At 61.8% G+C, this 57205-nt stretch carries 49 protein-coding genes and 1 pseudogene; 23 read left to right on the top strand and 27 right to left on the bottom strand.

What is annotated here, in order from left to right:
- Window positions 1–276 precede the first annotated feature (276 nt).
- The gene (locus AO064_RS12730; protein WP_064053525.1) at window positions 277–1605 is read left to right on the top strand and encodes an alginate export family protein; all 1329 of its coding nucleotides are present in this window, start codon (window positions 277–279) and stop codon (window positions 1603–1605) included.
- A 64-nt stretch (window positions 1606–1669) separates the two neighbouring features.
- On the opposite strand, the gene AO064_RS12725 is transcribed toward AO064_RS12730, so the two are convergent.
- Both AO064_RS12725 and AO064_RS12720 read right to left on the bottom strand, forming a co-directional pair.
- Complete coding sequence (locus tag AO064_RS12725; RefSeq protein ID WP_064053524.1) at window positions 1670–2599, bottom strand: p-hydroxyphenylacetate 3-hydroxylase reductase component; 930 nt, start codon at window positions 2597–2599, stop codon at window positions 1670–1672.
- Between the two features lie 56 nt (window positions 2600–2655).
- Window positions 2656–3825, bottom strand: a complete 1170-nt coding sequence (locus AO064_RS12720; protein WP_064053523.1) for a p-hydroxyphenylacetate 3-hydroxylase oxygenase component — start codon at window positions 3823–3825, stop codon at window positions 2656–2658.
- A 262-nt stretch (window positions 3826–4087) separates the two neighbouring features.
- Between AO064_RS12720 and AO064_RS12715 the strand changes: the two genes are divergently transcribed.
- A complete protein-coding gene (locus AO064_RS12715) occupies window positions 4088–5575 on the top strand; it encodes an aldehyde dehydrogenase family protein (RefSeq protein WP_064053522.1) in 1488 nt (495 codons plus the stop codon).
- Window positions 5576–5674: 99 nt separating this feature from the next.
- Window positions 5675–5935, top strand: a pseudogene (locus AO064_RS30235) (MerR family transcriptional regulator); the annotation flags it as partial.
- 61 nt (window positions 5936–5996) lie between these two features.
- On the opposite strand, the gene AO064_RS12705 reads toward AO064_RS30235, so the two are convergent.
- A complete protein-coding gene (locus AO064_RS12705) occupies window positions 5997–7040 on the bottom strand; it encodes an NAD-dependent epimerase/dehydratase family protein (protein WP_064053520.1) in 1044 nt (347 codons plus the stop codon).
- Window positions 7041–7276: 236 nt separating this feature from the next.
- Here AO064_RS12705 and AO064_RS12700 point away from each other — a divergent pair, with 236 nt between their 5' ends.
- The gene (locus tag AO064_RS12700; protein ID WP_064053519.1) at window positions 7277–8338 is read left to right on the top strand and encodes an aromatic ring-hydroxylating oxygenase subunit alpha; all 1062 of its coding nucleotides are present in this window, start codon (window positions 7277–7279) and stop codon (window positions 8336–8338) included.
- 29 nt (window positions 8339–8367) lie between these two features.
- Entirely contained in the window at window positions 8368–9318 is a 951-nt protein-coding gene (locus AO064_RS12695; protein WP_064053518.1) for a PDR/VanB family oxidoreductase, read from the top strand.
- A gap of 6 nt (window positions 9319–9324) precedes the next feature.
- Here the strand turns inward: AO064_RS12695 and AO064_RS12690 are convergent, their stop codons facing one another.
- The 6 genes from AO064_RS12690 to AO064_RS12665 all read right to left on the bottom strand — a co-directional run bounded on the left by AO064_RS12690 (window position 9325) and on the right by AO064_RS12665 (window position 17404).
- Window positions 9325–10038 (bottom strand): GntR family transcriptional regulator, encoded by a 714-nt coding sequence (locus tag AO064_RS12690; protein WP_064053517.1) that lies wholly within the window; start codon window positions 10036–10038, stop codon window positions 9325–9327.
- A 55-nt stretch (window positions 10039–10093) separates the two neighbouring features.
- Window positions 10094–11836 (bottom strand): acyl-CoA dehydrogenase, encoded by a 1743-nt coding sequence (locus AO064_RS12685; protein ID WP_064053516.1) that lies wholly within the window; start codon window positions 11834–11836, stop codon window positions 10094–10096.
- Window positions 11837–11872: 36 nt separating this feature from the next.
- Entirely contained in the window at window positions 11873–13114 is a 1242-nt protein-coding gene (locus AO064_RS12680; protein ID WP_064053515.1) for a thiolase family protein, read from the bottom strand.
- Window positions 13111–14985, bottom strand: a complete 1875-nt coding sequence (locus tag AO064_RS12675) for a feruloyl-CoA synthase (RefSeq protein WP_064053642.1) — start codon at window positions 14983–14985, stop codon at window positions 13111–13113. The genes AO064_RS12680 and AO064_RS12675 overlap by 4 nt, the downstream gene beginning before the upstream one ends.
- 63 nt (window positions 14986–15048) lie before the next feature.
- Window positions 15049–16497: an aldehyde dehydrogenase gene (locus AO064_RS12670; protein ID WP_012724461.1), complete on the bottom strand. Its 1449-nt coding sequence runs from the start codon at window positions 16495–16497 to the stop codon at window positions 15049–15051.
- 76 nt (window positions 16498–16573) lie between these two features.
- Complete coding sequence (locus AO064_RS12665) at window positions 16574–17404, bottom strand: p-hydroxycinnamoyl CoA hydratase/lyase (RefSeq protein WP_010567568.1); 831 nt, start codon at window positions 17402–17404, stop codon at window positions 16574–16576.
- Between the two features lie 212 nt (window positions 17405–17616).
- On the opposite strand from AO064_RS12665, the gene AO064_RS12660 reads away from it, so the two are divergent.
- Window positions 17617–18105 carry a MarR family winged helix-turn-helix transcriptional regulator gene (locus tag AO064_RS12660; protein ID WP_012724462.1) on the top strand — a complete coding sequence of 163 codons (489 nt, stop codon included), beginning with the start codon at window positions 17617–17619 and terminating at the stop codon, window positions 18103–18105.
- 5 nt (window positions 18106–18110) lie between these two features.
- Here the strand turns inward: AO064_RS12660 and AO064_RS12655 are convergent, their stop codons facing one another.
- Window positions 18111–19439, bottom strand: coding sequence for an OprD family porin (locus tag AO064_RS12655; protein WP_064053514.1), 1329 nt, complete (start codon window positions 19437–19439; stop codon window positions 18111–18113).
- A gap of 308 nt (window positions 19440–19747) precedes the next feature.
- Here AO064_RS12655 and mhpT point away from each other — a divergent pair, with 308 nt between their 5' ends.
- The gene (gene mhpT / locus AO064_RS12650) at window positions 19748–20956 is read left to right on the top strand and encodes a 3-(3-hydroxy-phenyl)propionate transporter MhpT (protein WP_046036121.1); all 1209 of its coding nucleotides are present in this window, start codon (window positions 19748–19750) and stop codon (window positions 20954–20956) included.
- On the opposite strand, the gene AO064_RS12645 is transcribed toward mhpT, so the two are convergent.
- The 3 genes from AO064_RS12645 to AO064_RS12635 all read right to left on the bottom strand — a co-directional run bounded on the left by AO064_RS12645 (window position 20934) and on the right by AO064_RS12635 (window position 24295).
- The gene (locus AO064_RS12645; protein WP_064053513.1) at window positions 20934–21881 is read right to left on the bottom strand and encodes a SphA family protein; all 948 of its coding nucleotides are present in this window, start codon (window positions 21879–21881) and stop codon (window positions 20934–20936) included. The genes mhpT and AO064_RS12645 overlap by 23 nt on opposite strands.
- Before the next feature lie 81 nt (window positions 21882–21962).
- The gene (locus AO064_RS12640; protein ID WP_064053512.1) at window positions 21963–22730 is read right to left on the bottom strand and encodes a coniferyl-alcohol dehydrogenase; all 768 of its coding nucleotides are present in this window, start codon (window positions 22728–22730) and stop codon (window positions 21963–21965) included.
- Between the two features lie 89 nt (window positions 22731–22819).
- A complete protein-coding gene (locus AO064_RS12635; protein ID WP_064053511.1) occupies window positions 22820–24295 on the bottom strand; it encodes a benzaldehyde dehydrogenase in 1476 nt (491 codons plus the stop codon).
- Window positions 24296–24564: 269 nt separating this feature from the next.
- Between AO064_RS12635 and AO064_RS12630 the strand changes: the two genes are divergently transcribed.
- Together AO064_RS12630 and AO064_RS12625 are read left to right on the top strand one after the other, a co-directional pair.
- Window positions 24565–26325, top strand: coding sequence for a sigma-54-dependent Fis family transcriptional regulator (locus AO064_RS12630; protein WP_064053510.1), 1761 nt, complete (start codon window positions 24565–24567; stop codon window positions 26323–26325).
- A 98-nt stretch (window positions 26326–26423) separates the two neighbouring features.
- The gene (locus tag AO064_RS12625; RefSeq protein WP_064053509.1) at window positions 26424–27035 is read left to right on the top strand and encodes a TetR/AcrR family transcriptional regulator; all 612 of its coding nucleotides are present in this window, start codon (window positions 26424–26426) and stop codon (window positions 27033–27035) included.
- 247 nt (window positions 27036–27282) lie between these two features.
- On the opposite strand, the gene AO064_RS12620 is transcribed toward AO064_RS12625, so the two are convergent.
- The 3 genes from AO064_RS12620 to AO064_RS12610 all read right to left on the bottom strand — a co-directional run bounded on the left by AO064_RS12620 (window position 27283) and on the right by AO064_RS12610 (window position 31142).
- A complete protein-coding gene (locus AO064_RS12620) occupies window positions 27283–28386 on the bottom strand; it encodes a polyamine ABC transporter substrate-binding protein (protein ID WP_064053508.1) in 1104 nt (367 codons plus the stop codon).
- Between the two features lie 40 nt (window positions 28387–28426).
- The gene (locus AO064_RS12615) at window positions 28427–29764 is read right to left on the bottom strand and encodes an alginate export family protein (RefSeq protein WP_064053507.1); all 1338 of its coding nucleotides are present in this window, start codon (window positions 29762–29764) and stop codon (window positions 28427–28429) included.
- A gap of 115 nt (window positions 29765–29879) precedes the next feature.
- Window positions 29880–31142 (bottom strand): serine hydrolase domain-containing protein, encoded by a 1263-nt coding sequence (locus AO064_RS12610; protein ID WP_064053506.1) that lies wholly within the window; start codon window positions 31140–31142, stop codon window positions 29880–29882.
- Window positions 31143–31383: 241 nt separating this feature from the next.
- On the opposite strand from AO064_RS12610, the gene AO064_RS12605 reads away from it, so the two are divergent.
- A complete protein-coding gene (locus AO064_RS12605; protein WP_064053505.1) occupies window positions 31384–31989 on the top strand; it encodes a cysteine hydrolase family protein in 606 nt (201 codons plus the stop codon).
- A gap of 61 nt (window positions 31990–32050) precedes the next feature.
- Here the strand turns inward: AO064_RS12605 and AO064_RS12600 are convergent, their stop codons facing one another.
- The 6 genes from AO064_RS12600 to pstS all read right to left on the bottom strand — a co-directional run bounded on the left by AO064_RS12600 (window position 32051) and on the right by pstS (window position 37169).
- Window positions 32051–32641 carry a hypothetical protein gene (locus AO064_RS12600; RefSeq protein ID WP_064053504.1) on the bottom strand — a complete coding sequence of 197 codons (591 nt, stop codon included), beginning with the start codon at window positions 32639–32641 and terminating at the stop codon, window positions 32051–32053.
- A complete protein-coding gene (locus AO064_RS12595) occupies window positions 32641–33339 on the bottom strand; it encodes a hypothetical protein (protein WP_064053503.1) in 699 nt (232 codons plus the stop codon). Before AO064_RS12595 ends, AO064_RS12600 begins: the two co-directional genes overlap by 1 nt.
- A gap of 31 nt (window positions 33340–33370) precedes the next feature.
- Window positions 33371–34132, bottom strand: a complete 762-nt coding sequence (gene pstB, locus AO064_RS12590) for a phosphate ABC transporter ATP-binding protein PstB (RefSeq protein ID WP_217649954.1) — start codon at window positions 34130–34132, stop codon at window positions 33371–33373.
- Window positions 34133–34208: 76 nt separating this feature from the next.
- Window positions 34209–35102 (bottom strand): phosphate ABC transporter permease PstA, encoded by an 894-nt coding sequence (gene pstA, locus AO064_RS12585; protein ID WP_012724477.1) that lies wholly within the window; start codon window positions 35100–35102, stop codon window positions 34209–34211.
- Window positions 35099–36067: a phosphate ABC transporter permease subunit PstC gene (gene pstC / locus AO064_RS12580; RefSeq protein ID WP_012724478.1), complete on the bottom strand. Its 969-nt coding sequence runs from the start codon at window positions 36065–36067 to the stop codon at window positions 35099–35101. Before pstC ends, pstA begins: the two co-directional genes overlap by 4 nt.
- Before the next feature lie 73 nt (window positions 36068–36140).
- The gene (gene pstS, locus AO064_RS12575) at window positions 36141–37169 is read right to left on the bottom strand and encodes a phosphate ABC transporter substrate-binding protein PstS (RefSeq protein WP_064053502.1); all 1029 of its coding nucleotides are present in this window, start codon (window positions 37167–37169) and stop codon (window positions 36141–36143) included.
- 184 nt (window positions 37170–37353) lie between these two features.
- Between pstS and ppk2 the strand changes: the two genes are divergently transcribed.
- Both ppk2 and AO064_RS12565 read left to right on the top strand, forming a co-directional pair.
- Window positions 37354–38271 (top strand): polyphosphate kinase 2, encoded by a 918-nt coding sequence (gene ppk2, locus AO064_RS12570; RefSeq protein WP_012724480.1) that lies wholly within the window; start codon window positions 37354–37356, stop codon window positions 38269–38271.
- A 171-nt stretch (window positions 38272–38442) separates the two neighbouring features.
- The gene (locus AO064_RS12565) at window positions 38443–38892 is read left to right on the top strand and encodes a hypothetical protein (protein WP_064053501.1); all 450 of its coding nucleotides are present in this window, start codon (window positions 38443–38445) and stop codon (window positions 38890–38892) included.
- A gap of 17 nt (window positions 38893–38909) precedes the next feature.
- On the opposite strand, the gene treS is transcribed toward AO064_RS12565, so the two are convergent.
- Window positions 38910–40973: a maltose alpha-D-glucosyltransferase gene (gene treS, locus AO064_RS12560; protein WP_064053500.1), complete on the bottom strand. Its 2064-nt coding sequence runs from the start codon at window positions 40971–40973 to the stop codon at window positions 38910–38912.
- A gap of 231 nt (window positions 40974–41204) precedes the next feature.
- Window positions 41205–41969, bottom strand: coding sequence for an AraC family transcriptional regulator (locus AO064_RS12555; protein ID WP_012724483.1), 765 nt, complete (start codon window positions 41967–41969; stop codon window positions 41205–41207).
- 187 nt (window positions 41970–42156) lie between these two features.
- Between AO064_RS12555 and AO064_RS12550 the strand changes: the two genes are divergently transcribed.
- Genes AO064_RS12550 through AO064_RS12530 form a run of 5 tightly spaced genes read left to right on the top strand, consistent with a single transcriptional unit; the run spans window position 42157 to window position 48586 of the window.
- Complete coding sequence (locus AO064_RS12550) at window positions 42157–43782, top strand: APC family permease (RefSeq protein ID WP_064053499.1); 1626 nt, start codon at window positions 42157–42159, stop codon at window positions 43780–43782.
- Between the two features lie 14 nt (window positions 43783–43796).
- Window positions 43797–44723 carry a 4-hydroxyproline epimerase gene (locus AO064_RS12545; RefSeq protein ID WP_064053498.1) on the top strand — a complete coding sequence of 309 codons (927 nt, stop codon included), beginning with the start codon at window positions 43797–43799 and terminating at the stop codon, window positions 44721–44723.
- A 42-nt stretch (window positions 44724–44765) separates the two neighbouring features.
- Window positions 44766–45713: a dihydrodipicolinate synthase family protein gene (locus AO064_RS12540; RefSeq protein WP_064053497.1), complete on the top strand. Its 948-nt coding sequence runs from the start codon at window positions 44766–44768 to the stop codon at window positions 45711–45713.
- A 59-nt stretch (window positions 45714–45772) separates the two neighbouring features.
- Entirely contained in the window at window positions 45773–47344 is a 1572-nt protein-coding gene (locus AO064_RS12535) for an aldehyde dehydrogenase (NADP(+)) (protein WP_064053496.1), read from the top strand.
- A gap of 3 nt (window positions 47345–47347) precedes the next feature.
- On the top strand, window positions 47348–48586 hold the full coding sequence (locus AO064_RS12530; RefSeq protein ID WP_064053495.1) for an NAD(P)/FAD-dependent oxidoreductase: 1239 nt from the start codon (window positions 47348–47350) through the stop codon (window positions 48584–48586).
- 172 nt (window positions 48587–48758) lie between these two features.
- On the opposite strand, the gene AO064_RS12525 is transcribed toward AO064_RS12530, so the two are convergent.
- The gene (locus tag AO064_RS12525; RefSeq protein WP_043205407.1) at window positions 48759–49739 is read right to left on the bottom strand and encodes a GlxA family transcriptional regulator; all 981 of its coding nucleotides are present in this window, start codon (window positions 49737–49739) and stop codon (window positions 48759–48761) included.
- A 341-nt stretch (window positions 49740–50080) separates the two neighbouring features.
- The gene (locus AO064_RS12520; RefSeq protein ID WP_043205408.1) at window positions 50081–50689 is read right to left on the bottom strand and encodes a LysE family translocator; all 609 of its coding nucleotides are present in this window, start codon (window positions 50687–50689) and stop codon (window positions 50081–50083) included.
- Window positions 50690–51417: 728 nt separating this feature from the next.
- Here AO064_RS12520 and gcvA point away from each other — a divergent pair.
- The 4 genes from gcvA to AO064_RS12495 all read left to right on the top strand — a co-directional run bounded on the left by gcvA (window position 51418) and on the right by AO064_RS12495 (window position 54305).
- Window positions 51418–52323 carry a transcriptional regulator GcvA gene (gene gcvA, locus AO064_RS12510; RefSeq protein WP_064053493.1) on the top strand — a complete coding sequence of 302 codons (906 nt, stop codon included), beginning with the start codon at window positions 51418–51420 and terminating at the stop codon, window positions 52321–52323.
- 76 nt (window positions 52324–52399) lie between these two features.
- Complete coding sequence (locus AO064_RS12505) at window positions 52400–53227, top strand: DMT family transporter (protein ID WP_064053492.1); 828 nt, start codon at window positions 52400–52402, stop codon at window positions 53225–53227.
- 29 nt (window positions 53228–53256) lie between these two features.
- On the top strand, window positions 53257–54018 hold the full coding sequence (locus AO064_RS12500) for an SDR family oxidoreductase (protein ID WP_064053491.1): 762 nt from the start codon (window positions 53257–53259) through the stop codon (window positions 54016–54018).
- Window positions 54019–54059: 41 nt separating this feature from the next.
- On the top strand, window positions 54060–54305 hold the full coding sequence (locus AO064_RS12495; RefSeq protein WP_064053490.1) for a hypothetical protein: 246 nt from the start codon (window positions 54060–54062) through the stop codon (window positions 54303–54305).
- A gap of 158 nt (window positions 54306–54463) precedes the next feature.
- Here AO064_RS12495 and AO064_RS12490 read toward each other — a convergent pair whose 3' ends face one another.
- Window positions 54464–55054, bottom strand: coding sequence for a TetR/AcrR family transcriptional regulator (locus tag AO064_RS12490; protein WP_064053489.1), 591 nt, complete (start codon window positions 55052–55054; stop codon window positions 54464–54466).
- Between the two features lie 166 nt (window positions 55055–55220).
- Between AO064_RS12490 and AO064_RS12485 the strand changes: the two genes are divergently transcribed.
- Together AO064_RS12485 and AO064_RS12480 are read left to right on the top strand one after the other, a co-directional pair.
- Window positions 55221–56321: an alkene reductase gene (locus AO064_RS12485; protein ID WP_064053488.1), complete on the top strand. Its 1101-nt coding sequence runs from the start codon at window positions 55221–55223 to the stop codon at window positions 56319–56321.
- A 52-nt stretch (window positions 56322–56373) separates the two neighbouring features.
- Window positions 56374–57162, top strand: a complete 789-nt coding sequence (locus AO064_RS12480; protein WP_064053487.1) for an SDR family NAD(P)-dependent oxidoreductase — start codon at window positions 56374–56376, stop codon at window positions 57160–57162.
- The last annotated feature ends 43 nt before the right edge of the window (window positions 57163–57205 follow it).

Genomic DNA, 57205 nt, shown 5'->3' with positions numbered 1-57205 from the left:
TGAGTGGATGCATCGAGCCGTACAAGGAGCCGGCGATAAAGCCCTCCCCAGCCAGTCCCTGATCGAAACGGCATCGTGCGCAAAATCACTGTGCGCCTCACACGCGCTGATCGTCTTGCCCATGTCTGCCGTCGCTTTTGCAGCTGCCTGCCAAGGCCTATGGCTTGGCGGGCAGGATCAATTACGTGGCACGCAGGTGAAAGACTTACCCCGCTGCGGATCATCTTAATGCGTCCTCGACCTATTGGCTGTCCAACCACGCTGGGGAACGTAACAATGGAGCACACACAAAAAACACGCAGGTTGTCCAAGGCCGTCGGCCTGGGTATCGCACTGTTGGTCGGCCACTCTTCGGCACAGGCCTATGCGCTGTATGCCGACGATGACACACACCTGAACGCGGACTTCCTGGCCGTATACGGGATGTTCAACAGCCGTCACAACTACGATGGCACGCCGGGCGGCTCGACCTGGCGCGAAGGGTTCATCAAGTATGGGTTGAGCGGCGATCAGGGCCTGGCCGGTAACGGCACCGCGTACGGCGCGCTCAGTTGGGTCAGCTCCGGCACCTGGGGCGACGGCGACGCGGCGGGCAACACCGATGGCAGCGAGCGCACGACCAAAATCGAAGACGCCTACCTGGGGTGGCGCTCGGCTGACCTGTTTCCGGCGCTGGGCAAGGACGGTGTGGACTTTTCCCTCGGCCGCCAAGTGGTCAAGATCGGACGAGGGTTCCTGATCAACGACGACGGCCCCAATCTGGGCAACGGCCCGGCGGACGGTGCGTTGAATCGCGGTGGCGCCTACTACCTCGCGGCACGTCACGCGTTCGACCGCACCGCCGTGTTGCGCCTGGGTGGGCAAGAGGGGCTGCACGGCTCGGTGCTGTGGCTCAAGTCGGATAACCGTGCCCAGGCTGAAACCGAGCTGGCGGCGGGCACCCTCGACTACACGGGTGCCGCCGGTACGCTGGGGTTGACCTGGGTTCATGGCATAAGCGTCACCGACCAGTGGGCCAGCGATTTCCAGAAACAGCGCGAGGGCCTGAACACTTACAGCCTGCGCGGCGAAGGCAGCGCGGGCATGGACAACGCCAGCTTCGCTTTCGAATACGCCTGGCAAGACAAGGATGCAGGGCCGCAAAAAGCCTGGTATGCCGAAGCCGGCTACACCTTCGCCGATGTCGGCTGGGCGCCGAAGTTGACCTACCGCTACACACGCTACTCACAAAAATGGGACCCGCTGTTCACCGGACTCAGCACCGGTTACGGCACGTGGTTCCAGGGCGAAGTGGCCTCCAATTATGCCGGCCCGTTCAACAGCAACACCGGTGTGCATCACGTTGGTTTCAGGGCGACACCGCTGGAGAACCTGACGGTCGGCGCGTTGTACTTCGACTTCACTACCTTGCGCAAAAACGATGCATTGAACCTGGATGCCCGTGAGCTGGACCTGTACGCCGAGTGGGCAGTCAACAGCCACCTGATCATCAGCCCGCTGGTGGGCATCTATCAACCCAAGAAAGATGCCGACACCGGGGGTAACCAGGTGGGAGGCAATCGCACCAACCTCTATAGCCAACTGACCGTGGCCGTGCCTTTCTGAAGGGCTTCAGGAGCTGCGCGGTGCAGCTCCCTCGCCACAGGTTCGGGGTTCATCTTCCTGGTGGTCAGCAGTGGCTGATCAGTTGCTTCAATACCGTCTTGAAGGTTTCGATCTGGTCCTGGCTGAACTCGGCGAATACTTTCTCCTGTTGCTCACGGGCGATGGCCCAGAGGTCTTCGGTCTGTTCGATACCGGCCGACGTCAAATAGACACCGTCGTCGTCGGCCACCAGCCCTTTGCGCTCGAGGTTGGCCACGGCGTCCTCGATTTCCCGCACCGGCATCGCCACTTCCCGCAACAATTCACTGGCACTCAGCCGTGCGTCGTTCCCCAGCACCATCAGCATCCGCGCCTCGTTGGTGCGCAGGCCGGTGGACAATTGCCGGGGCTGATAGCTGGACTGGTAGGCGCGTACCGCCTGGGTCATCAGGTAATACAGATTGTGACTCAAGCGCCCCTGAAAATGACTGCTGGGCGGTTGCCCTTCGTCGCGCTGGGTCATGCGGGTATGGGGCAGGACCATCGAATAAGCGCCCTGATGATAAAGCAGCGGCGCACGGCCGAAATCATCGAAGGCCACGACCTTGCCGATCATGATCCAATGGTCGCCGCCGTCCACCTGCTGGTATTTCTCGCAGTGAAACCGCGCCGAGCAATCGGCGAACACCGGCGCCCCGCCCTGCCCCGACTGGTACTCGATCTCGGCGAACCGGTCGTCCTTGGGCCGGGCAAAATTGTTCGAGAGGTCGATCTGGTCAGCGGCCAGCACGTTGACCGCAAAATGGCTGGCCTGCTCGAACACGCCGTGGCTGCTCGAACGTTTGTCGATACTCCACAACACCAGCGGTGGGTCCAGGGACACCGAGTTGAAACTGTTGGCGGTGACGCCCACCTTGCGGCCAGAGGCATCTGCGGCAGTCACCACGGTCACGCCCGTGGCAAAGTTGCCCAGGGCCCGGCGAAAGGCGCGTGGGTCAAAGGTCGATTCAGACATGCAAGACTCCCGGACTGCGTCAGGCGCAGCCCTGATTGTTGTTATCAAAAGCCGGTTCAGATCATGCTCGGGTCGGGTTCCAGGCCCATCAGCTCGCGGCCGAGGATCTGCGCGCACACGTCGTAGTCGGTGTAGGCATGGGCGCCGGTCATGTGCGAATCGCGGAACAGGCGTTGCATTTCGTTGTGTTCGAACCAGGCATTGCCGCCGGCGGCTTCGAACAGGCGGTCCACCGCCTGGATGCACATCTTGGTGGCGTAAGCCTGGTTGGTGCGCCAGAACGCCAGGGTTTCGCGGCTGGGATAACGCTGCTGCTCACTGTGTTCGGCGTGTTCGTTCCAGGTTTTTTCGAGAAAGGCACGCGCGGCGGCGACCTGGTGAGTCGACTCGGCCAGTCGCATCAACGCCGGGGTGGCGGCACCGACGGCGGCACCGGTGTAGGCACGCACGCGGGTCTTGGTTTTTTCGCGGAACACCTCGAGCATCCGCTCGGCAACACCCAGGCTGACCGTGGAAAAACCACTGGCAAAATAAGGCCGGTAGGGCGAGTAGAAAATCTTGCTGTCGGGGTACAAACCAAAGCCTGCGGACTTGCCTTCCATCATGTCCTTGGCCTTCTGGATGCGGTGTTCGGGCACCCGGGCCTTGTCGATGATCAACGTCTTGGTGCCGCTGCCTTTCATGCCTGCCGCAAACCAGTCATCGCGTATCTGATAATCGCTGCGCGGCAGCACCGCGAAGCAGTAATCCTGGGTGCCCTGGGCATTGTTGCGGCGAAACCCCACGATCGCCCACTCAGCGTGATCGCAGCCGCTGCTCCAGCCCATTTCGCCGCTGAACAACACCCCGCCGTCGACTTCCTCGGTGCGCCCGAACGGCGCAATGCTGCTACTGGCCGTGGCATTCGGGTCGGTGCCCCAGACCTCCTGCTGCAACTGGGCCGAGAACAGCGCCAATTGATGGCTGTGGGTACATAGCAGACTCATGGCCCAGGCGGTGCTGGCGCAGGACCCGGCGAGCAAGGCGATGCAGTCGGCAAACTGTGGCAATGACAACTCCATGCCGCCGAACGCTTTGGGTTGAAAGGCGCGGTGCAGCCCGATGCTTTTGAGCAGTGCGATATTTTCGGCAGGCACCTTGCGGTCCTGCTCGGCCATGAACGCGTTGGCCGCAATGGTCGGCAAGATGGACGTGAGGTCTTCGAGGAGCGGGTTTGGCTTTTTCATGGATGGCCCTGCTTATTATTGGATGTCCAGGCCACTGGTGAAATCGAGAAGTGGCGCCGGATGCAGGGCCAGTATGGTGCGAGCCTGGCTGGCGGAACATGCACCTTCCAGAGTCAAGATTGTACTTTTCATAGCCTTAACGTGATCAGCCGACCGCAGGCGCTGGCAGCCACAGACATGTCGCTCGGCAGCCACAGTCAAGCCCGGTGCAGTCACTGGGATTAACCTCGGGCTTTGCAATGTCTGCCACCAGGAAACCCCCATGAGCGATATTCCACTGCTGCCCCACGTTGAAGCCTTCCTCAGTCGACACCATGCGCTGTTCATCGACGGCGGCTACGTCCAGAGTCATTCCAGCCAGACAGTAGAGGTGACCAACCCGGCGACCGGCCAGGTCATCGCCCAAGTCGCCGACGCCGACCCGGTCGATATCGATGCGGCCGTGGCCTCGGCGCGGCGCGGCTTCAAGCTGTGGTCACAAGCAGCTCCGGCCACGCGTGGCACCGTGCTGTTCAAACTCGCCGACCTGCTGGAGCAGCATCGCGAAGAACTGGCGCAGATAGAAACCTGCCAATCGGGCAAGATCATCCAGATTGCCCGAGCCTTCGAAGTCGACCAGGCCGCGCATTTCCTGCGTTACTACGCCGGCTGGGCCACCAAGATCAGCGGCCAGACCATCACCCCGTCACTGCCCTCCTTCGCCGGTGAGCGCTATACCGCTTTCACCCTGCGCGAGCCCGTCGGGGTGGTGGTCGGCATCGTGCCGTGGAATTTCTCGACCATGATTGCCATCTGGAAACTCGCCTCGGCGCTGGTGACCGGTTGCAGCATCATCATCAAACCCAGCGAATTTACACCGCTGACCATCCTGCGCATTGCAGAGCTGGCGATTGAAGCCGGTCTTCCCGCCGGGGCGCTGAACGTCTTGACCGGGGGCGGCTCGGTAGGCAAAGGCCTGATCGAACACCCTGGCACCGACAAAGTGTCGTTTACCGGCTCCGTGCCGACCGGGGTTGCGGTGGGCCAGAGTGCCATGGGCGCCGGTCTGACGCGGGCCACCCTTGAGTTGGGCGGGAAAAACTCGGCCGGGTTCCTGCGCGATGTGGCGCTGGATAAGGCTGTCAGCGGCATCATCGAAGCGGGCTTTCTGCACTCCGGGCAAATCTGCGCGGCGGCCGAACGGTTCTTCGTGCATCGCTCGCAGATCGACGCGGTCATGGCCAAACTGGCGCAGCGCTTGAGCGCGCTGAATATTGGCTCGCCCCTGGATGAGCGCACCGAATTCGGCCCGGTCACTCACCGCCAGCATCAACTCAAACTCGGCGAGTTCTTCGCCAAGGCCCGCGCCGAAAACAACACCATCATTCACGGTGGCCACCTGATCGACCGTCCGGGTTGCTACGTCGAGCCGACGATCATCCTCGCCAACAGCGTCAACGACACCTTGCTCAACGAAGAAACATTCGGCCCCATTGCAACCTTCTTCCCCTACGACACTGAAGACGAACTGCTGGCGTTGATGAACAACACGCCCTACGGCTTGAGCGCCAGCCTCTGGACCAACGACCTGGGCAAGGCCCTGCGCATGGTGCCCGCCATCGAAGCCGGCACGGTGTGGGTGAACATGCACACGATGCTGGACCCGGCGGTGCCGTTTGGCGGCAACAAATCCTCGGGCATCGGCCGGGAGTTCGGCAGCGCATTCATTGACGATTACACCGAGCTGAAGTCGGTGATGATTCGCTACTGAGCCCACCTCGATATTTTTCGACTGGCAGGGGGCAGCGGGTGCAGCTCTGGCGATAAAACACCGCTAAAGTGAATGCTGTCTCACATAAGGAATTGACAGATGTTCATTGGACGACTCGCCAAGCTGACCGGCTGCACCCCGAAAGCCATTCGACTGTACGAGCAACTAGGCCTGATCAACGCGCCGGAACGTGAAGGGCGGTATCGCCTCTACAACGCTCACCACCTGGAAATCGTCCACCTCATACGCAAGGCGCAAGTGGCCGGTTTCAAGCTGGCCGAGATGAACCCGCTGATTGCCGCAAAAAACACGTTGAAATCCTTTCCGCTGGCATTGGCCAACCAGGCCGTCGACGACAAGCGCCGGCAGGTCCAGGACAAAATCACCGAACTGCAGGCGCTTGATCTTCACTTGATTGGACTCAAACGCGAGATGAACTCAATGTTTGCGCCTCGTCCTGACGCCGGTCTTGATAAGGTTGATGCGCCTGTCTGTGCAGATAAGCAAACGCTTGCTTCAACGCCACTTCAGGCGGCCGTGGGTTGAAACCCAATTCGTTTTTCGCCTTGGTGATGGTGTATTCCTGCGCCACGTTGTGAAACAGGCGCACCTGGCTCAAAAGCAGCTGAGCGGACTTGCCACCCCATTGCGCCCGGCGCTCCTGGAGCCAGGCCACGCCCAGCAGTAACCAGCGTGGGGCTGAGACAGGCTGGCGATACCCAGGCGCTTGGGTGTTGGCAGCCTCGATCAAATCACTGAGCGGCGACGAACGCTCATTGGCGAGGATATAGCGCTGCCCTGGCCGGCCCTTTTCGGCGGCGAGTATCATCCCGTCGGCCACATCGCGAACATCCACGAAGTTGAAACGAAATCCCGGGTCAAAAGGCATCTGCCGCTGCCGAACGGATTGAAGAAACCCCATGGTATCCGTGAGGTAGCCGGCATTGGGGCCGACCATGGCCGAAGGCAATACCGACACCATGCTCAACCCCAACGCCTCCGCACACTGCCAGGCCGCCTGCTCGGAGAGAATCTTCGATGTGTAGTAGGCGTTTTCGCTTTCCGTATTCCAGTGTGACTCATCCAGCGCCGTACCATCGTGACCGACGGCGGCCACCGAACTGACGTAGACCACACGCCGTACACCTGCACGTGAAGCAGCTTCCAGCACACGTCGCGCGCCCTGGATATTCGGCTCGACAATCTCGGCCTGCGGGTTGCGCGCCCAGTGCCTGAACACGGCAGCCGATTGGAACAGCACCTCTACGCCCTCCAATGCCTTGTCCAGGGCCGCACTGTCCTGCAACTCGGTATACACCAATTCGCAGTCCAGCCCGGCAAAGGGCGTGTGATTACTGAGGTCACGAACGCCGGCTCGAACCCGATAGCCTTGGCTGATCAGCGCGCGCACTAAATTATTACCCAGGTGGCCGTTGGCCCCCGTCACCAGACATAAACCTTTCACAGCAGCTCCTTTTGTCAGCGCGCCAGCGTGGGCGCTTGAAAAAAGGGTACGAGGTGTCCCATGGGACAGAGTCAAGTCATTCAGTGCTCGGAAGATCACCCCAACACTGTGGATCCATTATTTTTAGAATGGCCGATAATCGCCCTATTAATAACCGTAAAAAGATTGACCTATTAACCTTCACGCCATTTAATGGATCCATTAAATAAAAATAATCCATTGCCTGGAGAGTCGTCATGTACCCCAAGAACACGTGGTATGTCGCCTGCACCCCCGATGAAATCGCGCAAAAGCCCCTGGGTCGACAGATCTGCGGCGAAAAAATGGTGTTTTATCGTGGCCAGGAAGGCGCCGTCGTGGCCGTGGAGGACTTCTGCCCCCATCGTGGCGCGCCGCTCTCGCTGGGCTATGTCGACAACGGCAACCTGGTCTGCGGCTATCACGGCCTGGTCATGGGCGGCGACGGCAAGACGGTGGAAATGCCCGGTCAGCGGGTGCGTGGTTTTCCCTGCAACAAGACCTTTGCCGTGGTTGAGCGTTACGGCTTCATCTGGGTGTGGCCCGGCGATCAGAGCCAGGCCGACCCGGCACTGATCCACCACTTGGAATGGGCCGTGAGCGATGAGTGGGCCTATGGCGGCGGGCTGTTTGATATCCAGTGCGATTACCGCCTGATGATCGACAACCTGATGGACCTGACCCACGAAACCTACGTGCATGCCTCCAGCATCGGCCAGAAGGAAATCGACGAAGCGCCGCCCGTCACCACGGTGCAAGGCGATGAAGTCGTCACCGCACGGCACATGGAAAACATCATGGCTCCGCCGTTCTGGCGCATGGCTTTACGCGGCAACAACCTTGCCGATGACGTGCCGGTGGACCGCTGGCAGATCTGCCGCTTCACCCCGCCCAGCCATGTGCTGATCGAAGTCGGCGTGGCCCACGCCGGCAAGGGTGGCTACAACGCCGCTCCCGAACACAAGGCTGCGAGCATCGTGGTCGACTTCATCACCCCGCAAACCGATACCTCGATCTGGTACTTCTGGGGCATGGCGCGCAACTTCAACCCCCACGATGAGGCACTGACCGCAAGCATTCGCGAGGGCCAGGGCAAGATTTTCAGCGAAGACCTGGAGATGCTCGAGCGCCAGCAACAGAACCTGCTGGCTCACCCGGAACGCACCCTGCTCAAGCTGAATATCGATGCGGGCGGTGTGCAGTCGCGCAAGATCCTGGAGCGACTGATTGCCAAGGAACGCGCCCTCGAACCGCAACTGATCACGACCACCACCGCCTGAACAACGCGATAACTCTGCGAGGACTGAACATGATCGATGTGGTGGTGGTATCCCGTAACACCGAAGCCCAGGACATTTGCAGCTATGAACTGGCCAGTGTCGATGGCCAGCCGCTGCCGACCTTCAGTGCTGGTGCGCACATTGACGTGCACCTGCCCGATGGGGTGATCCGGCAATATTCCCTATGCAATCACCCCGAAGAACGTCATCGCTACCTGATCGGCGTGCTCAAGGACCCTGCCTCCCGGGGTGGTTCGCGCAGCTTGCACGAGCAGGTTCACGAGGGCACGCGCCTGGCGATCAGCGAACCACGCAACCTATTTCCCTTGGTCCACGAAGCCCGGCGCAGCCTGCTGTTTGCCGGCGGCATCGGCATCACCCCGATCCTGTGCATGGCCGAACGCCTGGCCCACGCGGGTGCCGACTTCGAACTGCATTACTGCGCCCGCTCCAGTGAGCGTGCGGCGTTTGTGCAGCGGCTCAAGGCGTCGCCGTTTGCCGAGCGGGTGTTCCTGCATTTCGATGAGCAGCCCCACACCGCCCTGAACGCCGCCGAGGTGCTGGCGACCCCGGCCGACGACGTGCACCTGTATGTCTGCGGCCCTGGCGGGTTCATGCAGCATGTGCTCGACAGCGCACGCGCACAGGGCTGGCAGGAAGACTGTCTGCACCGCGAATACTTTAGCGCGACACCGGTGGACAGCCGCCTCGACGGCGGCTTTTCGGTGAAGCTGGGCAGCAGTGGCCAGGTCTTTGAAATCCCCGCCGACAAGACCGTGGTCCAGGTCCTGGAAAGCCATGGCATCGAGATTGCCGTGTCCTGCGAACAGGGGATTTGCGGCACCTGCCTGACCCGTGTGCTGGAGGGCATACCGGAACACCGCGACCTGTTCATGACCGAGCAGGAGCAGGCCCTCAATGACCAGTTCACCCCCTGCTGCTCGCGCTCGAAAACCCCGCTGTTGGTGCTCGATATCTGAGCCCCGTCATGCGCCGGGCAAGATGACCTTCATGCGCGCATCGGCGGTGGCCGAGCTGAAGATCTCGGCATAGCGCAACGTCGCATTGGCGTGCTCGCGCATGATGGCTTCGGCCCGAGCGCCCTGGCGATTGACCAAGGCGTCGAACACCGAATGGTGTTGCATGTGGGCATAGTTGAAGCGCCGGTATTCACGGGCCATGTCGTCGCGATCCACCGCCAACGCGGTCACCGAGGCGAACGGCAAATGATCATTGCGTGCCAGCGCATCGGCGATCGCCGGGTTGTGGCTGCCTTCGACGATGACTTGATGAAAGCGCATGTTCAGGTCGTGATAAACCTCAAGGTCATCCTCGGTCACGTAACCTTTTTCGAACAGTTGATCGCCCTCCACCAGGCAGCGTTCAAGTACCCTGCGCGCCTCGTCAGACAACCCCCGCTCGGCAGTTTGACGCGCCGCCAAGCCCTCGAGCACACCACGCACTTCGACCGCGCCGGCAATGTCGCTGGGGCTGACCGAGCGCACCTGATAGCCGCGCCCGCCGAATGGCACCAGCAGCCCTTCCTGCTCGAGGGTACGGAACGCCATGCGCACGGGCATGCGGGACACGCCGAACAACTGCGCCGTGGGAATCTCCATCAGCCGCTCGCCCGCCGCCAACTCTCCGCTGGCAATCATCTTGCGCAGTGCAACCAGCACCAATTGACCGGGTTTACTCATCCAGGCAACTTCCAGAACACGTGGGCTGCCATAGTACCGCAAGCACTTGGCCGCGTCAGATGAACGCCAGCGCTGCCCGTGCCCCGTCTATGGCGCCCAGGTGCTGCGCCACCCGCGACGGCAGGTAATCGAAAAAGAACCCGGCGCTTTGCAGCTTGGCCGCACGCAACGGGTCATCCTCTGGCAGCGCCCTGGACACCCGTGCGGCACGCGCCCAGGCAAAGGCCAGCAACGCGACGCCACAAAGCTGGAGGAAATCCGGCGCCGCCCGATAGGGGTATTCACTGTCCTCGTGCGCGCGTTCACGTATGGCGCTCACCACACGGGCCAACGCGTCGCACAGGCTACCCAACGCACCGCAGAAGCCTGCGCATTCGACAGACTGTCCGCCCTGCCCGGCCTCGGCGCGAAACGCGTCCAGCAGCAGGCCGAAGGCGCGGCCCTCATCCCCCAGCACCTTGCGCAGCAACAGGTCATTGGCCTGGATCTCATTACTGCCCTCGTAGATCATCGCGATGCGACTGTCACGCAGGGTTTGCTCGATGGCGAACTCGGTGACGTAGCCGTAACCGCCGAACACCTGCAGCGCATGGCTGGCCTGCCGAAAACCCTGTTCGGTGAAAAACGCCTTGATGATGGGCGTCAGCAACGGCGCCAACTGCGCGGCCGACGAGTCCTGGTCATGCTGGGCCTGATCCAGCAGGTGTGCCGCCCAATAGCCGATGGCGCGCATGCCCTCGCTGGTGGTGCGCAGCTCCAGCAAGACGCGGCGCATGGCCGGGTGATAACGGATCGGGTCAGCCGCCTGGGCGACCACCTCTTCCGGCCTCGACGGCGCACGCATCTGCAAGCGTTCGGCGGCGTACTGGCGGGCGTTCTGCCAAGCCGCCTCGACATGCCCCAAGCCTTGCAGGCCGACATGCAGGCGCGCCGAATTCATCATCACGAACATCGCCGCCAGGCCGCGATTGGGCTCGCCGATCAGCCAGCCTTGGGCGGCCTCGAACACCAGGGAGCACGTAGCGCTGCCCTTGATGCCCATCTTGTGTTCAATGCCGTCACACCGCACGCCATTGGGCTGGCCATCGTCCAGCTGCTTGGGCACCAGGAACAGCGAAACGCCACGGCTGCCCGGCGGTGCATCGGGCACGCGCGCGAGCACCAGGTGCAGGATGTTGGCCGTGAGGTCGTGCTCGCCACCGGAGATAAATATTTTGCTGCCGCTCAGGCGATAGCTGCCATCCGCCTGGGGCACGGCGCGGCAGCGCAGCAAGCCGACGTCGCTGCCGGCCTGGGGTTCGGTCAGGCACATGGTGGGCAAGGCCTGGCCGCTGACAATCTCGGGCAAATAGCGCGCCTGCAGCCAGGGGGCGGCGTGGGCCTTGAGGCACAGGTACGCGCCGTGGGCGATGCCGGTGTACATGGCCCAGGCGTGATTGCTGGCGTAGAGCATCTCTTGCAGCGCCGCATCGAGCAGTTGCGGCAAGCCCTGCCCGCCCGCCGCCTCGTCGCACGCCAGCGCCGGCCAGCCAGCCTCGACATAGGCGCGATAGGCCTCGACGAAGCCGTCCGGGGTGCTGACCTGGCCCGCCTGCCACCGGCAGCCCTGGCGATCACCCTGGCTGTTCAACGGCGCCAGCACGCCTTGACTGAAGCGCGCCGCCTCTTCCAGCACCTGGAGCGCGAGCGGCAGGTCCATGGCCTCGAACGCCGGGCTGCGGCGCCACGTGTCGGGTGCCTGCAACCAGTGCTCAAGCACAAACTGCATATCGCGCAAAGGCGCCTCATAGCTCCACATCGGCTCACCTCATCGACTAAAAAGGAATCGTGCGTTTCAAGCGCGATAGGCAGGGTTTTCGATCAACAACGCCATGCCCTGCCCGCCGCCCACACACGCGGCGGCAATCCCGTAGCGCAGGTTGTGCTGGCGTAATTGCCGCGCCAGGGTCATGACCAGGCGCAGGCCGGTGGCGGCCAGCGGATGCCCCAGCGCGAGGGCGCCGCCCTGGACGTTGAGCCGGGCGCTGTCCAGTTCCAATTCCTGAGCCACCGCGAGCACCTGGGCGGCTTGGGCTTCGTTGATCTCGAAACGGCCGATGTCGCCCAGGCTCAACCCGCTGCGTTGCAGCAGCAGGCGAATTGCCGGTGCCGGACCGATGCCCATGAACTCCGGGGCCACCCCCACCACTGCGCTGGCCAGCAGCCGCGCCAGGGGCGCACGCGTGCAGGCCGAGGCGCGCCCCACCAGGGCGGCCGCCGCGCCATCGACCACCGCGCAACTGTTGCCGGCGGTTTGTACACCGTCGGCATGCACGGCCTGCAGACGCGCCAGGGCAGCCAGGTCGGTGGGCCGTGGGTGGCTGTCGGCGCTGACGGCACTGGCGCGGCGTGCCAGGCTGATCCCTCTGGGCTGATAGCCCTCAAGCGCGAACACCTGGTGATCGACCGTGACGATTTCTTCAGCCCAGGCGCCGTCACGTTGTGCCTGCAAGGCGCGCTGATGGCTGTCGCAGGCGTAGCGGTCCACCGCCTCGCGGCTCAGGCCATAACGGCGCGCGAGGTTGTCGGCCGTGGCGATCATGTCCAGGCCCGGCGCCGGGTCGTACAGCGCTTCCCAGAGAAAATCCTTGAACTGCACTTCGCCGCCGAGACGAAAGCCACCCCGGTGGGTGTAGGCGGCAATCGGGTTACGCGACATCGATTCACTGGCCACGCACAGGACCAGTTGCACCTCGTCACGCAGCTGCTCGGCGGCCTGGCGCAACAGCTCGAAACCGGTGGCGCAGATGCGCTGCACCCCCAGCGCGGGCACCGATTGCGCCACGCCGCTGTACAAGCCGATGTGCCGTGGCAGCAAGTAGGCATCGAAGCTGGCCTGGGCCATGGAGCCAGCCAGTACGCTGTCCACCGCCCCAGGCTCGATGCCGGCTCGCGCCAACACTTCGCGGCCCACCTTGATCCCCAAATCGATGGGCGACACCTGGGACAGCGCGCCGCCAAGGTCGATCCACGGGGTGCGCACCGCCTCGAAAATCGCCGCGTCGGCAAACGCCGAATACTGCCCGGCGCCGCTCAAGGCTTGGGTCCGGCGCGCAGGATGGTCGGGTCTTCACCGCGATACAACGCCTCGACCCTCGCCGCGCGCCATTGCAACACCGCACGCTGGTTGATCGAGCCTTTGTCGGTGATTTCCCCACGGTCGATGGACGCCGGCTCATCCAACACAGCAATCCACTCCAAGCGACTGGCATTGCCGGTGGCCTCGCGATTGAGCCGCTGCAGCCAGTCACTAAACCACGCGCGCACCGGCGCGCTGGCCAGCACCTCGGCGTCACTGGCGTCGGTGCTCAAGCCCGCCAGCCGGCGACACTCGTAGAGCCTGGGGAACACCAGGGCCCCCAGGCATTCGCGGTCCGGCGCGGCAATCACCAGGTCCTGTACATAGGGCGAGCCTTCGAGCACCGCACGATTGCGCAGCGGCCCAACGCTGACAAACACGCCTGAGGAGAGCTTGAAGTCCTCGGCAATGCGTCCGTCGAACATCAGCCCCAGTTGCGGTTGCTGCGGGTCGGCGAGCTTGATCGCGTCGCCCGAACAATAGAAACCCAGTTCGTCGAACACCTCGGCGGTCTGCTCGGGCGCCCGCCAGTAACCGGGCATGATGTGCGGCCCGCGAAAGCGTCCCTCGAATTTGCCGTCCAGCGGCACCAGGCGCACCTCGCAGCCCGGTGCGGGTAACCCGATATACCCGGCCATCGACAGCGGCCCGGTGGTAAAGGTGCAGGACGGCGCGGCTTCGGTCATGCCCAGCCCGGCCATCATGCGGATACGTTCACCGCAGTGCCGTTCGGCCACGTGGTCGAGGCGGTCCCAGATACTTTGCGACAGGCCGGCGGCGGCGAAGAAGAACAGTTTCATCCGCGCGAAAAAGCGCTCGCGCAACTCAGCGTCCTGCTCCAGGGCGTTGACCAGTTCTTCCCAGCCCTTGGGCACCGTCAGGTAGGCCGTGGGCGACACGTCCTTGAGGTTGCGCAGGGTCTCGGCAAAGCCCTGGACCGTCGGCTTGCCGTCGTCGAGGTAAAACGTACCGCCGTTGTAGAGCACGATGCCGACGTTGTGGCTGCCGCCGAAGGTGTGGTTCCACGGCAGCCAGTCGACCAGTACCGGCGGTTCCTCACCGAACACCGGGAACGTCTGCAGCAGCATCTGTTGATTGGCGCAGAGCATGCGTTGGGTGGTGACGACCGCTTTGGGCAACTTGGTGGAGCCCGAGGTAAAGAGAAACTTGGCGATGCTGTCGGGGCCGGTGGCCTTGAACGCCGCTTCGGCCTCAGCGCCACCCGGCGTTTGCAGCAGGCTGGCGAAGCTGGCCTGAGTGCGCCCCGGCGCGTGGCCGCGCACGCTGATCAACGGGGTCTCGGCCGGCAATACGGCGTCGATTGCACGTTGGTAAGCAGACGCATCGCTGACGAACACCAAGCCCGGTTGCAGCAGGTTGCACACATGCCGCAGCTTGGCGAAATCCTGGGACAACAATGAATACGCCGGCGACACCGGGCAGTAAGGGATTCCGGCGTACATCGCGCCGAGGGCCACCTGCAGATGCTCGATGTCGTTGCCAGACAGTAATGCCAGCGGTTTGTCCGCCGAGAGGCCGTAACGCAGCAGGCCCTGGGCAATCGCGCGCACGCTGTCGAGCATTTCCCTGTAGCTGACACGACGCCAATCACCACCGGCCTGGCGTGCGGCGATAAATGTTTGCTCGGGCCGCACCTGGGCCCAATGCACCAAACGATCGAGCAAGCGTGCCGGTAATTCACCCAGCGGCTCCAGGGAACGCATGTGCAGCACGCCCTGTTCTTCAGTGACCTGCACCGGCGCGTGGCCGATGGACACCTCGCGGTATCGCGGCGTGGGCTGGGGTTGCGGTCGGAATTCGGAACTCACAAGGATGTCCTCCATCAAGGCGGATCAACGCCGCCTTGTTATTGTTATGTCGCCGCGCCTTGTTCAGATCGGGTAATGCCGCGGCCCGTTCTGCAAGGTGACCCAACGCAATTGCGTAAAGTGTTCAATCGAAGCCTTGCCGCCAAAGCTGCCGTAGCCGCTGGACTTGACCCCGCCAAACGGCATCTGCGCCTCGTCGTGCACGGTCGGGCCGTTGATATGGCAAATGCCCGACTCCACCCGTTGCGCCAGGGCCAGCGCACGCCCGGTGTCGCGACTGAAGATCGCCGCCGACAGGCCGAACTCAGAGTCGTTGGCCAGGCGCAGCAGGGCTTCGTCTCCGTCACCGCGCAGCAGCACCGCCACCGGGCCGAAGGACTCTTCGCGGTACAAACGCATGTGTTCGGTGACGCCATCGATCAGGGTCGGCTGCAGGATGCTGCCTTCCAATTGGCCGCCCACCACCAGCCGTGCACCTTTGGCGAGGGCATCGTCGATCAACGCCTTGATGCGCGTGCCGGCACGGGCGTCCACCAGCGACCCCAGCACTGAATCCGCCGCCTCGGGGTTGCCCGCGCGCAGGGTCGCGACCTTGGCCGCCAGCTTGGCGGTGAACGCATCGGCGACCTTGGCATCGACAATCAAGCGTTCAGTGGACATGCAAATCTGCCCCTGGTTGAAGTAGGCACCAAATGCTGCCGCCGCCACTGCTGCGTCGAGGTCGGCGTCGTCGAGCACCAGCAGCGGCGCCTTGCCGCCCAACTCCAGCAGGGCCGGTTTGAGGTGACGCGCCGAGAGTTCGCCGACAATCCGCCCCACGTGGGTCGAACCCGTGAAGTTGACCCGGCGCACGGCCGGGTTGGCGATCAGCCGCTCGACAATCGCGGCGGCATCCTCTGGGGCATTGCTGATCACGTTGACCACGCCATCGCCCAACCCGGCGTCCTGCAGCACCTGGCCAATCAGGCGGTGCACCGCCGGGCTCAATTCCGAGGCCTTGAGCACCACGGTATTGCCGCAGGCCAGCGGCATGGCGATAGCCCGCGTGGCGAGGATGACCGGGGCATTCCACGGCGCGATGCCCAGCACCACGCCGCAGGGCTGACGCAGGGCCATGGCGAAACTGCCGGGGACATCGGAGGGAATGACGTCGCCGGTGATCTGGGTGGTCATCGACGCGGCTTCGCGGAGCATATTGGCCGCCAGGCGCACGTTGAAGCCGTACCAGTTGGCCATGGCGCCGGTCTCACCGGCCGCAGCGATAAATTCCGCGCTGCGCGCCTGCAATTGCTCGGCCGCCTTGAGCAAACGGGTGCGGCGCTCGTTGGGGGCCAGCGCTGCCCAGGTGGGGAACGCGGCTTGAGCGGCGGCGACGGCGGCGTCGGCATCTTCCAGGGTCGCTGCGGCGACCCGCGAGACGACTTCACCGGTCACCGGGTTGCGGCGCTCGAAGGTTCGACCGTCGCGGGCGGCGCACGACTGGCCGCCGATCAACAGGGGCACGTCCAGCATGGTGATTCCTCTTTATTGTCTTTATCGGGAATACGTTCAAGCGGGGTACAGCGGCGCGGCCAGGCGGCCGCGCCCTTCAGCGTTTATACGCCTGCAGGCCAGGCTTGATGCTCTTGTCGTCGAGGAACTGTTTCATGCCCTGCTCGCGACCGCCTTCGGTGTCGAGCAGGCGCGACTGATCGAGCTTGGCGTAGAGGTAATCCTCGTTCTGCTCCCAGGTCAGTTCGCGGCAGCGCTTGAAGCCATGCTTGGCCGCGCGCAGCACCACCGGGTTTTTCTCGAGCAGGTTGCGCGCCAGTTCGATGGTCACTTCGCGCAGTTGCGCCAGGGGCACGCTTTCGTTGACCAGGCCCATTTCGGCGGCTTTCTGCCCGCCGAAGGTCTTGCCGGTCATGATGTAGTACAGCGATTGGCGATGGCCCACGGTGTCGGCCATGGCTTTGCTCACCAGGTTGCCCGGCGGGATGCCCCAGTTGATTTCCGAGAGGCCGAAGGTGGCTTCGTCGGCGCAGATCGCCAGGTCGCACGCCACCAGTGGGCTGAAGCCGCCGCCGAAGCACCAGCCATTGACCATGGCGATGGTCGGCTTGGCATACATGCGCAGCAGTTTCCATTGCCATTGCGAGGCTTCGCGGCGGATTTTTTCCTGGAGGATCTCCGGCCCGGCATCCACTTCGCGGAAGTATTCCTTGAGGTCCATGCCGGCCGTCCAGGCTTCGCCGGCACCGGTCAGTACCAGTACGCCGGCGGCAGGATCCTGCTCCAGGGTTTCCAGCACGTCGATCATTTCCCGGTTCAGGGTCGGGCTCATGGCGTTGCGTTTTTCCGGACGGTTGAGGATGACCCAGGCGATGCCTTCCTCGATCTCAACCTTGACTGTGGTCCAACGGCCTTCGTAATTGCTCATGGCGGTACGCTCTTGTTCTGGTGTGAAGATGAGTCGAAATTAAACCGCAAATATAGTTATGTCAATTAACTATTAATCTGGATAACCAATATTTTCCCGGTGTAAAACCTGCGTTTTTCTGGTGTTGTGAAACGTCGGCATAGCCAGGGCTCGCCAACCTCGGCAAACTAGATAGCCTTCTTAACCTCCACCTCTTGAGGATTGCACTGTTAATGGCCAAGCCTTCCAACATCGCCGCCCCCAGCCCGGCCCTGCCCGACAACGAGGAGGTGCGGCCGCCGCTGGATTCAGCCCTGGACGATCTGATCGGTTACGCCATGCGCCGCGCCCAGCTCAAGCTGTTCCAGAACCTGATCGGCCGGCTGTCGGACCACGACCTGCGTCCCGCGCAGTTCTCGGCCCTGGCGATCATCGAGCAGAACCCTGGGCTGATGCAGGCCGACCTGGCCCGTGCGCTGGCGATTGAGCCACCCCAGGTGGTGCCCCTGCTGAACAAGCTGGAGAGCCGCGCCCTCGCCGTGCGGGTCCGCTGCAAGCCGGACAAACGCTCCTACGGGATCTTCCTCAGCAAGACCGGTGAAACCCTGCTCAAAGCGCTCAAGGAAATCGCCGCCCAGAGCGACCAGGACGCTACCGCCGCCCTGGACAGCCAGGAACGTGAAGAACTGCTGCGCTTGCTCAAGAAGGTCTATCAGGACTGATCGGCCTACCAGAGCGCCACGGTGTAGAGCACCAGGAAGCGGGTCTGGTTTTCGTCGCGAAAGGCTGCGCCGCTTGGGAAGTCATTGCGGTAGATCGACTTGCGCGCCATGAACCCGACGTTCTTCAGCGGGCCGCTCTGAATCACGTAGCCCAGCTCCATCTGGAACTCGCGCTCCTTGCGATCCTCGGCGTTGAAAGCCGCCAATTCGATGTTGTCGCCGCGCACATAGCGCAGCCGGCTCTTCAGCCCCGGCACACCCGCTGCGGCGAAATCGTAGTCATAGATGGCCTGCCAGGTGCGCTCCTTGGCGTTGAGAAAGTCCGAACTCATGGTCAGCTCGCTCATGCCCATCAACTCGGTGCCGGAAATATAGGGCGTGGCGGTCTCGCCGCTTGAATGCATGTAGCCAAGGCTCACGCGGTGGCCGCCCAGGCGGTAACCAAACAGCGCCGAGAGGTTGCGGTTATCCACGTTCCCGGCCTTGGCACTGCCGTCCTCGCGACTGAAGAAGCTGCGCAGGTCACTGGTGAGCACGCCATCCCCCACCGGCAGGTTATGCAGCAACGCCAGGGTGTCCTGCTGGTAGAGGTCCGCGACCTGCGAGTGATAAACGCGCAGGCTCAGGTCTTTGTTGACCTGGTAGTCACCGCCGACGTAAGCCAGGTGCGAGGTGGTGGCGGTGGCATTGAAACGCCGGTTGGGCGAGGCCACGGTCATGGCCTGGTAGTCCGTGGAGTCGCGCTTGTTGATACGGTCGATATAGCCGGTGTTGAGGGTCAGGCCCTCGATGTCCTTGGAACTCAGGGTGGTGCCGCGAAAGGTCTGCGGCAACAGGCGCGACGGGCTGGCGAAGGCGAACGGCAGGAAGATCGACACGTCACCCGCCTTCACCGTGGTTTGGGCAAACCGCAGCTTGGCGGTCGGGGCCAGGCGCGCGTATTCATCGGCGGCACGCTTGTCGCTGGCCGACACCGGCAACAACTCGGTGCCGCTGCGGTCCGGTGACGAGTCAAGCTTGACCCCCATCAACCCACGCACATCCAGGCCAAAGCCCACTGGGCCTGGGGTGTATCCCGATTCCAGGTTGAGGATGAACGCCTGGGCCCATTCCCGTGCAGCGGTCTTCGCACCGTCGTCCTTGTAGTCACGGTCGAGGTAGTAATTGCGCAGGGTCAAGGTACCGTGGCTGTCGTCGATAAAGCCTGCCGCCCACAGCGGGGTGGTGGGCAGCACGCTCAAGGCCAGCGACGCCAGCAGCAGGCGTGAAAGGTTGTTCGACACACAGGAGACTGACGCAGCCGCAACGGCGTCCTCCATCGGGAGTTCTGGCATGTTCGATGTCCATTTTTTGTTGTTGTTTTTGGGGTGTCACACGCTCGGCCCAGTCGGCTTTGCGAGCCAAGAATGGAAACAGCCGAGGGCGCTCGTCAACTGCAACTGAGCGATAATCGAACATTAATAAAACTATCTATTTTTCAGCTTTATATGGATCTCAATCATAACAACATGTTTTTGATCGATTTATTCTTATTTTTTAAGGGTTTTTATCCGCGATTCATTTTTTAGTTATCTTTGTTATCTTAATCGCCAGCAGCCACTGAAGCTCGCCATCCCCATAAAAACAACAATGAGGTTTGCCCATGGACAGTCCATCGCGTCGTTCGACGCTGACTATTGCGTTGTGCTTTATCGTTGCGCTGATCGAGGGGTTCGATCTGCAAGCCGCCGGCACCGCCGCCGCCGGGTTACGTCAAACGTTCGCCCTGGACCCGAAGATGCTCGGCTGGGTCTTCAGCGTCGGCATCATTGGCCTGCTGCCGGGGGCGTTCTTCGGCGGTTGGGTCGCCGACCGAATCGGGCGTAAGAAAATCCTGGTGATGGCAGTGCTGCTGTTCGGGGTGTTTTCCCTGAGCACCGCGTTTGTCGACAGCTACTCGGGCCTGTTGCTGGTGCGTTTCCTGACCGGCCTGGGGCTGGGCGCGGCACTGCCCAACCTGATCGCCCTGTGCGCCGAAGCGGTCAGTGAGCACAAGCGCGGCACCGCCATCAGCGTGATGTACTGCGGCGTACCGCTGGGTGGCGCCTTGGCTGCCGTGGTAGCGATGTTTTCCAGTGAACACTGGCAAACCACCTTTATCATCGGCGGCCTGGCGCCCTTGCTGGCCGTGCCGTTGATGATCCTGTTGCTGCCTGAATCCAGCGCCTTTCGCCAACAGCGCGACAACACCCCCGGCGCCCGCCCTTCCACGTCCCAGGCGCTGTTCGGCGAGGGTCGCGCGCGCACCACACTGGCGTTGTGGCTCAGCTACTTCTTCACCCTGACCGTGATGTACATGCTGCTCAACTGGCTGCCGTCGCTGTTGCTGGAACAAGGCTTCAGCAAACCCCAGGCGGGCATGGTGCAGATGCTCTTCAATATCGGCGGCGCTCTGGGTTCACTGCTTGGCGGCGTGCTGCTGGACCGCTGCAATGCCGTCAAAGTGGTGTTGTGCGTGTACGCCGGGTTGCTGGCGGCCCTCGCGGGCGTCGGACTCTCAGTGGGCATCGTGCCCATGGCGATTGCCGGCTTTGCCGCCGGCTTGTTCGTCATGGCCGCGCAGTTGGTGCTGTACGCGTCGGCACCGCCCTCCTACCCCACCTCGGTACGCGCTACCGGCGTCGGTGCCGCGGTAGCCGTCGGCCGCCTGGGTTCGGTGGCCGGGCCGCTGGCGGCCGGCCAACTGCTCGCAGCCGGCGCCGGCACCGCGGGGGTCCTACTGGCGACCTCCCCCGGGGTAGTGATTGCCGCGCTGACCATCATCAGCGTGATGGTGCGGGCCGCGCCACCTAGAACTTGTGCAGCCAATTGAGCACCAGTTTGTTGCCCTGAGTGCGGTTCTCAGCCTGCTGCTCGAAGTAGGCGTTCACCGACAGCACGTTTTCCTTGTTGAAGGCATAGACCAGGCCTGGGCCCATGGCCCAGACCTTTTCCCGCCGCCCACTCACGTCGTGCCCATCGACCTGGGTGTCGGTGATCTGCTTCAACCAGTAGCCATTCACCCCCACGCTCAGTTGTTGGTTCAAGGCATATTGCAGCGTCAGGTTGGCATGCAAGGCCTGGCCGGCCTGGGTATCGGAAACATCCCCAAAGCCTGCCTGTGGATCATCGTTCTTGCCGTTCCACAGGTACATGAAACGCCCGCTCGCCGACCATTTCGGGTTGAACCAGTACGTCGCCGCATAATACGGGTTGAATGACCAGAAGTTGCTGCCAGGGTTGATCGAACGATTGCGGTTATAAGCCCCCACCGGCACCGACACATCGGCCTCGACGCGCTGGGTCAACAGCGGGCTGCCATCGGCCCGGCTCAGGGTCGGCAGTTGCAGGAAGGCGCCAAGCGTCACGTCGCCGAAGCCTTCACGAGCACTCAACGCGGCGTTATGCAAACCATCATCGACATCCACATGGGCCAGCGAGGTGTTGATCAAGGTGAAGCCGGGCATGGCGCCATTGGCCAAAGGTTGACCGAGGTAGATGATCTGCGTGGTCGGCGCCACCACTTCCAGATCCTGTTTGGGCAACGCCAGCTTGTGGCCGTTGGCGTCGTTGAAACGGCTGGCGCGGGAGTACGTCAGGTACTCCTCCAGGTACCAGCCAGGGCCGGCCGGTGCCGGTGAGCCGTCGTAGAAACTGGTGCTGCCCAGGTTGAGTCCGGGCAAATCGTAAGCGTGTGCAGTCGATGACAGTGCGACAAAGGTCATGGCCGCAACTGTCCGCAAGATAGGCTTGAGCATCTTGTGTGTCCTGTATTTTTGTTGTTGTTCAAGACCCCCAGCACGGTGGATCCGCACCGGGGTTTACCGCGGTTGCAGGCCCTAAACGTAGGTGGCGGCCAACCCACCGTCCACCGGCAGATTGACCCCGTTGACCCAGCGTGCGGCGTCCGAGCAGAGGAAGGCGATCACCGCCGCCACCTCATCGGCCAGGGCTGGACGGGTCATGCGCTGGCTGTCCTCGGCCACCCGCTCCGGCCCGAGCAGGCTGACAAAGTCGCCCAGGATCGGGGTAAACACCGGCCCCGGCGCAACGCAGTTGATGCGCACCGAGTGATCGCGAAACCAGCCTTGGGCTTGCTGGAAGCTCCACACAATCAGCGCTTCCTTGAAGTACTGATAGCAGGTGGCCTGCGCCACCGGATTGGCCGCCAGCCACTGCTGCCCTGCCGCGAAGTCTTGCGTGGCGGCCAGGGCCTTGTGCAGTTCAAGCCGTTGCAGCCATTGCGCGCCGAGCACCGACGCGACATTGACGATGCTGCCGCCCGCCGGCATGCGGGGCAGCAGCGCTTGCGTAAGATGCCGCAGCCCCAGGTAATTGACCTCGGCCACCGTCTGCGCGGGTGCCGTACCGGGCACGCCGGCAATGTTGCACAGCCCGTCGACCCGTGCCGGCAGGCGCGCCACCAAGGCATCGATGCTGGCAGGGTCACCCAAGTCCGCCTGGAAGAATCCGTCCAGGGTCAATTGCGGTTCATGGCGATCAACGCCGATCACCGTGGCGCCCTGGAAACGCGCAAGCCGCGCCAATTCGGCGCCAATGCCGGAGGCGACACCGGTGACAACCAGGGTTTTGTTATGCAGGTTCATGTTCAAGCCCTCTTGTTTTTGTATAGGCATGGGTGGAGCAAACCGATGAGCCAGGGCTCAGTACGGCCACGACTCAGTACGGCCGAAACTCAGAACGGATAGACAGGCGGCGTGTTTTTCACCGTAACCCACTGCCACTGGCTGTACTCGTCCCAGTCGGCCGGCCCGCCGACGCTGCCGCCGTTGCCGGAAGCGCCGCGCCCGCCGAAGGGGTTGATGCATTCGTCGGCCACGGTCTGGTCGTTGATGTGCAACAGGCCGCAATTCAGCCGCTCGCCGATCGCCATGGCGCGCCCGACGGACGGCGAGATGATCGCGGCCGAGAGTCCATACTCCGTGCGGTTGGCCAGCTCGATGGCCTCCTCGTCGGTGGCAAAACTGACCACGCTGGCCACCGGGCCGAACACTTCGTCCTCAAAGGCGCGCATGCCCGGCCGTACGCCACTGAGCACGGTGGGCTGGTAGAACAACTGGTCATATTCGCCGCCAGCCTCCAACCGTGCGCCTGCTTGCAGGCTGTCGCTGACGATCTCGTGCACGCGCTGCAATTGCCGTGGGTTGATCAACGGGCCGAGCGCTGCTTCACCCCGGGCGGCATTGCCCACGGTGAGCGCCCGGGCCTTGTCCACCAGCTTGCGCGTGAGACGTTCGGCGATGGATTCATGGGCAAGAATCAAGCCGGTCGCCATGCAGATTTGCCCCTGGTGCAGCCAGGCGCCCCAGGCCGCATTGCTTGCCGCCAGGTCGAGGTCGGCGTCGTCGAGAATGATCAACGGGTTTTTGCCACCCAGTTCCAGCGCGACTTTTTTCAAGTGGCGCCCGGCCACCTCGGCGACTTTGCGCCCTGCCGACGTGGAGCCGGTAAAGGTGATCATCTGCACATTCGGGTCACGGCACAACGCTTCACCGACCGGCGCAGCACCGGGCAACACGTGCAGCAGGCCCTTGGGCAGGCCCGCTTCCTCGAACAGCCGGGCGATCAGAAAACCGCCGCTGACAGGGGTCTGCGGGTCGGGCTTGAGTACCACCGCATTGCCCGCCGCCAAGGCTGGCGCCACCGAACGCAGCGACAGCACCAGGGGGAAATTGAACGGTGAAATCACCCCGACCACACCATGGGGCTGGCGCCGCGCATAGGACAGGCGCCCGGCCGCACTGGGCAGCACCAGCCCGTGAGGCTGGGACAACAGGCCCGCCGCCTGGTGCAGCAGCACGATCGCCTCGCGCACTTCGTGCTCACCTTTGAACAGCGCGCCCCCGGTTTCGCGGGCGACATACAGCGCCAGTTCGGCGAAGCACTGCTGAGCCAGGTCCGCCGCCTTGCGAAACACGGCGGCGCGTTCGCGTGGGCCGAGTGCGGCCCATGCCGGTTGGGCCAGGGCCGCGCTGCGACTGGCGACGGCGATGTCGGCCGCGTTGGCCATGGCGCACCGCATCAAGGGCTCGCCGGTGGCAGGTTCGATCACAGGCATCACGGACCCCGAGGCGGGTATCCAATCGCCGTTGAACAGGCATTCGGACTCAAGGGCCCGCTGTAACAGGTGGGTGGTTTCAGACACTGACATGGCAACTCCCGGTTCTTGTAATTGTCATCGCCTGCACATAGGCAAACGCCGCATCAGGTCTTGAGCAAAGGCTGTGCCGCTTGCACGCGGCGACGCTGACATAAATCGGCGAGGGCTCTATGCCGGGGCCCGCCACGTACCACTCAACCATCAGGTGTCGGTCCGTGGCAAAAACCACGGCCTCGCCACTTGTTCAATTGATAAGGTTATGTTTAATAACTATCTGAGCAGTTACTCAAATCGTTCATTCGCTTTGCAGGGGCATAACAATGACTAATCCCCACAGCGCGCTGCCCGATGATCGGGTGGCCACCGCGCCCTATCATCCACGGGGCGACAGCCGCCAACTCAGCGACAGCAGCTCGCCGACGCCTGGAGAGCTGGCCGACTGCCTATTCTTTTCCCCAGAAGACGGGCGTATCTGGCTCAACGACCAACGCATGATGTTGCTGCACAGTTCCTCGTTCGGCGCCCTGCGCGGGGAAGTCATCGAGCGCCTGGGGCTGGAGCAGGCGCGCGGCCTGTTCACCCGCACCGGTTACGCCTCCGGCGCGCGGGATGCGCGGCTGATACGCGAGCGCTGGCCACAGGCCGATGCCGCCGCGGTGTTTCGCGCCGGGACCCACCTGCACACCCTGGAAGGCATGACCAAGGTCGAACCGCTGCATTTCAAGTTCGATGCCGACTCGGGGTTCTACGAAGGCGAGTTTCTCTGGCACCACTCCTGCGAAGCCGATGAGCACGTGAGCGCCTATGGCATCGGCCAGGACCCGGTGTGCTGGACTGAAACCGGTTATGCCATCGGGTTTGTCAGCGGCCTCTTCGGGCAAATGGTGATTTTCCGCGAAGTGGAATGCCGGGGCATGGGCCATCGATGCTGCCGGGTGGTCGGCAAGACGGCCGAACAATGGGGTGACGTCGAGCAAGACCTGCGCTACCTGAACGTGTCCCAGGCCGTCACCGGCCCCGCCCCCTCCACCACTCCCGACCACCCACTGAACCACGGCGCCTGGGTCAACCCGCCGCAAGCGCTGGTGGGCGCCAGCGCGGCGTTCAACGCCGCAACGCAAGCCCTGCAACGCGTTGCGCTGACCCCGGCGACGGTGCTGATCAGCGGTGAATCCGGGGTGGGCAAGGAGATGTTTGCGCGCCAATTGCACCAGCTCAGTCACCGGCACGAGCGCCCGTTTGTGGCGCTCAATTGCGCCGCCATCCCGGACAACCTGATCGAAGCCGAACTATTCGGCGTCGAGCGCGGCGCGTATACCGGCGCCACGCACTCGCGCCCCGGGCGTTTCGAGCGGGCCCAGGGCGGGACGCTGTTCCTCGACGAAATCACCAGCCTCAGCCTGGCAGGGCAAAGCAAATTGCTGCGTGCCTTGCAGGAACGCGAAATCGAACGGGTCGGCGGCGTGCGTGGGATCAAGGTGGATGTGCGGGTGGTGGCCGCCACCAATATTGATCTGCGCAAAGCCGTGGCTGACGGTACGTTTCGTGAAGACTTGTTCTACCGGTTGAATGTCTACCCCATCGCCCTGCCGCCCCTGCGTGAGCGCCGAGATGATATTCCGTTGCTGATCAACGCCTTCCTCACGCGCTTCTGCCAGGAATACGCCCGAACCCCGGCGGGCCTGACCATGCGCGCCCTGAAGGTACTGTTGCGCTACGACTTTGCGGGCAATGTGCGCGAGCTGCAAAACCTGATCGAACGCGGCCTGATTGCCAGCGACGAAGGCCAAGCCATTGACTTGGTGCATCTGTTTCGCAACGAACCCCTGCCGACGGATCCCTATGGCCTGGACGACCATGGCAGCCTGTCCAACACGGGACTGCAAGCCCCCCGCCCCGCACTGCTGGACACCCTTGGCCAGTTGGACCAGGGCTTTTCCATTGATGGCCTGGAGTCGCGCCTGATCAATGAGGCGCTGCAACACAACGCCGGCAACCTCGCGGCCGCCGCCCGGCTCGTGGGCCTCAGCCGTGCGCAATTTGCCTACCGGCTGAAGAAGCATCAGCGGCAAACCCCGTGATTGGAAATGAGTGCTTTAAAAGCTTTACCCAATTAAGTATTTTGCAGAGGTACCGGGCTACAAACGCCCCTTTTTCCTACTCGTGACAAGGATCTCCTGTGAGCGGACTGCGTGAACGTCAAAAAGCCGAACGCCGCCAAGCCATCAGCCAGGCGGCGATCGAACTGTTTGAGCGCCAGGGCTTCCAGAACACCACCATCGAACAGATCGCCAGCCAGGCCGGCGTGTCGCCGCCCACGGTGTTCAAGTATTTCGGCAACAAACAGGAAATCATCTTGGAGATCCTGCGCCACGCCGATCAGCGGGCCATCACTGATACCCGCAGCCTGATCCACGCAATAGACGACCCGGTCGACGCGCTCTGCCACCTGGAACGGCTGCTCACGGGCTATGCCCTCGAAGTCATGCACCCCAGCCTGTGGCGTGAACTGTTGCCGCTGATCCTGTTCGGTGGCAGCAATGAACTGCCCGCAGGTTATCGGGCCATGAACGACGCCCTGAGGGCGCAAATCAGTGAACTGCTGAGGGAGCTGCAACGGGCCGGCAAGCTGCGCCCGCAACTCGATGTGGAACTGGCCGCATTCCTATTGAACGACTACTCACACCTGCAACTGTTCAGGCTGGTCAACCAGGAACACCCGGATATCGATGCGCACTCTACGCAGGTCAGGCGTATCACCGAGTTGCTGTTCTACGGCATGCAGGTCTGAGGGCATAGGCATGTATATAAATCTTAAACGCTGACACATAACGCTGTGGCGAGGGAGCTTGCTCCCGCTGGGTCGAGAAGCGGCCCCAGTTCTTTGTTTCAAAAGACTGGGACTGCTGCGCAGTCCAGCGGGAGCAAGCTCACTCGCCACGGGTTACTTTTCGCTCTTGCTGCTTCTTAACTGACTGGCATTAGGGCTTGCCCCGCGCAGGGCAAGCCTGCTCACCACAAGCACCGGGCCACACTGATCAGCGGTTGCTCTTGATGGCGGTCCAGGTGCGGGTACGGATGCGCTCCGCGGCAGCCGGGATCGGCTCGAGGGCGAACAGGGTCTTGCGCGCTTCGTCAGGCACATACATGTTCGGGTCGTTGCGGATGCTGGCGTCCACCAGCGCAGTGGCGTCCTTGTTCGGGTTGGGGTAGCCGATCTTGTTGCTGATACGCGCAATCACGTCCGGGCGCAGGATGTAATTGATGAACGCATGGGCCTCCGCCACATCGGGGGCCTTGGCCGGGATCATCATCACGTCCGACCACATCGGCGCGCCCTCCTTGGGCAGTGCCATCTCGACCTTGACGCCCTTGCCGGCGGCATCTGCCAGTCGTGCGGCCAGTGCGACACCGCCGGACCAGCCCACGCCCACACAGATATCACCGTTGGCCAGGTCCATGCCGTAGCGCGACGAGTTGAAGTAACTGACGTAAGGGCGAATCTTCATCATCAGTGCCTGGGCTTGTACATAGTCCTCGCGCTTCTGGCTATTGGGGTCGAGGTCCTTGTAGTGCAAGGCAATCGGCAGGATCTCGTTGGCGGCGTCGAGGAAACCCACGCCACAACTGGCGAGCTTGGCGAGGTTTTCTTCCTTGAAGATGATGTCCCAGCTGTTCATCTGCACGTCAGGGCCGAGGGCTTTGCGCACCTTGTCGACGTTGTAGCCGATCAGCGTGGTGCCCCACAGGTAAGGCACGGCGTAGCGATTGCCGGAGTCACCTGCGGTTTCCAGGGTTTGCATGAATTGCGGGTCCAGGTGCTGCCAGTTTGGCAACTGCTTGCGATCCAGCGGCTGCACGGCACCGGCCGTGATCAAGCGTCCCAGGTTGGAGGAGCCGGGAAACACCACGTCATACCCGGAGTTGCCCGTCAGCAGCTTGGACTCCATGGTTTCGACGGTGTCGAACACATCGTAAATCGGGCGAATGCCGGTCTCTTCCTGGAAGCTCTTGAGCACCTCGGGTGGCAGGTATTCGATCCAGTTGTAGATCCGTACGGTGCGTTCTTCAGCCAGGCAAAAACCACTGATCAACAACGAAGCGACAGTGCCCAGCACGGTGTTACGCAAAAATCTGTTCATGATCAAAACACTCCAGCGCGGCCACGATGGCTCGCAGCACTTAATAGCGATAGGTGAAATACAGCTCCAGCGCACTGAACGTTTGGTCATCGCCGAACACCTGTTTGGCGGCAGCCAGTGGCTTGACCCAGTTGTACGACAGCGACGTATAGAACGACGGCGTGGGTGTCCAGTCGAGGAATACCACGCTCTCGTCGGCAAAGCGCCGATCGTTGACCGGTGCACCCATGTAGTTTTTCTCGTCCAACCAGAACTGGTAGTGAATCGCACCGAGGGTCACGGTTTCGTTGAGGTGGGTCTTGAGGGAGAACTGCTGGACGTTTTCGTTGCTGTTGAACAGCAGGTAGTTACCCACCACGTCGCCGATCAACCAGGTGCTCCAATCGACAAAGCCCTTACTGAGCGGGTCCCAGGCTTTTTGCCGGTTGTCAGAGAGGTTGTCGTCGCCGGAAAAACTCGCGTAGCGGTAGCCGATGATCGGGGTCAGCGGCAATGTGCTGAACGCATAGTCCGCCTGGCCATACCAGGCGTTGGCCGCGTAATCGACCCCCTCGCCACTGCCGCGCTCCAACGCGTATTCGGCGTTCAAGGTCAGTGCCGGCACGCCGGGAACCTTGGCATTGAGCGCCCTCACGTTGTACACCCGCATGCCGTCCCGGCGACGGGGAAGCGTGCTGCCTCTCGGGCCAAGGGCATTGACCTTCATGGCCATGGCGCCGAGCGTCACCTGATCATCGAGGTTGTAATCGAGGTTGACGCCGGTCATCCGGAAGTCGCCCAGATCATCATCGGTGCGCAGGGTGAACGCCTGAGACTTCAGTGCGCCGTGGTCCCATGCCAGGATCGCCGAATCCTTGAAAGCGGTCCGAGGGCCCAGCCAGTAGGCAGCGTCTTTGTGCTGGTCGAGGTTACCGTCCATGACGATGAACCCCGTGCCGATCATGTAGTTCTGGCGGCCGGCGGTCAGCTTCCATTCGCCGGCGCGGAAACCCCCGTAGAGTTCTTCGGCCGCGACCTTGCCGTCGGAGCTGCGGGTGAAGCCACCGGCATCACCGTCGCCGAACGTGCTTGCCGCCACCAGTGAACCGCCCGCCAGCAGGCTGAAATCGGGTTGCACCGCGTACTCGAATTTGGCGCCCGGTTTTACGTAGAACTCTTGCCAGTTGATCCGGGCGCCGCCGTTTTTGCCGTTGCGCGCATCCACACGGCCGCTGCCGAAGTTGACGCCACGACTAAACAGCGTCGCCCCGCCCACCGTGAGGTTGATTTCACCCTTGAGATTGCCGTCCTCAAAGGTGTAGCCCGCCCATGCGACGTGGGTGGTCAAGGGTAAGCCGACCGCTAAGAGCGCTCGAGAGAAACGCTTGGTGAAAACCATAAGAAGCTCCTGTGGAATTATTGTTGTTACAGGGCAGTCAATGGCGACGCAGGGCGTGGCCAACACCTGGGCAAGCCAGGTGAATAGAACGCAAGACTCTTATTTTTTGACGAGGTCAGTGACTCAGGTGGGCGGCAATCGCGCGCAGCATGCGCACGCTGTCGGTATCGAACGGGCTGACCGCCTCGTTCAGCGACGATTGCTTGACGATCACCACGCCGGACGGTTTGTCGATGAACAGGTATTGACCGTGAATGCCCCCGGCCATCAGGGCCTGGCTGTGGTCGTTGAACACGTACCACTGGCTTCGATAGGACGCACCGGGTGTCCAGTGGGAGAACTCGGCGTTTTGCGCGTAAATCGCCGGGTCGGCCCCTGCGGTGATGCGGGCGACGGTCTCGGATGACAGCAGCTCAACCCCGTCCTGGCGGCCGTTGTTGGCCAGCAGGCGACCAAAACGCGCCATGTCGCGCAAGGTGGCACTAAAGCCCGCCCCGGCGACATTACGCCCCCACGGATCGGCGATGAAATACCCGTCGCGGTCGCACCCCAATTGCTGCCAGATGCCCTCCAGCAGCTCACTGCAGGCGTTGCCCGAAGCCCGCTCCATCACCCACGCCAAGGCTTCGGTGGTGGCGGTCACGTAGTGGAAAAACCCGCCGTGCACGCCACGTTTTTTCAGCGACGGCAGGTATTGGTACAACGACTCGAACTGAGCGTATTGCGCCAATGCCGGCTGGAAGCCACAGGCATAGCCGTACTGCGAACTCTCTGAATTGGGGTCGTCATAGACCTCGCTGTAATCGATGCCCACCGCCATGTCGAAAAGCTGGCGCACCGTCGCATCACCAAACGCGCTGCCCACCAGTTCCGGCACGTAGTACGCGGCGGGCAGCTCGGGGTTGAGCACGCCGCGGGTCACCAGTTCTTCGCCCAGGGTGCCGACCAGTGATTTGGTCACCGAGAACATGATGTGCCGGTCACAGGCGCGCTGGCCGTTGAAGTAGCGTTCGAACAGCACGGTGTCACCCTGCATCACCAAAAAGGCATCGGTCTGGCTGGCCAGCAGATGCTCAATGACACTCACGCTCAACCCGCACTCACTGTCGAAGTACAGGGCATCCAACGCCTGTGGCGCGGTGTTCAAGGGCCCGACGGGGCCGGCGCCCGCGCGCACATCGATGGAGGGACGCAGTCGCGCCAGGTTGCGAAACCCCCACTGGTTAAAGGGCGGGTGCATCCAGTTGTGCCAAGTGACGCGGTATTTCGGCCCCGCCGGGAAGCCCTGCATCAGTAAAGGCGCCAAGCGGGGCTGGGTGGAAGACTCGTTCGTCTCAACGTAAAGGCTGGCCAATGACGGCATGATGTTCTGACCCATGGGATAACCCTGGAAATGACTCTGCATGCGAGCAGATGCCAGGTCATGATTAACCGACAAATATTCTTTAGTCAATAAAACTTTTAATCAAATAACCAAAAGCCCATTTGGTTTGATTCTGACGTGACCGATCTGCGCTGCTGTACATTGTCCTTAAATCCCCAGCCTTAACGAACGCGGTTAACTATGCTGAAGGACCCGTCCCGACTTCCCCCACAGTGATTCCTATCGGAGACCCAACATGAATCCAAACGCCACCGCCCTTGTCTTGATCGAATTCCAGAACGACTTCACCACGCCCGGCGGCGTGTTCCATGACGCCGTCAAAGACGTCATGCACACCGGCGACATGCTGGCCAACACCGCAACCACGGTGCAGCAGGCCCGCAAACTCGGGGTGAAGATCATCCACCTGCCGATCCAGTTCGCCGACGGCTATCCGGAGCTGACCACGCGCCACTATGGGATTCTCAAAGGTGTCGCCGACGGCAGCGCGTTCCGCACCGGCAGTTGGGGCGCCGAGATCTCGGAAGCGATCACCCGTGAAACCGGCGATATTCTCGTGGAAGGCAAGCGCGGGCTGGACGGTTTTGCGACCACGGGCCTGGACCTGGTGCTGCGCAACAACGGTATCCAGAACCTGGTGGTGGCAGGGTTCCTGACCAACTGCTGTGTCGAGGGTACGGTGCGGTCAGGGTATGAGAAGGGTTACAACGTGGTGACCTTGAGCGACTGCACGGCGACGTTCACCGATGAGCAACAAAAGGCTGCTGAAAACTTCACGCTGCCCATGTTTTCGCAGGTGTTGCGGCACACCGAGTTCCTTGGTGCGTTGAGCGAAAAATAAGCCAAAAAAGGGGGCGACTGATCCATCAGTCGCCCCCTTTTTGCTCAGCCCTGGGAATGGCTTATCCGTTCAACGTCAGCCCTGGATAGGCCCGCACAGGCACCTTGTGCCGTTGCGGTTGCTGCCGTGCGAGCTGTGCCTGGACCTGTGCGACCGCATCCAGCACGCGCCGCGCCCATTGCTCGTCTTCCGGGTCCACGACCACAACGCGAAAACCGTGATCGAAGCCTTCAAGCTGAACACCCTCGGAGTCATCGACATGCAGGTCGATGTCGAATGCCGGCGGGAATTTCGACGGTGTGCTCGACAGCCCGCGCTCCGTGAGCGCTTGATTGTGCCGCACGCTGTTGACCACGCCATCGACGTGAATGCCGTACAGCAGCAACCAACGGCGGATGTAGGACGGGGTCCGGCCGGACGAAGTGTAGACCCAGACGCTGCAACCCTGGCGACGCAGTTCGCGGGTCAGGGCGCGGGTGCCGCTGCGCAGCGGCTCGCCCAGCCAACGGTGTACACACGCCGGCAAACGGCTGTGCTCGGTCGCGCTGTGGTGAAGCTGGCAGGCCAGCGTGTCGTCGATATCAAAAGAGATACGGATACGCTGACGCTTGAACACCCGCTTGATTGTGTCGAGCACTGGGTACCTTCCCATCAATGGCCCCCTTGGCAGACGGGCGCCGGTGTGTCGCTCAGGAAAAACGCCATAGGGTCAGGGGCCTTATCTTCCAGGAACGCTGCATATTTCTTCTTGATCTTGGGCAATTCGTACAATGCCATTACGCCATGTTTAGCGGAGTTACGTATGACCGAGGACGGGTTGAAATAGCCCTCGGCGTTGTCCAGCGTCAGTACGAACGGCGGCAAGCCCTCGCGCATCAGCAGGTAGCTGACAATCAGCGACCCACTGCGGTGATTGCCTTCGACGAACAACTGCGGCCTGCTGAGGACTCGCACGTAGACACCGGCGGCGCGCTTCCACACCGATTCACTGTGGTGCCTGCAGTACCAGCCGTATAAATCCTTGATGCCACCCTCGACATTGTTGAAAAAATGCTCTTCGGTGGCCGCCAGGTGTTGGGCGTATTCCTGCCGGCGAACCGGGTCTTTGCCGCAGAGCACGGTGGCATTGATCTCCAGCATCAGGTTCAGTTGCTGGAGGTCGAACAGGTCAACACCGCGCGCCACATAGTCGTCAATCAGGGCGTAGCCTTCAAGCACATTCTGCAGCACTTCGTCCGTCAGCGGGTCGCGTGGCTCGGTAAAGTCCCGGCTGAGCTGGGCAAAACGGCTCTGTACCTCGCGCAGTGCGCGTTCAATCGCGGCCAGATCAAGACGATGCGTTGCAGACATTGGCAATCCTGAAAAACGCTGCATGAGTCGGTCAGCTGAACTTGCCGCTGATGTAGTCCCCGGTCATTTGTTCGCGTGGGTTCTCGAAAATTTGCGTGGTGGCGCCCATTTCGACCAGATAGCCGGTGCGCGTGCCCTGGGAGATATCCACCGAGAAAAACGCGGTGGTATCGGCCACACGAATCGCCTGCTGCATGTTGTGGGTCACCAGCGCGATGGTGTAGTCCTTCTTCAACTCGACCATCAGCTCTTCAACCCGGCGCGTGGCAATCGGGTCCAGTGCCGAGCACGGCTCATCCAGCAGCAACACTTCCGGCTCGGTGGCAATGGCGCGGGCAATACACAGGCGTTGCTGCTGGCCGCCGGAGAGCGACAGGCCGCTGACCTTGAGCTTGTCCTTGACCTCATCCCACAGCGCGGCGCCTTGCAGCGCGTGCTTGACGCGGTCGCCCAGGTCGCCCTTGTAGCGGTTGAGACGCAGGCCAAAGGCGACGTTGTCAAAAATGCTCATCGAGAACGGGTTGGGCTGCTGGAAAACCATGCCGATGTAACGGCGCACGACTACAGGGTCAACGCCCTTGCCATACACGTCCTGGCCGAGGAAATGCACATGGCCCTCGAAACGGAAGCCCTTTACCAGGTCGTTCATGCGGTTGAGGCTGCGCAATACAGTCGATTTGCCGCAGCCGGACGGGCCAATGAAACCGGTGATCTTGTTTTTCTCGATCGGCACATGGCTGTCACGCACCGCCATGAAGTTGCCGTAGAAAATCTTGTCCAGCTTGCAGTCCATGACCACAGGCGACTGGGTGATAAACGGAGCGGCTATTTGCGCGGATGACATGTTCAAAATTCAGGTGCTCCCGTTCTTAGTACTTGGGCTTGCCGAAAATACGGCTCACGATATTCACGACCAGTACGATCATTACCAGCACCAACGAGGCCGCCCAGGCGAGCTCAAGCTGGTTGTCGAAGGGCATGCCGGAGAAGTTGTAAATCAGCACGGCCAGGGAGGCCGTCGGATTCATGACTGCCAGGCTGCCGTCGTGGTAGATCCAGTAGTTGCTGAACAGCGCGGTGAACAACAGCGGTGCGGTTTCGCCGGCGGCGCGTGCCACGGCGAGCATCACGCCCGTGAGGATCGCGGGCATACCGGTGGGCAAGACGATTTTCCAGATCACCTGCGAACGGGTGCAGCCCATCCCGTAGGCGGCATCCTTCATGATCTTGGGCACCATCTTCATCGACTCTTCGGCCGTCAGCACCACGATAGGCAGCATCAGCACGGCCAACGCCACGCCACCCGCCGGTGCCGAGTACGTGCCGGTGGTCATCACCACCAGGGCGTAGGCAAACACACCCGCCAGAATCGACGGCAAGCCGGTGAGCATTTTCGCGGCAAAGCGCGAGGCGTTTGCCAGCTTGCTGTCCGGCCCCAGTTCAGCCAGGAAAATCGCCGCCATAATGCCAACCGGCACTGCGATGGCGGCCGCGATACCGACCATGACGAAGGTGCCCGCCATGGCATTGCCGAAACCACCGCCGGTCTCGAAACCGGTGGGCGGCAATTCGGTGAACACTTCCAGGCTCAAGCGTGCACCGCCACGGGTGATCAGCATGTAGAGCACGGAAATCAGCGGCACGCTGGCCAGCAACGCCCCGAACCACACCAGGGTAGTCAGGACCAGGCTGCGCAGGGCACGGCCTTCGAACCGGCGCTGCAGGCTGGGCATGGCGGTGATAGGCGAAGAAAGGTCAGTCATTGTTTAGTCCCCCGCTGGGCGTAGACCATGATCATCGAACCGATGACGTTCACCAGCAACGTGATGAACATCAGCACCAGTGCGGCGTACATCAGCACTTCGATCTCGTTCGGGCCGGCTTCGGGGAAGTTCAGCGCCAACAAGGCCGCCAGCGTGTTGGCCGGTGCAAACAGCGACAGAGAAATGTTGTTGGCGTTACCGACCAACATGGCCAGTGCCATGGTTTCACCCAAGGCGCGGCCCAGGCCCAGCACCAGCGAACCGAAGATGCCGGTCGCGGCGGATGGCACCATTACCTTGAGAATCGCTTCCCAGTGGGTGGTACCCATGCCATAGGCGGCTTGCTTGGTTTTCATCGGCACACCCGTGAGGGCGTCCTGGGAGACGGCAGCGATGGTCGGCAAAATCATGATGGCCAACACCAGGGCTGCCGGAAGCAGGCCCGGCCCGCTCAAGGAGGTGCCGAAAAACGGAATCCAGCCGAGCTCGCTGTTCAACCACGCGGTCAGCGGGCGAATCGCCGGGATCACCACATAGATCCCCCACAGGCCGTAAACGACGCTGGGGATCGCGGCGAGCAACTCGACGATGGTGCGAAACACTGCAGCAAGCTTGGCGGGCAAAAAGTCCTGAGTCAGGAAGATCGCCATGCTGACGCCAAAAAAACCGGCGATCAGCAACGCGATGAAGGCGCTGTACAGCGTGCCCCAAATCGCCGGCAGAATGCCGTATTTACCTTGGTTAACGTCCCAGACGCTGCCGAAGAGCACATCAAAGCCGTGCTTTTCCATGCCTGGAAGTGCCTTGCGCCCTACTTCGAAGACCAGCGCGAATACCAGCGCCAGCACCAGCACCACGCCTATGCGTGCAAGTGCACGGAAGGTGCGGTCAACCAGGAAGTCCTTCGTGGACGGCGGCTGGCACGCAGAATCCGGGTTATCCGGTACGACAAAAGGTGTGTTCATGGGCTAATTCCGGAACAAGGGGGGAACGCTCCCGGCAAGGATGAAACCCTCACCGAGAGCGGCCTGGCGAGCCTTACTTAATGTTGGCGGACGCTTTACGAACCTGTTCGACCACCGATGGCGGCAGCGGGATGTAGCCCATCGAATCAGCGATTTTCTGACCTTCAGTCAAGCTGTACTCGACCATTTCACGCATGGCCTTGGCTTTGGCTGGGTTGCCGTTGTCCTTGCGGAAGATCATCCAGGTGTAGGACGTGATCGGGTAGGACTTGGCGCCATCCGGATCCGGCAGCCAGGCCACCAGGCTTTCCGGCATTTTCACCGCGGCCAGGGCTTCGGCGCCGCTTTCGGCGTTCGGTACCACGTACTTGCCGGCCTTGTTCTGCAGTTGGGCAAAGTCAACCTTGGCCAGCTTGGCGAAGCCGTACTCGATGTAGCCGATTGCGCCTGGGGTCTGGCGTACGGTGGCGGTCACACCATCGTTCTTCGGCGACTTGATGAATTTGTCGCTGGCGGGCCAGTTGACGGTGTTGCCTTCGCCCAAGTCCTTCTGGAACTCAGCGTTGATCGCCGCCAAGTGCTTGGTGAAGACGGCGGTGGTGCCGCTGGAGTCTGCACGCACCACGACGGTGATCGGCATGTCAGGCAGTTTCAGGCCTGGGTTGGCGGCAACGATCTTTGGATCGTTCCACTTGGTGATCTTGCCCAGGAAGATGTTCGAGTACACATCGCGAGGCAATTTGAGTTCTTTAGGATTGCCCGGCAGGTTAAACGCCAGCACGATTTCACCCGCGGTCATCGGCAGCAGTTGCACGCCTTCGGCCACCTTGGCGATGTCTTCGTCTTTCATGGCCGAGTCGCTGGCGGCGAAATCGACGGTCTTGTTCAGGAAGTCCTGTACACCCGCACCGCTCCCCTTGGACTGGTAGTCAACCGTGACACCTTCGGTTTTCTTGCTGAAATCCTTGAACCAGGTGAGGTAGATCGGCGCTGGGAAACTCGCACCGGAACCGGTCAGGCGGATGCTTTCGGCGGCAAACACCGAGGTGGCACTGAGAGAAACCGCAACGGCGAGTGCAGCAGACTTCATCAGACGTTTCATTAAGGAAAATCCTTGTGATTTCGGGCTCGGCAACTCTGCAACAATCTTGTTACGGTTTTATGAACGTGCAGTGGCAAAACGCCCAGTTGTCCCCCTCTCCCGCCACAACACCGCATTTTGTGGTCATTGGTTCGTAACAAAATGCGACTAAGACTTTGCCATCCCCCACGACGCGAGTTCCGCCATGTCCTCACTAGAAGACACCTTGATACAGCGCATCCACCGTGAATTGCTCGATCACAGTGACGAAGAGCTGGAACTGGAATTATCCGAAGATGGCCATGACCTGAACGCGCTGTTTGATGAGCACGTCGGTGAAGGAAGCGAAAAAGCCGCACGCCGCATTTATTTCAGCGAACTGTTCCGCCTGCAAGGCGAACTGGTGAAATTGCAGAGCTGGGTGGTCAAGACCGGCCACAAGGTGGTGATCCTGTTCGAAGGACGGGATGCCGCCGGCAAGGGTGGCGTGATCAAGCGCATCACCCAGCGCCTGAACCCGAGGGTCTGCCGAGTGGCTGCGCTGCCGGCGCCCAATGACCGTGAACAGACGCAGTGGTACTTCCAGCGCTACGTCTCACACCTGCCGGCCGCCGGCGAAATCGTGCTGTTCGACCGCAGTTGGTACAACCGCGCCGGTGTCGAGCAAGTCATGGGTTTTTGCAACGAGGACCAGTACGAAGAGTTCTTCCGCACCGTTCCGGAGTTCGAACGGATGCTCGCCCGCTCCGGCATCCAACTGATCAAGTACTGGTTTTCGATCTCCGACCAGGAACAGCACCTGCGTTTTCTCAGTCGCATTCACGACCCGCTCAAGCAATGGAAACTCAGCCCTATGGACCTTGAGTCGCGTCGGCGCTGGGAAGCGTATACGAAGGCCAAGGAAATCATGCTCGAACGCACCCACATCGCTGAAGCGCCGTGGTGGGTGGTACAAGCCGATGACAAGAAGAAAGCCCGACTCAACTGCATCCACCACTTGCTCGGGCAGATGCCGTATGAAGAAGTCGAGCTGCCGGTGATCGAACTGCCGCAGCGCGTGAGGCAGGAGGATTATTCGCGCAGCCCGACGCCGCCGGAACTCATCGTGCCGCAGCGCTACTGATTAGCCCCCATCGCGGGTAGGTGGCGGGCGGCATCACGAATCGGGATGTTCGCTCGCCTCCGTGTTTTTTCAGACCCGTCTTAAATCATCTCCTGCCTGACATCGGTACGCTGGCCCCTTCCCTACCCCTATGTGGAACGCGCCCGGCGCACAGCTGACAGGTACCCCGCCATGATCGACAAACACCTGCGGATCCTCATCGTGGATTCGCTTCACGCCCATGTCGTGCAGATCGAAAAGCTGCTGAACCGCATGAGCTATCACTGCATCGCCACCGCCAGCAGCGACCGGGAAGGCCGGCAATTGAGTCGCGCCGGGCTAAGGCGCTTCGATGTGCTGCTGGCCGCTGACCACGTGGTACGCAAGCCTGGCGTGGCGGGTTCTGCGTTTGATGCCTACGACATCGCGAACGTGTTTATCTATGGCCGGCCTGCCGACAGCGAACAGGTGCACCTGCCCAGCCACGGTGAGCGTTACTGGCGCAGCGGCTTACCGGAATACTTGGTGTTGGAATGGTTCATGGCCCGTTCCAAGCGCAGCCTGCCGGAGGCTGCCGCTCACCCTTTGCGAACGCCTTGCACAGACTCACCCGGTTACTTTGCGCTGCCAGGCGCAAGGTGACCGGGTATCGGGGGGCGTCAGATCGGGGCGCTGCTAACGACCCTTAGCGCCAACCCTTCATACGCATCCAGCGTGATGGTGAACGCGCCCTCCGCCGTCAAATCCCCCTCGACCCGTTCGTTGATGATGTCCACCACCATCCCCGCAGCGATATCCGGCAGGTGCAGGGTCTCGGTGATCGGCGTGGCGCCGAAGTTCAACGCAGTGATTTGCGTGCCTTTGCCGGCCGGCAATTCGTGGACCATCACCAACAGCCCTGGGTTTTGCACTTCCGGCACTTGGATCTGGCGGCTGGCGGCGATGTCGTAAGCCCGGCGTACCACAAGGATTTTTTGCAGTTGCGAGGCGAAGGACTCAGGGTCCTGCAATTGGCTGTTGAGGCTGCCATACAAGCTTTTCGAGCGCGGCATATGGCCGGCGGATAATTCTGCGTCCGGGTTCAGGTCCACCAGGTCATAGGCGCCGCGATGAATCCAGCGCGTGTCGCCATCCTGCATCAAATGCTCGACCTCTTCGGCGGCCAGCGGCAGCGCGCCCACCAAGTCCCAGCCCGACAAGGCAAACACACCAGGCTGCATGGCGTTGTACATCACCAACAGCAAATGGATCTGGCGAATCTGCAGAATATCCGCCGCCGTAATGGCCTCCAGATCCCGAATCCCCAGCGCCGCCGTGATGATGCTGGCGGTGGTGCAGGACACACCATTGGTCACAAACTTGAGGTTGTAGGGGGCATGTTCGCCGGTCAGGCGTTCGTACATCTGTTCGCGAATGTGCTCGCGCAGGATATTGCCGGGGAAGGTCTGGCCCTGGTACAGGAAGGTGTCATGGGCGTGCAGGGTCCAGAAGTGCACCAATTCCAGGGTCAATTCATCGTGATTCTGCAACGCATGGATCAGCGAACCGGGATCGATGCCCTGGCGGTGCATTTCGCGCAGCATCAGGCGCAGGAACTCGGCGTCGCCCATCAGCAGTGCATGCTGGTACGCCGGGCGGGTGATGAAGTCGTAGGACAGATCGGCACCGCCGTGAGACATGGATGCAATGTCATCCACGGTGAGGTTCAACTCCTGGAAGCTGAAGCCACCGGCCTTGCGAATCGCCCCGCCCAGCAGTTGGTTACCGGTGATCGACAGCGGATGGCTCTCGGACCAGGCCGTGCCGTCCAGCTTGCGCTCCACGCCGAGAAACCCGTTGGCGTCCAGGCGCAGGATCTTCGCCCCCATCACGTCGATGGCATGCAGGGCATCGCCGATGATCATCTGCTGTGCGGCGAAGGTCGGGTCCAACCAATTCAGCGACGGTTGGCCTTCCTTGAAGTAGTGCAGGTACACCCAGCGGCGCGGCTTGCCATCCACGCCCAGCACCACGTTTGTGGCGCTCCAGTCGGTTTCCTTGACGCCGGGCTCAAAGAAGATCACGCGCTGCAACTGGCCGACGATGTAGTGTTTGTCACGCAAGGCATCCACCTGGACGGGGCTGAGGTTCTGCGCATCGCGGCCCTCTGCGACGTCAGGAAGCAATGGCCAATCTTCTTCGCGGATCTCCACCATATGGTAAAGGCCGGGATAATCCTCGTACGCCATCTCGGCCAGGCGAAAATCCGCGCCCTTGCCGGTATGGGACGGGATTACGTCGTCGATGATCACCGCATTGTGCGCCGCCGCCATGCGCGTCAACGCCTGCAATTGCGCTTCGGTGCCCAGTTGCGGGTCGATCTCGAAACTGATGCGGTCGAAATTGCCGTCGATGGTGGGCGTGTGCTCCGAGCCGTTCAGGCCGCCGGACTTTTTCAACGGGCCGTTATGGATGCCTTGAATGCCGATCTTCGACAAGGCATGCCACAGCGCTTCATCCCCCAGCGCCTCCAACACCGTGCCGCCTTCACGGGTCACAATCGACGCCGGGTAGGCGGTAAACCACACGGACGACAAGGCCGAGGCATCCCGTGGCCGCGTCTGCGCATAGGGTTGCTGCCACAACCGGCCCTGGCCCGAATAGAGCTTGGCCCGCTGGCGTGCCGCGTGCAGCATCGATTGTTCCACCAGCCAGTTCACATGGTTGTTTTCAGCCGCCGTCATAAGCCTGATACCTGTCGTCGTGATGCATTACTCGTGAACATATGAGGGTTGTGCGGGCCATTCGTTGCATTGCGCTGGCCGCACTGACACAAAGCAACCACCGTTCGGGCTTGCTGTGGTGAGCAGGCTTGCCCTGCGCCGGGCTGCGAAGCAGCCCCTTGGGTCGGCGGTGAATCCCACAGGCAGCCTGCACACAGTTGGATGTTCATTAACACCCCAGCAGGTAGGTGCTCAGGTCTCCCGATACTGCCTCGGCGTAAACCCCGTCGAGGCCTTGAACTGGCGAGTAAAAGCGCTGTGGTCGGTGTACCCGCACTGCAGCGCCACCTCGGTGATCGGCATGTCGGTGTGCAACAAGCGGTGGGCATGCTCCAACCGCACCTTCTGGATCATCTGCCGGGGCGTGAGGTGGAACACGCGTTTGCAGTAGCGCTCCAGTTGCGCCACGGAAATGCCTGCGATGCGCGTCAGCTCACCCAGGGTGACGCGGCGGTTGAAGTGCGCGCGGATGTGCGCGTCGACGGCCGCCAGGCGTTGGTAGGCCGGGTGACTTTCGCTGGCGGTTTGCAGGTCCACCGAGATGCCCGCCAGGCCGATGATTGCGCCCATGTGGTTGTACAGCGGCCACTTGTGGGTCAGGCACCAACCCGGTTCACGGGTGCCATAGAGGTGCAATTCCAGCTGGTCCTCCAGTACAAACCCCTGCTCCAGCACGCGCTGATCCTGTTCGGTGTAACCCGGCCCCAGTTGCGCGGGGAACACTTCAGCACTGGTCTTGCCCAGCAACGGTTGCAGGTGCTTGAGGCCACAGCGCTGCACCAGGGTGTGGTTGGCGAGCACATAACGGGCCTCGGTGTCCTTGATGAAAATCGCCGCATTGGGGATCACATCGAGCATCGGCAGTAACTGCGCCACGCCGGCCAATAGCTGCTCGATGCTGTGGGGCCGATTGGCCTCAGGCCCTTGGCAAAGGGTCGCAAACGCGCTCTGCATCATGACGGTTGATCCCCACTGACGGCCTCGACGCGTAGCAGATTGCCCGATGCCCGAGGCGCTGTCGAGCGGTGCAAACTGTGCTGATTTCGTCATCGTTGTCGGCAAAAAACATCAATCGCGCCGCCGTTCATGAGTTCACTGTAGGGGCACTGCATGCCTATCCAATAACTCACAAGAAGGCGACGCTATGTCAGGTCAAGGCAAGTTCAAGAAACAACTTTCATTGATGGACCTCACCTTTATCGGGCTGGGCGCCATCTTTGGTTCGGGCTGGCTGTTTGCTGCCAGTCACGTCTCCGCCATTGCAGGTCCTGCGGGCATCATTTCCTGGCTGATCGGTGGTTTCGCGGTGCTGCTGCTGGGCATCGTGTACTGCGAACTGGGCGCCGCATTACCGCGCGCCGGCGGCGTGGTGCGCTACCCGGTCTATTCCCACGGCCCACTGCTGGGCTACCTCATGGGTTTTATCACGCTGATTGCGTTCTCCAGCCTGGTGGCCATCGAGGTGGTCGCCTCGCGCCAATACGCTGCGGCGTGGTTTCCCGAGCTGACCAAAGCCGGTTCCAGCGACCCGACCACCCTCGGCTGGCTGGTGCAGTTCGCCCTGCTGTGCCTGTTCTTTATCCTCAATTACCGCAGCGTGAAAACCTTCGCCATCGCCAATAACATGGTGAGCGTGTTCAAGTTCATTGTGCCGTTGCTGGTGATTGGCGTGCTCTTCACCTTCTTCAAGCCGGCGAATTTCCAGGTGCAGGGTTTCGCGCCGTTTGGTCTGTCAGGTATCGAGATGGCGGTGTCGGCCGGCGGCGTGATTTTCGCCTACCTGGGGCTCACGCCGATCATCTCGGTGGCCAGCGAAGTGAAGAACCCGCAACGCACCATTCCGATTGCGTTGATCCTTTCGGTACTGCTCTCGACCGCCATCTACGTGTTGCTGCAAACCGCGTTCCTCGGTGGCGTGCCCACGGAAATGCTTGCCGATGGCTGGGCCGGGATCAGCAAACAACTGGCGCTGCCCTATCGGGATATCGCCCTGGCGCTGGGCGTGGGTTGGCTGGCGTACCTGGTGGTGGCCGACGCGGTGATCTCCCCCAGCGGCTGCGGCAACATCTACATGAATGCCACCCCACGTGTGGTGTATGGCTGGGCGCAGACAGGCACGTTCTTCAAGATTTTCACGCGTATCGATGAGAAATCCGGCATCCCCCGCCCGGCGCTGTGGCTGACCTTTGGCTTGTCGGTGTTCTGGACCCTGCCGTTCCCGTCCTGGGAAGCGCTGATCAATGTGGTGTCCGCCGCGTTGATCCTCAGCTATGCGGTCGCCCCGGTCACCGTCGCGGCACTGCGACGCAATGCACCGCAAATGGCGCGCCCGTTCCGGGTCAAGGGCATGGCGGTGCTCGGCCCCCTGTCGTTCATCATCGCCGCGTTGATCGTGTATTGGTCGGGCTGGAGTACGGTTTCCTGGCTGCTCGGCCTGCAAATCCTGATGTTCGGGGTGTACCTGCTGTGCGCGCGCTGGGTGCCGACCGCGCACCTCAACCTCAAGCAGCAAGTGCGCTCATCCGCGTGGCTGATCGGCTTCTATGCGGTGACCCTTTTGCTCTCCAAGCTCGGCAGCTTTGGCGGTATCGGCGTACTCGCCCACCCGTTTGACACCCTCGTCGTCGCGGTCTGCGCGCTGGGCATTTACTACTGGGGCGCAGCCACTGGCGTGCCGGCCCATCTGGTGCGCCTGGAACACGAAGCCGATGAAAGCGAAACGGTCGACGAGCCCCTCGACCGCGCCCCGTTGACCCCGGCCACCCACTGATTCTGGAGCGTTTTATGAAGCGATTGCATGTGATCGACTCCCACACCGGCGGCGAACCGACGCGCCTGGTGATGAACGGTTTCCCCACGCTCATCGGCAACACCCTGGCTGAGCAGCTGAATAACCTGCGCAGCGAGCATGATAAATGGCGCCGTGCCTGCATTCTGGAACCGCGTGGTAACGATGTTCTGGTCGGCGCGCTGTACTGCGAGCCGGTCACGCCGGGCGCCGTCTGCGGCGTGATCTTCTTCAATAACGCCGGCTACCTGGGCATGTGCGGGCACGGCACGATTGGCCTGGTCGCCTCCTTGCACCATTTGGGTCGCATCGCACCCGGCGTGCATCGCATCGACACGCCTGTCGGCTTGGTAGAGGCGACATTGCACGAAGACGGCGCCGTGACCCTGGGCAACGTGCCCGCCTACCGCCATCGCCACCAAGTGCCGGTGGAGGTGCCGGGCCACGGGGTGGTGCTGGGCGATATCGCCTGGGGCGGCAACTGGTTTTTCCTGGTGTCCGAACACGGCCAGCGCTTGCAGATGGACAACGTCGATGCCCTCACCGACTACACCTGGGCGATGCTCAAGGCCCTTGAAGACCAAGGTATCCACGGTGCCGACGGCGCGCTGATCGACCATATCGAGCTGTTCGCCGACGACGACCACGCTGACAGCCGCAATTTCGTCATGTGCCCCGGCAAAGCCTACGACCGCTCACCGTGCGGCACCGGCACCAGCGCCAAGCTGGCCTGCCTGGCCGCCGATGGAACACTTGCGCCCGGAGCAACCTGGACACAAGCGAGCATCACCGGCAGCCAATTCGAGGGCCGCTATGAGTGGGACGGCGAACGCGTGCGCCCCTTCATCACCGGCCGCGCCTACATGACCGCCGACAGCACCTTGCTGATCGACGAACAGGACCCTTTCGCTTGGGGCATCTGAGCCCGGGCCACCTTTAACTGAACGATTGCAGGAGTTAGCACAATGAGCGACAACATCTTCACCGGCTGCATCCCCGCCCTGATGACCCCGTGCACGCCCGCGCGCAAGCCGGACTTCGATGCCCTGGTTGCCAAGGGCCGCGAGTTGATCGATATCGGCATGAGCGCCGTGGTGTATTGCGGTTCCATGGGCGACTGGCCGTTGCTCACCGAGGCCGAGCGCCAGGAAGGCGTGGCGCGGCTGGTGGCGGCCGGCGTGCCGACCATCGTCGGTACGGGTGCGGTCAACAGCCGTGAGGCAGTGGCCCACGCCGCCCACGCCGCCAAGGTCGGCGCCCATGGCCTGATGGTGATTCCGCGCGTCTTGTCCCGTGGTGGCTCGGCCACCGCGCAAAAGGCGCACTTCTCGGCGATTCTCAAGGCCGCGCCGAACCTGCCGGCCGTGATCTACAACAGCCCGTATTACGGCTTCGCCACCCGCGCCGAGCTGTTCTTCGAACTGCGCCGCGAACACCCGAACCTGATCGGCTTCAAGGAGTTCGGCGGCGGGGCCGACCTGCGCTATGCCGCCGAACACATCACCTCCCAGGACGATAACGTGACCCTGATGGTCGGTGTCGACACCCAGGTGGTGCACGGCTTCGTCAACTGTAACGCCACGGGTGCGATCACCGGCATCGGCAACGCACTGCCGCGGGAAGTCCTGCAACTGGTGGCACTGAGCAAAAAAGCCGCCAAGGGCGACGCCAAGGCCCGCCGCCAGGCACGTGAACTGGAAGCCGCGCTCGCGGTGCTATCGTCGTTCGATGAAGGCTGCGACCTGGTGTTGTACTACAAACACCTGATGGTGCTTAACGGCGATAAGGAGTACGCCCTGCACTTCAACGAGACCGATGAGCTCAGCGACGCTCAGCGCCGTTACGCAGAAACGCAGTACGTGCTCTTCCGGCAATGGTACGCCCATTGGTCGGCGGAACAGAACGTCGCCTGAGCCCTTGCGTGCCGCTGCGGCGCTCGCAGCGGCCACCCTTTTTTTTCCAGGACGATTCCATGACTCTGACAGGCAAGATGCTGATCGGTCAGCACGCCACTGGCGGCAATCGCGAGCCCATCCGGGCGATCAATCCCGCCACCGACACAGCCTTGGAGCCGGCCTACTTGGGCGGCGACGGCGAACAGGTCGCGCAGGCGTGCGCCTTGGCGTGGGCGGCGTTTGACGGGTACCGCGAGACATCGCTGGAGGCGCGCGCAACGCTGCTTGAAGCCATCGCCGCGCAGATCGAAACATTGGGCGATGAGCTGATCGACCGCGCCGTTGCCGAAACCGGCCTGCCCAGCGCGCGCATTCAAGGCGAACACGGGCGCACCTGCGGGCAACTGCGCACGTTCGCCCGCACCGTCCGCGCCGGGGAATGGCTGGATGTGCGGGTCGATAACGCGCAACCGCAGCGCCAGCCGCTGCCCCGGCCAGACCTGCGTCAGCGCCACATCGCGTTGGGCCCGGTGGCCGTGTTTGGCGCGAGCAACTTTCCGCTGGCGTTTTCCGTGGCCGGAGGTGACACCGCCTCGGCGTTGGCGGCCGGGTGCCCCGTAATCATCAAGGCCCATGGTGCTCACCCTGGCACCAGCGAACGGGTGGGCCGGGCGGTGGCTCAGGCGGTCAAAGCATGTGGGCTGCCGGAGGGTGTGTTTTCGCTGTTGTACGGTTCGGGCCGCGAGGTCGGCATTGCGCTGGTCACCGACCCGCGTATCAAGGCCGTCGGCTTTACCGGTTCTCGCAGCGGCGGCCTTGCGCTGATCCAAGCGGCGCAGGCGCGGCCGGAGCCGATTCCGGTGTATGCGGAAATGAGTTCGATCAACCCGGTGTACCTGTTCCCGGCGGCGTTGGCAGCCAGGGCTGAGGCGTTGGCCGAAGGTTTTGTCGCTTCGTTGACCCAAGGCGCCGGGCAATTCTGCACCAACCCTGGACTGGTGATTGGGGTACAAGGGCCCGCTTTGGATCGCTTTATCAAGGCTGCGGGTGAACGGCTACCGACCTGTGCAGCACAGACCATGCTGACACCGGGGATTGCCAGTGCCTACGCTTCAGGGGTGGCGGCAATGACGGAACATGCCGAGGTCGCCGCCAAGGGGCTGGCGGCAGAAGGTCCCAACCAAGGCCAGGCGCATCTGTTCGTGACGCAGGCACAGGCTTTTTTGGCCAATGAACACCTGCAAGCCGAGGTCTTTGGCGCCGCATCCTTGATAGTCGTCTGCGCCGATGCCGAGGAAGTCCGCCAGGTTTCCGAGCATCTCGAAGGCCAACTCACGGCCACTCTGCACCTGGACGAAACCGATTTGCCAGACGCCAAGGCCCTGTTGCCAGTGCTTGAGCGCAAGGCCGGCCGCCTGCTGGTCAACGGCTGGCCGACCGGCGTGGAAGTGTGTGATGCCATGGTCCACGGCGGCCCCTTCCCAGCCACCTCGGATTCGCGCAGCACGTCGGTGGGCACGGCGGCGATCCAGCGTTTTTTACGCCCCGTGTGTTATCAGGATTTCCCCGATGCGTTGCTGCCCGCCGCGCTCCAGCACGGCAACCCTTTGCTGCTGCGACGCTTGCTTGACGGCCAGAGGGAGGCATAGGCGATGTCCGATCCCGATATCGTAGTGGTCGGCGCCGGTATTATCGGCGTCGCCTGCGCGCTGCAACTGGCGCGCCTCGGTCGGCACGTGGTGGTGGTTGACCAGCAGGCACCCGGCAGGGGCGCCTCCTATGGCAACGCCGGGCACTTGGCCACCGAACAGGTGTTCCCGATTGCCGACGTGTCGATCCTCAAGCGCTTGCCCGGCATGCTGCTGGACCCCATGGGCCCGTTGCGCCTGGATTGGAAATACCTGCCTCGCGCCCTGCCCTGGTTCCTGCGCCTGCTGTGGAACCTGCGTCCGACGAGCTATCAGCGCACGGTCGCGGGTATACGCACGCTCAATGAAGGCAGCCTGGGCGCCTGGCAGCGCTTGCTGCACAGCATCGGGCGCCCACAGTTGCTGCGCGAGGATGGCTCGCTGTTGGTGTTTGAACAGGCCGACTCCCGCCCGGCCATCGAGGCCCTGCAACGGCGCATGCAGCAACAGCAAGTGCCCGTGGTGGTCTGGTCCGGCGATGCCATTCGCCAGGCCGCGCCGCAACTGAGCGAGCACCTCCAGGGCGGGCTGTTTTTTCCCGGCACCGGGCACTTTATCGACCCTTACCACGTGGTGTGCGAACTGGTCCAGGCCGCCAAGGCCCAAGGTGTGCAATTCCTCCAGCGCGAGGTGAAGGACGCACGCCTTGAGGAACATGGCGTCTCACTGACCACCGATCAGGGCCCCTTGAGCGCCCGCCAGGTACTCATCGCCTGCGGCGCCCACTCGGCCAAACTCACCACCGCGCTCACCGGCAAAAAAATCCCGCTGGACACAGAACGCGGCTACCACCTGATGCTGCCCCACGAGCAGCATCGCCTGCCATTCGCCGTCACCTCCCTGGAGCGCAAATTCATCATGACCCCCATGACCGACGGCCTGCGCCTGGCCGGCACCGTCGAATTCGCCGGCCTCGACCGCCCGCCGAACATGCAACGCGCCTGGCAACTGCATCGGCTGAGCAAGGGGTTGTTCCGCGATGATTTGAGTGCACGGGATGCCACCCCGTGGATGGGGTTTCGGCCGTCGTTACCGGATTCGCTGCCGATTATTGATCGAGTGTGTGAAGGGAGAGTGTTGCTTGCGTTTGGGCATCAGCATTTGGGGCTGACGCAGGCGGCGGTGACGGCGGAGATGGTGCGAGAGTTGGCGGGCAAGGATCAAGTGCAGTCACTCACGCCTTATCGTCTGGACCGATTCTGACAACAGCACACGCAGCCTATGTAGTGAGCGGGCTTGCCCCGCGCCGGGCTGCGCAGCGGCCCCAAAACCAGACGGTGAGGAGCACCTGACACACCGCGTTTTGTATTGATTGGGGCTGCTGCGCAGCCCAGCGCGGGGCAAGCCCGCTCACTACAGGAGGAGTCGAGTGCAATCACTTCACCAACCGCTTCTCCTTGGAGGGGCGATATCCGAAATACGAGCTATAGCACTTGCTGAAATGACTCGGCGAAACAAACCCGCACGCCACCAACACCTCCACCTGTGACAGCTCGGTGTGCTGCAACAGCCGCCGCGCTTCGGTCACGCGCAGTTCCATGTAGTAGCGCTGCGGTGTCGTGCCCAGTTGTTCCTTGAACAGGCGCTCCAGCTGACGCCGGGAGCGGCCGGCGTAGACGGCAAGTTGGTCCAGTTCCAGGGGTTCTTCGAGGTTGGCGTCCATCAGCTTCACCACCTCACGCAGGGGCGCGCTGACGCTGACGTTTTCGGTGGGTTTGATCCGCCGGTAACGTGACTCTTCGAAGGCCAGGATGTCTTCGATGCCTTCGACCAGTGCCTTGTCGTGCAGGCCCTTGATCCAGTCCAACGCCATGTGGAACGCGCCGGAGGGGCTTGAAGCCGTGAGGCGGTCGCGGTCGATCACGTAGGGTTCGCTGGTCACGTGGGCAGCCTTGGACACTTCGGCCAGGGCTGGGCGGTGTTCAGGGTGGATGGCGCAGCGATAGCCTTGCAACAAACCGGCGCGGCCGAGGAACCAGGCGCCATTCCACAGACCGGCGAGGCCGATACCGTGCTCGGCGGCGGTACGCAGCAGGTGGATGAGGTCTTCACTGGCCTTGAGTTCAGTACGGAAACCGCCGCAGACCACCAACAGTTCCAGGTCTTGCAGGGCCGCGCCATCAAGGCGCGCGTCGGGGCGGATTACCAGGCCCAGGTCGCTGATGACTTCGCCATCGTCCAAACCGAAGGTGCGCGAGGCGAACAGTTCGGGGCGCAGCAGGTTGGCGGTAACCACCGTGTCGAGGGTCTGGGTGAATGCGGGCAAGGAGAAATGTTCGAGCAACAGGAAGCCAACGCGAGTGACCGAGGCCGGCTGTTGGGTTTCATTGAGGTAGCGCAGGTTTTTGCCTTTCATGCCACCGCTGAATTGACGTCTTTCCATCGAGGGTTTGCCCACTCTTATTGTTGATGCAATGTGCACCATCTTAGGGGCAAACACGTGAGTTGTCTCAGGCGCTGATCTTGAGCAAACCGCAACCGCATCAAGCCCGCAGCAGAACAGTGGCAACGGCATCTGATACGGTTTTTTCTTCGCTATCTGCGTCTGTATCGAAACACTGTTTGGGCGGACAATAGCGCCATTCCTACCCCCTTCCCTTCGGAGGCCTTATGACCAAGATGGCACTTTTCCTGTTCGGCTTTTTGGTGTTGACCATCGGCATCGGCCTGCTGGCGACCATCTCCCCCGTGTGACGCTCAACCGGCAAACAACATCGGGTACAGCGACAGCACCAGCAGCCCCGCCATCGACACATTGAAGACCCTCAGCCAGCGCGGCTCACGCAACACGTTGCGCAAGCCGCTGCCACACCCGACCCACACGCACACGCTGGGCAAGTTGACCACGGCGAACACCAGTGCAATCACCAGCACATTGGTGACGTAGCCTTCGGCCGGCGTATAGGTGGTGATAGCACCCAACGCCATGATCCAGGCCTTGGGGTTCACCCACTGGAACGCCGCCGCGCCGAGGAACGTCATCGGCTTGCCCTGCGCATCATCGCTGTCGGACATACCGCCCGCCGTCGCGATCTTCCACGCCAGGTACAACAGGTACGCCGCGCCGACGTAGCGCAACACCGTGTACGCCCATGGGAACAGCTTGAACACCTCGCCCAACCCCAGGCCCACCGAGATCACCAGCAGCATGAACCCCATACTGATCCCCAGCGCATGAGGCATCGACCGGCGGAACCCGAAGTTCACGCCAGAGGCGAGCAGCATGGTGTTATTGGGGCCTGGCGTGATCGAGGACACGAAGGCGAACAGTACAAAGGCTGACAACAGGCTGGTAGACATGAACATGACGCGGCATCCGAACACAGGTGATAGTCCTGTGACAGTAAAGGCTTATGGACCGCCCTGACCCGTACAGCCACAGTACGATTAAGGCATACACTTTTTTGCCAAAGCTTTCACAAACCTTTCACAGATGGGCGCTTATGGTGAATCCAGCTCCTAATGAACATCCTTTTAGCCCGCGCTCCCCACGCGGGCTTTTCTTTGCCTGGGATTTGTCACGCTGGAATAAACGCCTCGGCCCAAACTGCGATTGGCAGGCAAAAAAAAGGCAAACCATTCATCATGGCTTGCCGCTATTTTTGCCTGTCCGTTAACGCGGACCGCCACCACCGCCTGGGCCACCTGGGCCACCGCCCTGACCATGTCCGCCACCATGACCACCACCGCCACCTCCCGGTGGCATGAATATCCAGCAGCCCGACAAGGTCGACAACAACGCGACAACCACAGCCGCCTTAGTTAGATAACTCAACTTCATGACCACACTCTCTTACTTGACGAGATTAACTTCTCGCTGGATATGACAGTGCGAACCGAAAGGCGTCACGGCTATCGTGTAACGCGATGGTAGGGTTTGTATGCGTGACGGTACAACGTGAAGACCGCTCCAGGGTTACCTCAACCCTTTGCGCAGACCTGGCAACCGTGAGGTCGAGTCAAAGTACGCAAATCAATTACCATGAGCCTTCATTCATGGAAACGATTTCCACAAGACTCGCCGGGGCCGACCAATGAGAGACCTACCTCCAACCGCCACGCTGCGTGCTTTCGAGGTTGCCACCCGGCATGCGACCTTCACCTCGGCTTCAGAGGAGTTGCATGTAACCCAGAGCGCCGTCAGTCATCAGTTGAAGCACCTCGAAGACCTCTGGGGCCTGCAGCTGTTCCAGCGTGGCAAGTCGTTGCGCTTGACCCCCGCCGGTGCGGCGCTGGCGCCCATCGTGCGCGAGTTTTTCATGAACCTGGAGGCCACACTGTCTGACCTCAGGGAACAAAAAGGCAGGGTCCGGCTCAAGGTCAGCGCCACCTACTCCTTCGCCCTGAAATGGTTGCTCCCGAGGTTGCCGAGCTTGTCGCAACAGCATCCGGAGATTCTGATCACGCTGGAGACCAGCGACAAAGCAATCACGTTTTCCAGCGCAGATTCAGACGTGGCGATCCGCCTGGGCAACGGTAATTACCCCGGCCTGCACTCGGAGTTCATGCTCAGGGAGCAGATATTTCCGGTGGCCAGCCCTGACCTGCTCAACCGCTTTGGCACCCCGCAGGAGCCCGCCGAGCTGTTGCGTTACCCGCTGCTGACGCGCGACGGCGCAGACTTGGTGCCCAAGTGGGAAGCCTGGTTTGAACACGTCGGCGTCGGGAGTTGCGCGCTCAACGAAAGCGTCAGGTTTGCTGATACCAACATGACCATTGAGGCGGCATTACTGGGCCATGGCATTGCTTTGGCCCGTAGCGGCCACGTCGAAGCTGAAATCAACGACGGTCGCCTGGTGAGGCTGTTTGAGGTGCCGTTCGCTTCACCGGTCGCCTACTTTTTTGTCTGCCCCAAAGGGATCGAATCCCAGCCTCACATCATCAGTTTCCGTCACTGGCTGCTGGCCGAATCAATCCAAGCCCAGCAGCGCTATCGATAAAGCATGAATAATCACTCATGCCAGGATGAGCGGACTTCGCTTTCAGGCCCAGCCATAATGTTACTTAATATGGCGCATGCCTTTTCCTATCGTTCTACTCATCCTCTTCGCCGCGCTCCTGCATGCCAGCTGGAACGCGCTGTTGCGCGCCGGCAACGACCGGCTGTGGTCAATGACCGTGATGTGCCTGGCGGTGGCCGTCGCCAGCACGGTCATTGCCTTGTTCCTCACGCCGCCCGCCGCCGCCAGCTGGCCGTACGCGGTCCTGTCGGGCGTGTTGCACGTCGGTTACAACCTGTTCCTGGTGCGCAGCTACAAAGTCGGCGACCTTGGGCAAACCTACCCGATTGCCCGTGGTTCCTCGCCCATTCTGATCACCCTGTTCGCCTTCGCATTCGCCGACGAGACGGTCAGCGCAGGCGCGCTGATAGGCATCGTATTGGTGTCAGGCGGCATCATTTCACTGGCCTTCAAACAATGCAGGCTGGCCGTCCCCAGCCTGCCTTACGCCTTGGGCACGGGCGTTTTCATTGCGGCCTACAGCGTGACGGACGGCATCGGCGCAAGGCTGTCCGACGCGCCGTTGGCCTATACCGCGTGGATGTGTGCGCTCTGGGGCATCACGATGCCCCTGGTTTACGTTGGCCTGCGCAGCACGCGCAGCCTGCTCACGCCGCGCCCAGGTTTCATCACGGCCTTCCTGGGTGGGCTGGTCTCCCTGCTGGCCTATGGCATCGTTATCTATGCCATGTCAGAGGCGCCGATGGGTGCCGTGTCGGCGTTGCGCGAAACCAGCGTAGTGTTCGCGGCATTGATCGGTTATTACTTCCTGGGCGAGTCACTGACTGTCCGAAAAGTCCTCGCGTGCGTGGTCATTGCGACCGGCACGATCCTTATCGGCTGAACCCTCAGCCCTCCTAAAAGGCGCAAGCAATGGATACTGTCTCTTCAGCCCCCCTCATTTTGATCACAGGCGGCAGCCGAGGTGTCGGCGCGGCAACGGCGCGGCTGGCGGCTGCGCAAGGCTACGATGTGGCAATCAGCTTCGTCAGCAACGAGGCCGCCGCCCTCGGCGTGGTGGCCGATGTGCAAGCATTGGGGCGATGCGCCCTGGCCATTCGCGCCGACAGTGCAGACCCAGAACAGGTCGCTCACCTGTTCGCCGCCATTGACGAGACGTTTGGACGTATCGACGTGCTGGTCAACAACGCCGCCATCATTGCGCCTCAATCGCGCTTCGAAGACCTCGACTTCGCCCGTATGCAACGCATTTTCGCAATCAATGCCATCGGCCCGATGCTGTGCGCACAGCACGCCGTGAAACGCATGTCGCTGCGCCACAACGGCAAGGGCGGCAGCGTGATCAACGTGTCCTCGGGCGCCGCCCGGCTTGGCAGCCCAAACGAATATGTCGACTACGCCGCCTCCAAGGGTGCCCTGGAGACGTTCACCATCGGGCTGTCCAAGGAAGTCGCGCGCGAAGGCATACGCGTCAACTGCGTACGCCCGGGGCACATCTACACCGACATGCACGCCAGCGGCGGCGAACCTGGCCGCGTGGATCGCGTCAAGGACAGCATTCCAATGGGCCGGGGCGGAGAACCCGAAGAAGTGGCGCGGGCCGTGCTTTGGCTGGCCAGTTCAGAGGCGTCGTTTATCACCGGGACCTTTCTGGATGTGACTGGGGGGAAGTAACCTGTAACACGGGTGTCGGACAGAGATTGATGGGGGAATAGATGGACGATTTGATACAAGGGCTCGATGGGCCCAGGACTGCACAGCAGGAATTGTTCTACGACCTGGAAGATGCGGCGGCGGTGATTGGGTGGTCGGTGGTTGAATTGACGGCGATGGCGGGTAGCGACAGAACGCCGGATGAGGCCGTGACGTTGATGAAAATATGCGCGTTGTTGGCCGCGCAGCAGAAAAAAATGAAGGCTTATGCGAGTGAGGTTAAGGAACAACGGATCGTGAGAGCGTAAAGCGGATGGATTTATTTTCAGGAGAGTCGACACCCTCACCTGCTTGCGCTCGTGCTTAGGAAAAATCTGGCAATCAATAAGTAAACGTATAACCCCTGACCATTAAACCCCATAGACGCTAGCTATGGGGTTTCCATGAGTGGTGGTCCGCTATCGACTCAGTCAGCGCCTTTCTGCATACCCAACGGCAACGACGCCATGATCTCAGCACGGCACGTTTCGAGTATTTCATCCGCCAGAGCAGAGTCATCCGGGCACGCCCGCGACAACATCACTGCGCCGATTGCATGCGCCAGCAGGTCGATCATTTTTGCGCGGACGTCTTGCTTCGTCGTATCCGGACCCGCCGGGTAATTTTCCTCGAGTGCTGCGAGGGTGCTCTCTACGCCGCTGGCGAAGGTCGCCTTTAACTCATCTGACTGGCGGGCAGCATCGCCACACAGCGCCGCCATGGTGCATCCGCCGCTCCTGCCGTCTCTGTGCTCGCGCGACACATACATGTTGACGAACCCCGTAACGTCGAGGTGGCAGGTATTGGCCAGGGATTGCGAAAGGCTGTTTTCAGCGGCCTCGGCCATCAAGTCTGCTTTGGAACCGAAGTGTTTGTAGAACCCGCCCTGGGTAAAACCGGCAGTCGCCATCAGCTCTGCCACCCCGACGCCATCGTAGCCACGCTCACGAAACAGCGCTGACGCCGTCTCCACAATATGAGCCCGGTTGGCGATGGATTGCGTTTTGGTGATCTTCATTTTGCGCTCCTGTGCCTCCTGAACAATGGCCTGACTATACTCTGATGTCAGTCATAATCAAAAACGTTGACATCTTTGATTATGATCGACATCATAAATTCCTTACTGCAAGCCTCTGCCACTACGGCGCAGGTCGCCGTCATTGATCAACGAGTATGGAATCGATATGAACGACAAGACCTTGTTTGAACCCTACACGCTCGGCTCACTGACGCTTTCCAACAGAATCGTAATGGCCCCCCTGACACGGAACCGTGCGGGCGCGGGCTTTGTTCCAAGCGAGCACGCTGCGACCTATTACAGTCAGAGAGCCTCTGCAGGCCTGTTGATTTCCGAGGCCACGCAGATCTCACAGCAGGGCCAGGGTTATCAAGACACCCCCGGGATTTATACGCAGGCACAGATAGACGGATGGCGTTCTGTCACAGAAGCCGTTCACGCGAAGGGCGGACGCATTTTCCTGCAACTGTGGCATGTGGGGCGCGTGTCCCATACCGACCTTCAGGAAAATGGCACAGCACCGGTGGCGCCCTCTGCGCTCCGTGCAGCGACGAAGGTGTTCGTCAACAATCGTTTCGTGGATGTTTCTGAACCTCGGGCGCTCGACATCAGCGAACTGCCCGGCATCGTTGGCGACTTTCGTCGCGCCGCGTTAAACGCAATTGCGGCTGGTTTTGATGGTGTAGAAATCCATGGTGCGAACGGCTATTTACTTGACCAGTTCCTCAAGGACGGCGCGAATGTGCGCACGGATGCCTACGGTGGCTCGGTTGAAAATCGTGCGCGCTTGTTGCTGGAGGTTGCGGCGGCGGTAGTGAGCGAAATCGGTGCTGAGCGCACGGGCATCCGCCTATCGCCAGTGTCGCCGGCCAATGGGGTGTCCAGCACCGACCCGCAAGCCCAATTCGATTACCTCGTCGATCAACTCAACGCCCTCGGCCTGGCTTACCTGCATGTGGTCGAAGGCGCCACTGGCGGGCCTCGCGACGTGGCGCCCTTCGACTTCGGCGCCTTGCGCCAACGCTTCAATAACACCTACATCGCCAACAATGGCTACGACCTGAACCTGGCCACGTCGACACTGATTGAAGACAAAGCCGACCTCATTGCCTTCGGCCGTCCGTTCATTGGCAACCCTGATTTGGTAGAGCGACTCCAGACCGATACGGCTTTATCCGCCTTTGACCCGGCCACCCTGTATGGCGGCGGCGCCGCGGGCTACATCGACTACCCGCCACTGACTGAAAGCGGCCAACGCCACCCCTGAACGTCACCTTTGCGAACGTTCCCGCCCTACATCCACAACAGAGAATCAAGCCATGAGACTCCCTAACACCGTCCTCATCACTGGCGCCTCGACGGGCATCGGCGCCACCTATGCCGAGCGCTTCGCGCAACGCGGCCACGACCTCATCCTGGTCGCCCGCGACAAAAATCGACTGGAGGCGCTGGCAGCGCAACTGCGCGATAAACACAAGGTCGCCATCGAGGTACTTCAGGCTGACTTGACCCACAGCAGCGACCTGGCGGCTGTCGAAACGCGCCTGCGCGAGGACACCAGCATTGGCATCCTGGTAAACAATGCGGGTGCCGCGCAATCCGGCAGCTTTATCGAACAGTCCACCGACAGCGTTGCTCAACTGGTGACGCTCAACACGACCGCGCTGGTGCGGCTGGCCAGCGCCATCGCCCCTCGCCTGGCCCAGGCCGGGGACGGCGCGATTATCAACATAGGTTCAGTGGTGGGCCTGGCGCCGGAGTTCGGCATGACGGTCTACGGCGCGACCAAGGCCTTTGTACTGTTTCTATCCCAAGGCATGAGCCTGGAATTGACGCCCAAAGGCGTCTACGTGCAAGCCGTCTTGCCAGCCGCCACGCGTACCGAGATCTGGGAGCGAGCAGGCATCGACATCAATACCCTGACTGACGTGATGGAGGTCGGCGATCTGGTCGATGCGGCGCTGGTAGGTTTTGATCGTCGCGAACCCGTGACTATTCCTCCCTTGCAGGATGCCGCCCGCTGGGATGCCTTGCAGGCTGCACGTCAGGGTTTACTGGCGCAGATTCGACAATCCGATGTCGCCGAGCGATACACCACCACTGCCTAAATACGCCCCATATCACGGGGCTGCCATACCTAATGCCAGTCAT

The sequence above is a fragment of the Pseudomonas marginalis genome (genome assembly GCF_001645105.1).
Classification (GTDB): Bacteria; Pseudomonadota; Gammaproteobacteria; order Pseudomonadales; family Pseudomonadaceae; genus Aquipseudomonas; species Aquipseudomonas petroselini.
Note: the sequence above shows the minus strand (reverse complement) of the source record. Positions and strands in the feature narration are given on the sequence as shown.

What these genes read in the sequence shown, in the direction of transcription:
- AO064_RS12725 (WP_064053524.1), bottom strand. Translation starts at nt 2,599, where the DNA reads ATGTCTGAATCGACCTTTGACCCACGCGCCTTTCGCCGGGCCCTGGGC.
- AO064_RS12505 (WP_064053492.1), top strand. Translation starts at nt 52,400, where the DNA reads ATGCCTTTTCCTATCGTTCTACTCATCCTCTTCGCCGCGCTCCTGCAT.
- AO064_RS12645 (WP_064053513.1), bottom strand. Translation starts at nt 21,881, where the DNA reads ATGCTCAAGCCTATCTTGCGGACAGTTGCGGCCATGACCTTTGTCGCA.
- AO064_RS12605 (WP_064053505.1), top strand. Translation starts at nt 31,384, where the DNA reads ATGAATCCAAACGCCACCGCCCTTGTCTTGATCGAATTCCAGAACGAC.
- AO064_RS12715 (WP_064053522.1), top strand. Translation starts at nt 4,088, where the DNA reads ATGAGCGATATTCCACTGCTGCCCCACGTTGAAGCCTTCCTCAGTCGA.
- treS (WP_064053500.1), bottom strand. Translation starts at nt 40,973, where the DNA reads ATGACGGCGGCTGAAAACAACCATGTGAACTGGCTGGTGGAACAATCG.
- AO064_RS12600 (WP_064053504.1), bottom strand. Translation starts at nt 32,641, where the DNA reads ATGGGAAGGTACCCAGTGCTCGACACAATCAAGCGGGTGTTCAAGCGT.
- pstC (WP_012724478.1), bottom strand. Translation starts at nt 36,067, where the DNA reads ATGAACACACCTTTTGTCGTACCGGATAACCCGGATTCTGCGTGCCAG.
- AO064_RS12595 (WP_064053503.1), bottom strand. Translation starts at nt 33,339, where the DNA reads ATGTCTGCAACGCATCGTCTTGATCTGGCCGCGATTGAACGCGCACTG.
- AO064_RS12630 (WP_064053510.1), top strand. Translation starts at nt 24,565, where the DNA reads ATGACTAATCCCCACAGCGCGCTGCCCGATGATCGGGTGGCCACCGCG.
- gcvA (WP_064053493.1), top strand. Translation starts at nt 51,418, where the DNA reads ATGAGAGACCTACCTCCAACCGCCACGCTGCGTGCTTTCGAGGTTGCC.
- AO064_RS12540 (WP_064053497.1), top strand. Translation starts at nt 44,766, where the DNA reads ATGAGCGACAACATCTTCACCGGCTGCATCCCCGCCCTGATGACCCCG.
- AO064_RS12690 (WP_064053517.1), bottom strand. Translation starts at nt 10,038, where the DNA reads ATGAGTAAACCCGGTCAATTGGTGCTGGTTGCACTGCGCAAGATGATT.
- AO064_RS12550 (WP_064053499.1), top strand. Translation starts at nt 42,157, where the DNA reads ATGTCAGGTCAAGGCAAGTTCAAGAAACAACTTTCATTGATGGACCTC.
- mhpT (WP_046036121.1), top strand. Translation starts at nt 19,748, where the DNA reads ATGGACAGTCCATCGCGTCGTTCGACGCTGACTATTGCGTTGTGCTTT.
- AO064_RS12535 (WP_064053496.1), top strand. Translation starts at nt 45,773, where the DNA reads ATGACTCTGACAGGCAAGATGCTGATCGGTCAGCACGCCACTGGCGGC.
- AO064_RS12555 (WP_012724483.1), bottom strand. Translation starts at nt 41,969, where the DNA reads ATGATGCAGAGCGCGTTTGCGACCCTTTGCCAAGGGCCTGAGGCCAAT.
- AO064_RS12685 (WP_064053516.1), bottom strand. Translation starts at nt 11,836, where the DNA reads ATGTGGAGCTATGAGGCGCCTTTGCGCGATATGCAGTTTGTGCTTGAG.
- AO064_RS12700 (WP_064053519.1), top strand. Translation starts at nt 7,277, where the DNA reads ATGTACCCCAAGAACACGTGGTATGTCGCCTGCACCCCCGATGAAATC.
- AO064_RS12720 (WP_064053523.1), bottom strand. Translation starts at nt 3,825, where the DNA reads ATGAAAAAGCCAAACCCGCTCCTCGAAGACCTCACGTCCATCTTGCCG.
- AO064_RS12670 (WP_012724461.1), bottom strand. Translation starts at nt 16,497, where the DNA reads ATGCTGGACGTGCCCCTGTTGATCGGCGGCCAGTCGTGCGCCGCCCGC.
- AO064_RS12610 (WP_064053506.1), bottom strand. Translation starts at nt 31,142, where the DNA reads ATGGGTCAGAACATCATGCCGTCATTGGCCAGCCTTTACGTTGAGACG.
- AO064_RS12615 (WP_064053507.1), bottom strand. Translation starts at nt 29,764, where the DNA reads ATGGTTTTCACCAAGCGTTTCTCTCGAGCGCTCTTAGCGGTCGGCTTA.
- pstB (WP_217649954.1), bottom strand. Translation starts at nt 34,132, where the DNA reads ATGGACTGCAAGCTGGACAAGATTTTCTACGGCAACTTCATGGCGGTG.
- AO064_RS12490 (WP_064053489.1), bottom strand. Translation starts at nt 55,054, where the DNA reads ATGAAGATCACCAAAACGCAATCCATCGCCAACCGGGCTCATATTGTG.
- AO064_RS12530 (WP_064053495.1), top strand. Translation starts at nt 47,348, where the DNA reads ATGTCCGATCCCGATATCGTAGTGGTCGGCGCCGGTATTATCGGCGTC.
- AO064_RS12480 (WP_064053487.1), top strand. Translation starts at nt 56,374, where the DNA reads ATGAGACTCCCTAACACCGTCCTCATCACTGGCGCCTCGACGGGCATC.
- pstA (WP_012724477.1), bottom strand. Translation starts at nt 35,102, where the DNA reads ATGACTGACCTTTCTTCGCCTATCACCGCCATGCCCAGCCTGCAGCGC.
- AO064_RS12545 (WP_064053498.1), top strand. Translation starts at nt 43,797, where the DNA reads ATGAAGCGATTGCATGTGATCGACTCCCACACCGGCGGCGAACCGACG.
- AO064_RS12520 (WP_043205408.1), bottom strand. Translation starts at nt 50,689, where the DNA reads ATGTTCATGTCTACCAGCCTGTTGTCAGCCTTTGTACTGTTCGCCTTC.
- AO064_RS12500 (WP_064053491.1), top strand. Translation starts at nt 53,257, where the DNA reads ATGGATACTGTCTCTTCAGCCCCCCTCATTTTGATCACAGGCGGCAGC.
- AO064_RS12635 (WP_064053511.1), bottom strand. Translation starts at nt 24,295, where the DNA reads ATGTCAGTGTCTGAAACCACCCACCTGTTACAGCGGGCCCTTGAGTCC.
- AO064_RS12665 (WP_010567568.1), bottom strand. Translation starts at nt 17,404, where the DNA reads ATGAGCAATTACGAAGGCCGTTGGACCACAGTCAAGGTTGAGATCGAG.
- AO064_RS12730 (WP_064053525.1), top strand. Translation starts at nt 277, where the DNA reads ATGGAGCACACACAAAAAACACGCAGGTTGTCCAAGGCCGTCGGCCTG.
- AO064_RS12655 (WP_064053514.1), bottom strand. Translation starts at nt 19,439, where the DNA reads ATGCCAGAACTCCCGATGGAGGACGCCGTTGCGGCTGCGTCAGTCTCC.
- AO064_RS12565 (WP_064053501.1), top strand. Translation starts at nt 38,443, where the DNA reads ATGATCGACAAACACCTGCGGATCCTCATCGTGGATTCGCTTCACGCC.
- AO064_RS12695 (WP_064053518.1), top strand. Translation starts at nt 8,368, where the DNA reads ATGATCGATGTGGTGGTGGTATCCCGTAACACCGAAGCCCAGGACATT.
- pstS (WP_064053502.1), bottom strand. Translation starts at nt 37,169, where the DNA reads ATGAAACGTCTGATGAAGTCTGCTGCACTCGCCGTTGCGGTTTCTCTC.
- AO064_RS12640 (WP_064053512.1), bottom strand. Translation starts at nt 22,730, where the DNA reads ATGAACCTGCATAACAAAACCCTGGTTGTCACCGGTGTCGCCTCCGGC.
- AO064_RS12620 (WP_064053508.1), bottom strand. Translation starts at nt 28,386, where the DNA reads ATGAACAGATTTTTGCGTAACACCGTGCTGGGCACTGTCGCTTCGTTG.
- AO064_RS12660 (WP_012724462.1), top strand. Translation starts at nt 17,617, where the DNA reads ATGGCCAAGCCTTCCAACATCGCCGCCCCCAGCCCGGCCCTGCCCGAC.
- AO064_RS12495 (WP_064053490.1), top strand. Translation starts at nt 54,060, where the DNA reads ATGGACGATTTGATACAAGGGCTCGATGGGCCCAGGACTGCACAGCAG.
- AO064_RS12525 (WP_043205407.1), bottom strand. Translation starts at nt 49,739, where the DNA reads ATGAAAGGCAAAAACCTGCGCTACCTCAATGAAACCCAACAGCCGGCC.
- AO064_RS12485 (WP_064053488.1), top strand. Translation starts at nt 55,221, where the DNA reads ATGAACGACAAGACCTTGTTTGAACCCTACACGCTCGGCTCACTGACG.
- ppk2 (WP_012724480.1), top strand. Translation starts at nt 37,354, where the DNA reads ATGTCCTCACTAGAAGACACCTTGATACAGCGCATCCACCGTGAATTG.